General features: G+C 68.8%; 48 protein-coding genes, 3 tRNA genes, 1 other RNA gene and 1 pseudogene (1 of these 53 running past the window's edge). 19 read left to right on the forward strand and 34 right to left on the reverse strand.

Annotation, left to right across the window (positions count from 1 at the left end; translation table 11 throughout):
* The 12 genes from C5B97_RS15260 to C5B97_RS15315 all read right to left on the reverse strand — a co-directional run.
* On the reverse strand, positions 1-729 hold the 5' portion of the coding sequence (locus C5B97_RS15260; protein WP_104312859.1) for a dihydrofolate reductase family protein. 54 nt of this gene lie to the left of the window's left edge; the window shows 729 of its 783 coding nt (coding positions 1-729); the start codon lies at positions 727-729; the stop codon falls past the left edge of the window.
* 62 nt (positions 730-791) lie between these two features.
* Entirely contained in the window at positions 792-1,718 is a 927-nt protein-coding gene (gene folP, locus C5B97_RS15265) for a dihydropteroate synthase (protein WP_104312860.1), read from the reverse strand.
* A gap of 71 nt (positions 1,719-1,789) precedes the next feature.
* Positions 1,790-1,865: transfer RNA gene (locus tag C5B97_RS15270), tRNA-Thr, on the reverse strand.
* A gap of 87 nt (positions 1,866-1,952) precedes the next feature.
* Positions 1,953-3,545 (reverse strand): alpha/beta hydrolase, encoded by a 1,593-nt coding sequence (locus C5B97_RS15275; RefSeq protein ID WP_104312861.1) that lies wholly within the window; start codon positions 3,543-3,545, stop codon positions 1,953-1,955.
* Positions 3,542-4,711 carry a DNA polymerase III subunit delta' gene (locus C5B97_RS15280; RefSeq protein ID WP_104312862.1) on the reverse strand — a complete coding sequence of 390 codons (1,170 nt, stop codon included), beginning with the start codon at positions 4,709-4,711 and terminating at the stop codon, positions 3,542-3,544. The genes C5B97_RS15275 and C5B97_RS15280 overlap by 4 nt, the downstream gene beginning before the upstream one ends.
* 2 nt (positions 4,712-4,713) lie before the next feature.
* Positions 4,714-5,352, reverse strand: coding sequence for a dTMP kinase (tmk, locus tag C5B97_RS15285; protein ID WP_104312863.1), 639 nt, complete (start codon positions 5,350-5,352; stop codon positions 4,714-4,716).
* Positions 5,349-8,246 (reverse strand): type I DNA topoisomerase, encoded by a 2,898-nt coding sequence (gene topA, locus C5B97_RS15290; RefSeq protein ID WP_104312864.1) that lies wholly within the window; start codon positions 8,244-8,246, stop codon positions 5,349-5,351. The genes tmk and topA overlap by 4 nt, the downstream gene beginning before the upstream one ends.
* A gap of 169 nt (positions 8,247-8,415) precedes the next feature.
* Positions 8,416-8,784 (reverse strand): Rv3654c family TadE-like protein, encoded by a 369-nt coding sequence (locus C5B97_RS15295; protein ID WP_104312865.1) that lies wholly within the window; start codon positions 8,782-8,784, stop codon positions 8,416-8,418.
* Positions 8,781-9,137: a TadE/TadG family type IV pilus assembly protein gene (locus C5B97_RS15300; protein WP_258068304.1), complete on the reverse strand. Its 357-nt coding sequence runs from the start codon at positions 9,135-9,137 to the stop codon at positions 8,781-8,783. Before C5B97_RS15300 ends, C5B97_RS15295 begins: the two co-directional genes overlap by 4 nt.
* Before the next feature lie 8 nt (positions 9,138-9,145).
* Positions 9,146-9,364, reverse strand: coding sequence for a DUF4244 domain-containing protein (locus C5B97_RS15305; RefSeq protein WP_104312866.1), 219 nt, complete (start codon positions 9,362-9,364; stop codon positions 9,146-9,148).
* A 60-nt stretch (positions 9,365-9,424) separates the two neighbouring features.
* Positions 9,425-10,465: a type II secretion system F family protein gene (locus tag C5B97_RS15310; RefSeq protein ID WP_258068305.1), complete on the reverse strand. Its 1,041-nt coding sequence runs from the start codon at positions 10,463-10,465 to the stop codon at positions 9,425-9,427.
* Complete coding sequence (locus C5B97_RS15315; protein WP_104312867.1) at positions 10,462-11,655, reverse strand: TadA family conjugal transfer-associated ATPase; 1,194 nt, start codon at positions 11,653-11,655, stop codon at positions 10,462-10,464. The genes C5B97_RS15310 and C5B97_RS15315 overlap by 4 nt, the downstream gene beginning before the upstream one ends.
* Positions 11,656-12,225: 570 nt before the next feature.
* Here C5B97_RS15315 and acs point away from each other — a divergent pair.
* On the forward strand, positions 12,226-14,193 hold the full coding sequence (gene acs, locus C5B97_RS15320; RefSeq protein ID WP_104313031.1) for an acetate--CoA ligase: 1,968 nt from the start codon (positions 12,226-12,228) through the stop codon (positions 14,191-14,193).
* Between the two features lie 87 nt (positions 14,194-14,280).
* Here the strand turns inward: acs and C5B97_RS15325 are convergent, their stop codons facing one another.
* Both C5B97_RS15325 and C5B97_RS18015 read right to left on the reverse strand, forming a co-directional pair.
* Positions 14,281-14,742 (reverse strand): RidA family protein, encoded by a 462-nt coding sequence (locus C5B97_RS15325; protein WP_104312868.1) that lies wholly within the window; start codon positions 14,740-14,742, stop codon positions 14,281-14,283.
* Positions 14,739-14,903, reverse strand: a complete 165-nt coding sequence (locus C5B97_RS18015) for a hypothetical protein (RefSeq protein ID WP_167516566.1) — start codon at positions 14,901-14,903, stop codon at positions 14,739-14,741. Before C5B97_RS18015 ends, C5B97_RS15325 begins: the two co-directional genes overlap by 4 nt.
* A 97-nt stretch (positions 14,904-15,000) precedes the next feature.
* Here C5B97_RS18015 and C5B97_RS15330 point away from each other — a divergent pair, with 97 nt between their 5' ends.
* From C5B97_RS15330 to C5B97_RS15365, 8 genes are all read left to right on the forward strand, one after another.
* Positions 15,001-17,523 (forward strand): transglycosylase domain-containing protein, encoded by a 2,523-nt coding sequence (locus C5B97_RS15330; RefSeq protein ID WP_104312869.1) that lies wholly within the window; start codon positions 15,001-15,003, stop codon positions 17,521-17,523.
* Between the two features lie 33 nt (positions 17,524-17,556).
* Entirely contained in the window at positions 17,557-18,540 is a 984-nt protein-coding gene (locus C5B97_RS15335; protein WP_146080837.1) for a metallophosphoesterase, read from the forward strand.
* 4 nt (positions 18,541-18,544) lie between these two features.
* Positions 18,545-21,073, forward strand: coding sequence for a transglycosylase domain-containing protein (locus C5B97_RS15340; protein WP_104312871.1), 2,529 nt, complete (start codon positions 18,545-18,547; stop codon positions 21,071-21,073).
* 85 nt (positions 21,074-21,158) lie between these two features.
* Positions 21,159-21,232, forward strand: a tRNA-Pro gene (locus C5B97_RS15345).
* 89 nt (positions 21,233-21,321) lie between these two features.
* Positions 21,322-22,209 (forward strand): aminoglycoside phosphotransferase family protein, encoded by an 888-nt coding sequence (locus tag C5B97_RS15350; protein WP_181027040.1) that lies wholly within the window; start codon positions 21,322-21,324, stop codon positions 22,207-22,209.
* Between the two features lie 117 nt (positions 22,210-22,326).
* Positions 22,327-23,448 (forward strand): N-methyl-L-tryptophan oxidase, encoded by a 1,122-nt coding sequence (solA, locus tag C5B97_RS15355; protein WP_104312873.1) that lies wholly within the window; start codon positions 22,327-22,329, stop codon positions 23,446-23,448.
* Positions 23,445-24,347 (forward strand): LysR family transcriptional regulator, encoded by a 903-nt coding sequence (locus tag C5B97_RS18020; RefSeq protein ID WP_104312874.1) that lies wholly within the window; start codon positions 23,445-23,447, stop codon positions 24,345-24,347. Before solA ends, C5B97_RS18020 begins: the two co-directional genes overlap by 4 nt.
* Before the next feature lie 64 nt (positions 24,348-24,411).
* On the forward strand, positions 24,412-25,788 hold the full coding sequence (locus tag C5B97_RS15365; RefSeq protein ID WP_219819821.1) for a sodium/glutamate symporter: 1,377 nt from the start codon (positions 24,412-24,414) through the stop codon (positions 25,786-25,788).
* Between the two features lie 96 nt (positions 25,789-25,884).
* On the opposite strand, the gene C5B97_RS15370 is transcribed toward C5B97_RS15365, so the two are convergent.
* Together C5B97_RS15370 and C5B97_RS15375 are read right to left on the reverse strand one after the other, a co-directional pair.
* Entirely contained in the window at positions 25,885-26,397 is a 513-nt protein-coding gene (locus C5B97_RS15370; protein WP_104312875.1) for a DinB family protein, read from the reverse strand.
* A complete protein-coding gene (locus tag C5B97_RS15375; RefSeq protein ID WP_104312876.1) occupies positions 26,394-27,497 on the reverse strand; it encodes a glutathione S-transferase family protein in 1,104 nt (367 codons plus the stop codon). Before C5B97_RS15375 ends, C5B97_RS15370 begins: the two co-directional genes overlap by 4 nt.
* A 153-nt stretch (positions 27,498-27,650) precedes the next feature.
* On the opposite strand from C5B97_RS15375, the gene C5B97_RS15380 reads away from it, so the two are divergent.
* Together C5B97_RS15380 and C5B97_RS15385 are read left to right on the forward strand one after the other, a co-directional pair.
* Entirely contained in the window at positions 27,651-28,433 is a 783-nt protein-coding gene (locus C5B97_RS15380) for a glucose 1-dehydrogenase (protein WP_104312877.1), read from the forward strand.
* Positions 28,434-28,501: 68 nt separating this feature from the next.
* The gene (locus C5B97_RS15385) at positions 28,502-28,894 is read left to right on the forward strand and encodes a DUF1801 domain-containing protein (protein WP_104312878.1); all 393 of its coding nucleotides are present in this window, start codon (positions 28,502-28,504) and stop codon (positions 28,892-28,894) included.
* Between the two features lie 43 nt (positions 28,895-28,937).
* On the opposite strand, the gene C5B97_RS15390 is transcribed toward C5B97_RS15385, so the two are convergent.
* From C5B97_RS15390 to C5B97_RS15400, 3 genes are all read right to left on the reverse strand, one after another.
* Positions 28,938-30,596 (reverse strand): polysaccharide deacetylase family protein, encoded by a 1,659-nt coding sequence (locus C5B97_RS15390; protein ID WP_104312879.1) that lies wholly within the window; start codon positions 30,594-30,596, stop codon positions 28,938-28,940.
* A complete protein-coding gene (locus tag C5B97_RS15395; RefSeq protein WP_104312880.1) occupies positions 30,593-31,255 on the reverse strand; it encodes a hypothetical protein in 663 nt (220 codons plus the stop codon). Before C5B97_RS15395 ends, C5B97_RS15390 begins: the two co-directional genes overlap by 4 nt.
* Before the next feature lie 151 nt (positions 31,256-31,406).
* Positions 31,407-32,021: a TetR/AcrR family transcriptional regulator gene (locus C5B97_RS15400; RefSeq protein WP_104312881.1), complete on the reverse strand. Its 615-nt coding sequence runs from the start codon at positions 32,019-32,021 to the stop codon at positions 31,407-31,409.
* 215 nt (positions 32,022-32,236) lie between these two features.
* Here C5B97_RS15400 and C5B97_RS15405 point away from each other — a divergent pair, with 215 nt between their 5' ends.
* Together C5B97_RS15405 and C5B97_RS15410 are read left to right on the forward strand one after the other, a co-directional pair.
* On the forward strand, positions 32,237-33,499 hold the full coding sequence (locus C5B97_RS15405; RefSeq protein WP_104312882.1) for an MFS transporter: 1,263 nt from the start codon (positions 32,237-32,239) through the stop codon (positions 33,497-33,499).
* Positions 33,496-35,142 carry an amidohydrolase gene (locus tag C5B97_RS15410; protein ID WP_104312883.1) on the forward strand — a complete coding sequence of 549 codons (1,647 nt, stop codon included), beginning with the start codon at positions 33,496-33,498 and terminating at the stop codon, positions 35,140-35,142. Before C5B97_RS15405 ends, C5B97_RS15410 begins: the two co-directional genes overlap by 4 nt.
* A 109-nt stretch (positions 35,143-35,251) precedes the next feature.
* Here C5B97_RS15410 and C5B97_RS15415 read toward each other — a convergent pair whose 3' ends face one another.
* The 5 genes and pseudogenes from C5B97_RS15415 to C5B97_RS15430 all read right to left on the reverse strand — a co-directional run bounded on the left by C5B97_RS15415 (position 35,252) and on the right by C5B97_RS15430 (position 38,027).
* Positions 35,252-35,509: a type II toxin-antitoxin system RelE/ParE family toxin gene (locus tag C5B97_RS15415; RefSeq protein WP_104312884.1), complete on the reverse strand. Its 258-nt coding sequence runs from the start codon at positions 35,507-35,509 to the stop codon at positions 35,252-35,254.
* Entirely contained in the window at positions 35,506-35,769 is a 264-nt protein-coding gene (locus C5B97_RS15420; protein ID WP_104252159.1) for a type II toxin-antitoxin system Phd/YefM family antitoxin, read from the reverse strand. Before C5B97_RS15420 ends, C5B97_RS15415 begins: the two co-directional genes overlap by 4 nt.
* A 196-nt stretch (positions 35,770-35,965) precedes the next feature.
* Positions 35,966-36,124 (reverse strand): hypothetical protein, encoded by a 159-nt coding sequence (locus C5B97_RS18385; protein WP_368845304.1) that lies wholly within the window; start codon positions 36,122-36,124, stop codon positions 35,966-35,968.
* Positions 36,125-36,213: 89 nt separating this feature from the next.
* Positions 36,214-37,029 (reverse strand): annotated as a pseudogene (locus tag C5B97_RS15425) (YhcG family protein); the annotation flags it as partial.
* A gap of 56 nt (positions 37,030-37,085) precedes the next feature.
* The gene (locus C5B97_RS15430) at positions 37,086-38,027 is read right to left on the reverse strand and encodes a LysR family transcriptional regulator (protein WP_104312885.1); all 942 of its coding nucleotides are present in this window, start codon (positions 38,025-38,027) and stop codon (positions 37,086-37,088) included.
* Between the two features lie 121 nt (positions 38,028-38,148).
* Here C5B97_RS15430 and C5B97_RS15435 point away from each other — a divergent pair, with 121 nt between their 5' ends.
* Positions 38,149-39,141, forward strand: coding sequence for a DUF1852 domain-containing protein (locus C5B97_RS15435; RefSeq protein WP_104312886.1), 993 nt, complete (start codon positions 38,149-38,151; stop codon positions 39,139-39,141).
* A 20-nt stretch (positions 39,142-39,161) separates the two neighbouring features.
* Entirely contained in the window at positions 39,162-40,196 is a 1,035-nt protein-coding gene (locus C5B97_RS15440; RefSeq protein ID WP_104313033.1) for a methionine synthase, read from the forward strand.
* Positions 40,197-40,248: 52 nt separating this feature from the next.
* Here C5B97_RS15440 and C5B97_RS15445 read toward each other — a convergent pair whose 3' ends face one another.
* Positions 40,249-40,851 (reverse strand): thymidine kinase, encoded by a 603-nt coding sequence (locus C5B97_RS15445; protein ID WP_104252157.1) that lies wholly within the window; start codon positions 40,849-40,851, stop codon positions 40,249-40,251.
* A 91-nt stretch (positions 40,852-40,942) separates the two neighbouring features.
* On the reverse strand, positions 40,943-41,452 hold the full coding sequence (locus tag C5B97_RS15450) for a GNAT family N-acetyltransferase (protein ID WP_104312887.1): 510 nt from the start codon (positions 41,450-41,452) through the stop codon (positions 40,943-40,945).
* A gap of 88 nt (positions 41,453-41,540) precedes the next feature.
* Between C5B97_RS15450 and C5B97_RS15455 the strand changes: the two genes are divergently transcribed.
* Complete coding sequence (locus tag C5B97_RS15455) at positions 41,541-42,779, forward strand: APC family permease (protein WP_104312888.1); 1,239 nt, start codon at positions 41,541-41,543, stop codon at positions 42,777-42,779.
* 349 nt (positions 42,780-43,128) lie between these two features.
* On the opposite strand, the gene C5B97_RS15460 is transcribed toward C5B97_RS15455, so the two are convergent.
* The 7 genes from C5B97_RS15460 to pta form a co-directional block, all read right to left on the reverse strand.
* A complete protein-coding gene (locus C5B97_RS15460; RefSeq protein ID WP_104312889.1) occupies positions 43,129-44,619 on the reverse strand; it encodes a malate:quinone oxidoreductase in 1,491 nt (496 codons plus the stop codon).
* Positions 44,620-44,810: 191 nt separating this feature from the next.
* Positions 44,811-45,863 carry an aspartate-semialdehyde dehydrogenase gene (locus C5B97_RS15465; protein WP_104312890.1) on the reverse strand — a complete coding sequence of 351 codons (1,053 nt, stop codon included), beginning with the start codon at positions 45,861-45,863 and terminating at the stop codon, positions 44,811-44,813.
* Between the two features lie 25 nt (positions 45,864-45,888).
* Entirely contained in the window at positions 45,889-47,160 is a 1,272-nt protein-coding gene (locus C5B97_RS15470; RefSeq protein WP_104312891.1) for an aspartate kinase, read from the reverse strand.
* 183 nt (positions 47,161-47,343) lie between these two features.
* Positions 47,344-47,940: a recombination mediator RecR gene (recR, locus tag C5B97_RS15475; protein ID WP_068476612.1), complete on the reverse strand. Its 597-nt coding sequence runs from the start codon at positions 47,938-47,940 to the stop codon at positions 47,344-47,346.
* 42 nt (positions 47,941-47,982) lie between these two features.
* Complete coding sequence (locus tag C5B97_RS15480; protein WP_104312892.1) at positions 47,983-50,832, reverse strand: DNA polymerase III subunit gamma and tau; 2,850 nt, start codon at positions 50,830-50,832, stop codon at positions 47,983-47,985.
* Between the two features lie 144 nt (positions 50,833-50,976).
* On the reverse strand, positions 50,977-52,164 hold the full coding sequence (locus C5B97_RS15485) for an acetate/propionate family kinase (protein WP_104312893.1): 1,188 nt from the start codon (positions 52,162-52,164) through the stop codon (positions 50,977-50,979).
* Between the two features lie 53 nt (positions 52,165-52,217).
* Complete coding sequence (gene pta, locus C5B97_RS15490) at positions 52,218-54,332, reverse strand: phosphate acetyltransferase (protein WP_104313034.1); 2,115 nt, start codon at positions 54,330-54,332, stop codon at positions 52,218-52,220.
* A gap of 102 nt (positions 54,333-54,434) precedes the next feature.
* Here pta and ffs point away from each other — a divergent pair.
* The 3 genes from ffs to C5B97_RS15505 all read left to right on the forward strand — a co-directional run bounded on the left by ffs (position 54,435) and on the right by C5B97_RS15505 (position 55,472).
* An RNA gene (gene ffs / locus C5B97_RS15495) (signal recognition particle sRNA small type) lies at positions 54,435-54,531 on the forward strand.
* A gap of 94 nt (positions 54,532-54,625) precedes the next feature.
* A complete protein-coding gene (locus tag C5B97_RS15500) occupies positions 54,626-55,279 on the forward strand; it encodes an SDR family oxidoreductase (RefSeq protein WP_104312894.1) in 654 nt (217 codons plus the stop codon).
* 105 nt (positions 55,280-55,384) lie between these two features.
* Positions 55,385-55,472, forward strand: a tRNA-Ser gene (locus C5B97_RS15505).
* A gap of 224 nt (positions 55,473-55,696) precedes the next feature.
* Here C5B97_RS15505 and C5B97_RS15510 read toward each other — a convergent pair.
* A complete protein-coding gene (locus C5B97_RS15510; RefSeq protein ID WP_104312895.1) occupies positions 55,697-56,836 on the reverse strand; it encodes a hypothetical protein in 1,140 nt (379 codons plus the stop codon).
* Between the last annotated feature and the right edge of the window lie 179 nt (positions 56,837-57,015).

The following is a 57,015-nucleotide window of genomic DNA, read 5'->3' on the forward strand; positions in this document are numbered from 1 at the left end:
GAGGACCCCGGCGAGGGCGAGCGGATGCTGCGCGAGCGTCTCCGAGTGCGCGATGCGCCCTTCCTGGCCGCCCACGAGCGCGGGCGACACGGTGAGGCAGAGCTCGTCGAACGCGCCCTGGGCGTTGATCTCGCCGAAGAGTGTTGGCCCGCCCTCGCAGAGCACCTCGCTGTGGCCGAGCTCGCGCAGCATGGCGCGCAACTCGGTGACGTCGAGGGTTCCGGGGCGGTCCGGATGCTCTGGCACGGTCAGCACAGTCGCAACCTCCCGGAAGGGCGCGAGCCGTTCCGGGTCGGAGACCGGAGTCACGACGATCGGCGGAACGGGTGCGTCGGCGAACATCTCATGCTTGGGGTCGAGGGCGAGCCGACTCGAGACGATGCCGAGCGTCGGGTGCGCGGGCCGTCCCCGCGCCTCCCGCCACGCGACGGAGGCCTCGGAGACGCGAAGGCCGACGTAGCCCTCGTCTCTGAGCGTGCCTGCCCCGACGAGCACGAGGTCGGCGAGGCGGCGCAGCAGCTCGAAGACCCGGTGGTCGGCTGCCGTGCCGAGGCTCCCCGAGCGGCCGTCACCGCCCGTGGCGGCGCCGTCGACGCTCGCGACGAAGTTCAAGCGGAACGCGCCGTTCGCGGGGTAGGCGTAGTGGGCGAGCAGCTGCTCGTCGTCGAGCCACCCGTGCTCGCCTTCTGGGCCGAGCAACGAGCGGATCGCCGCTGATGGAGCGTTCATGGTGAGAGCATGCCACGGCGACGTGCGCGGCAGTGGTGAGTTGGATGCGAGCGGGGTGGGCGCTACAGGTTGTGGCGCGTGTACGCGGGCGCGCGCAGTCCGAGGATCGCTTCGGTCATCCTCGTCGCGTCCACCGCTTCTGGGACGTTGTGCATGCGGACGATGCGAGCGCCGAGCAGGATGCACGCGACGGCGGATGCAAGCGAGCCCGAGACGCGGTCCCGCTTCTCCCGATCAAGGGTCTCCCCGATGAAGTCCTTGTTGGAGACGGCGGCGAGCACGGGGAAGCCGATCGATGAGATCTCGTCGAAGCGCCTGGTCAGCTCGAGCGTGTGCAGGGTGTTCTTGTTGAGGTCATGCCCCGGGTCGATGATGAGCTGCTCTTCCCCGACGCCGAGTTCGATGGCACGTTCGGCGCGTGCTGCCAGGAACACCCGCACCTCACCGACGACGTCGTCGTAGTGCGGGCGCGCGAGCTCCGCCCTCGGCGCTGCGACGCTGTGCGTGATGACGAGCTGCACGCCGGAGCCCGCCACGACTCTCGCGAGGTTCTCGTCCCGGAGGCCGCTCGTGTCGTTGATGATGCCCGCGCCCGCCTCGATGCAGGCCTCCGCTACGCGCGCACGGTACGTTTCTGCGGAGATCGGCACGCCGGTGCGCTCTCGGACTGCACGGATCACCGGCACGACGCGGGCGATCTCATCCGCTTCCGAGAGCTCCTCGCCTGGCGCGAACGGCTGCCCGCCGATGTCGACGATGTCGGCACCCGCGCGTTCGGCGGCGAGCACCGCGTCCACGGCGCTCTGGAGACCGAACGTCGCCCCGTCGTCGTAGAACGAGTCTGGAGTGCGATTCACGATCGCCATGACCGCGACCCGGCGCGAGAAGTCGAACGGCTCCACAGTTCCCAGCTGGTGCACGGGGCTCCGCAGCGGCGGGAACGCGAGAGGCGGGTGCTGATCGGGGTCGTGGTGCCTGCGCTCGAGCATCTGCTCAGCGTACGGGAGGCGGGGCGCCCGAGAAGACAAGAGCCCCTCCGCACCGAAGTGCGGAGGGGCGATGGGGCCGCCTGCGAGAATCGAACTCGCGACCTATTCATTACGAGTGAATCGCTCTGCCGACTGAGCTAAGGCGGCCTGCCTGCAGCTCAACTCCCTGGGGTGCTGAACTCGACACCAAAGCATAACGCACACTTTGCTCAAGTGCACATCGGGGTGTCGCGGTCAGCAGACCAGCCCCTCGGCGGGCACGGTGCCGTCGATGAAGTAGGCGTCGACGGCACCGGTGATGCAGCTGTCGCCCTGCGTGTAGGCGAGGTGTCCCTCGCCCTCGAAGGTGAGCAGCGTGGCCGATTCGAGCTGCTCGGTCACGGCCTCCGCCCACGCGTACGGCGTGGCCGGGTCGCCGGTCGTGCCGATGACGAGGACCGGGTCGGCTCCCGCACCGGTGACGGGTGCGAGCTCGTTGGTGGACGGGAACGCCCACTGCTGGCAGGTCGTGTCTCCGAGCGCTTCGGGTCCTGGAATGCCGATCGGGGTCGACTCTGCGATCTGCCGGTTGAAGTCGGCGATCTTGGCGGGGTCGGTCTCGACCGGGTAGTCGAGGCAGTTGATGGCGGTGAAGGCCTCGAACATGTTGTCGGCGTAGGTGCCGTCTGGCCCGCGACCGTAGTAGGAGTCGCTGAGCGCGAAGAACCCTGCAGGGTCGCCCGCTGTCTCATAGGTGGCGAACGCGTCGCTCAGGTACGGCCAGCTCTGGTTGTTGTAGAGCGCCGAGCTGATGGCCGTGTCGATGACGCCGCTCGTGAGCTTCCGGCCGTCTGCGTTCACGGGGAGGGTGTCATCGGCCTCGGCCATGAGGGTGTTGATCTTCGCTATCGCCTCGTCCACTGTGCCGGTGAATGGGCAGCTCGTCGTCGTCAGGCAGTCTTCGAGGTAGGTGCGGGTGGCTTCACCGAAGGCGCCCTGCTGGGCGAGCACCACCTGGAACGTCGACAGGGTCGGGTCCGTGGCGCCGTCGAGCACGACGCGGCCGACCGTCTCCGGGAACATGTCGATGTACTGGGCGCCGATGTCGGTGCCGTACGAGAACCCGAAGTAGTTGACCTTCGGGTCGCCGACGAGCGCGCGCAGCAGGTCGAGGTCCTGCACGGTGCTCTTCGTGTCGACGAACTCGAGGAGCGGTCCCGTGTTCTTGAGGCAGTCGTCGGCGAACTCCTTCGAGTTCGCGGTGACCTCCGCGATGATCTGCTCATCGGTCGCGGTGTCCGGATCGAGATCTTCGTTGACGCCATAGAACCACTCGTCCATGCCGGCATCGTCACGGCACTCGACCGCGCTCGACTCACCGACACCGCGCGGGTCCCAGCCCACGATGTCGAAATCCTCCATGAGCTCCGGCGTGAAGACGAACTGGGCGCTGTCGCGCACGAACGAGACGCCGGATGCTCCGGGACCGCCAGGGTTGGTGAAGATCGTCCCGATCGGGTTGCCGCTCGACGCGGGTACCTTCACCATGGCGAGCTCGATCTGCTCCGAGGTCCCGTCTGCCCAGTCCATCGGAGCTTCCGCGGTTGCGCACTCGAGACCGCCGCCGCACGCGTCCCAGCCGAGGTCCTGCTCGTAGAACGTCTGGATGCTGGGGTCGAGGCCGGTCGGGACGACGTCGACGTCCTCCGTCTGCACGCCGCCACCGGAGCCTCCGCCGGCGAGCGTCGTCACGAGCGTGCATCCGCTGAGCAGGAAGACGACTGCTCCGGTCAGGAGCGAGGCGCCGATGCTGCGCGTCGCCGCGCGACGTCTGGTCGGTCTGGTCATGATGCTCCCTGCTGCGATGGCGTCCAGCTGATCAAGAATGCCTCGAGGACGAGCGCCACAGGAACGTTTGCGGCGAGTCGTGCTCTGGCTTTGCTCGCCGCGTCGATGCTCGTGAGCACGTCGTCGGAGCTGCGCGAGCTCGTTGCAGATTCCAGTTCGTGCCGCCGGTGCTCGTTGACGAGCTCTACAGGGAGTGCCAGCTGCAGCATGAGCAGGTCTCGCAGCAGGGAGACCGAGTCGGTCAGGATGCGATCGATCGCATCGACCTGACCGCGCTTCGCTCTGCGCTTCTGATGCTCTTCGAGCTCACGGATCTGTCCGCGGAGCTGCCTCGGCACTGCCTGGCCCGGCGTGAGGCCGAGGGACCGGAATGCGGCTGACCGCTCCTTGTCGTCGCGGTCTGCCGCGTTGGCGGTGGCGTCCTCGTCGGCGATCGCGACGAGCTGTGCTGCCTTCCGGACGGCGTCGCCGGTCGTGCGGATGTCGAGCAGGCCGTCGAGGGACGCGTCACGGCGACCCCACGCGTCTTCGCTCGTGGCGAGTCGTTTGGCCATGCCGACGTGGCTCTGCGCCTCGCGGGCGGCACGCAGGGCGACTTCCGGCTCGATGCCGTCGCGACGCACGAGCAGCCCGGCGACGTCTCGAACCTCCGGCACCCGAAGCCGCACGCTGCGCACGCGTGAGCGGATGGTCGGCAGCAGGTCGGCCTCGCTCGGCGCGCAGAGCACCCACACGGTCGACTCCGGTGGCTCTTCGATGGCCTTGAGCAGCGTGTTCGAGGTGCGTGCGACCATGCGGTCGGCGTCTTCGACGAGGATGACCCGGTAGCGCCCGGTCATCGGCGACATGGATGCGCGCTCCACGAGTTCGCGTGCCGTCTTGATGTCGAGCTGCACGGTTTCCGTGACGACGGCCGTGAGGTCGGGGTGCGAGCGGGCGCGCACCTGAACGCAGGACGGGCACACGCCGCATCCGTCGTTCGGGCACAGCAGTGCCGCCGCGAAGGCGTAGCCCATGTTGCTTCGACCGGAACCGGGTGGGCCGGTGATGAGCCACGAGTTCGTCATGCCGCTCGTGTCCACTGCACCGCGTTTGGATGCCTTCGCCGCGTTCGAGAACAGGGCGATCGCGTCGTCCTGACCGGAGAGGTCGTCCCAGACGGTCATGGCTACTCGCCGACCGGGCGCCGCTCGAGGAGCTCGGCGACGCGGGTGCGGATGCGCTCAGCCACGTGCTCTCGCGGCTGGGTCGCGTCGATCACGAGGAACCTGTCCGGGTCGGCGGCGGCAAGGCCGAGGAAGGCGGAGCGGACGGCGTCGTGGAAATGCTTCGATTCGGCTTCGAGCCGGTCGTAGGTGCCGCGGGTCGCGCCGATACGTCGGCGCCCTTCGTCCGGATCGAGGTCGAAGAGCACGGTGAGGTCGGGGAGCAGGCCGCGCGCGGCCCACAGGGAGAGGTCCCTGACCTCGTCGGCGCCGAGCTCGCGCCCCGTGCCCTGGTAGGCGATCGAGGAGTCGAGGTAGCGGTCCTGCACGACGACGTCGCCGCGTTCGAGCGCTGGTCGGACGACGGTGGCGATGTGGTGTGCACGGTCGGCGGCGTACAGGAGCGCCTCGGCCCTGGCATCCATGTGACCCTTGCGGTGCAGCACAAGTTCCCGGATGTCGGCGCCGAGGTCGGTGCCGCCCGGTTCGCGCGTGCGCACGACCGTCTGCCCGAGGGCCGCCAGCCATTCCTCGAGCAGGGCCGAGTGCGTCGACTTGCCCGCGCCGTCGCCGCCCTCGAGGGTGATGAAGAGGCCCGTCATTCGCTGCTTGCTGCCCCGCTGGCCTTGGCCGCAGGCTTCTTGGCAGGCGCGCGCTTCGCGGCAGGCTTCTTCGCTGCGGTCGTCTTGGTCGCCGCCGCCTTGGAGGCAGCTGGCTTCTTGGCGGCGGGCTTCTTCGCTGCCGGCTTCTTCGCGGCCGTGGTCTTGCGCTTGACAGGACCCTTGGCACGCTTGTCGGCGAGCATCTGCACGGCTTCCTCGAACGTGACGTCCTCCGGGTTGGCGCCGCGCGACACGGTCACGTTGGTCTCGCCGTCGGTGACGTACGGACCGAAGCGACCGTCCTTGATCTTGATCGGCTTGCCGCTCACGGGGTCGGCCTCGAACTCCTTGATGGCCGCCTTCGTGGTGCGTGCCCCGTACTTGGGCTGCGCGAAGAGCTCGTGCGCGGCCTCGAGCGTGACGGTGAAGATCTCGTCCTCGCTCGTGAGCGACCGCGTGTCGGTGCCCTTCTTCAGGTACGGCCCGTACCGGCCGTTCTGGGCCGTGATCTCGGCACCCGTCTCGGCGTCGACGCCGACCACTCTGGGCAGCTCGAGCAGCCCGATCGCCTGCTCGTAGGTGACCTGCTCTGGGATCATCGACTTGAAGAGCGACGCCGTGCGTGGCTTCTCGGCAGCGGCGGCCTTCTTGGCGCGCGGCTTCTTGACTGGACGCCCCTCGGCAGCGGCGGCTTTCGCCTCGGCCTCTTCGGCGAGTGCCTTGGCCTTGGCCTCAGCCTCTGCGGCGGCCTCCTCGGCCTCCGACGGAGCCTCGGTCACGTACGGGCCGAAACGGCCGTCCTTCACGACGATGCGCTTGCCGGTCTCGGGGACGACGCCCAGCACGCGATCCGTCTGGATAGGTGCTTCGACGAGCTCGATCGCTTTCTCTGCGGTCAGCTCGTCGGGGGCCAGGTCTTCTGGGACGTTGACGCGCCTCGGGGTCTCGCCTTCCGTCTCCGGAGCGACCTCGAGGTAGGGGCCGTAGCGGCCGATGCGAAGGACGATGCCGTCGGCGAGCGGGGTCGAGTTGATCTCGCGGGCATCGATCTCGCCGAGGTTGTCGATGACGCCGCGGAGTCCCTTGTGGTCGTCGGTTCCGAAGTAGAACCCGCGCAGCCAGTCGTTGCGCTGCTCGGTGCCGGCGGCGATGCGGTCGAGGTCGCCTTCCATCTGCGCCGTGAAGTTGTACTCGACGAGGTCGTGGAAGTGCTCTTCGAGGAGACGCACGACGGAGAATGCCGTCCAGCTGGGGACGAGCGCGCTGCCGCGCGGCGCGACGTACCCGCGGTCGATGATGGTGGAGATGATGGATGCGTACGTCGACGGGCGGCCGATGCCGAGCTCGTCGAGCGTCTTGACGAGGCTCGCCTCCGTGTAGCGCGGGGGCGGACTGGTCTCGTGGCTCTTGGCGTCTGCCGTCTCCGGATCGAGCTTCTGCCCCTTGGTGAGCGGCGGCAGCTTCGCTTCTGCGGTGGTCGAGTCGTCGCGCGCCTCGTCTTTCCCCTCCTCGTAGGCGGCGAGGAAGCCGCGGAAGGTGATGACGGTGCCGGACGCCTGGAACTCGGCGACGCGGCTCGTGACGGTGCCCTGCGCATCGGAGACGTCGATGGGCGAGGCGTCGATCGTGACGGTCGCCGTCTGCCCCTTGGCGTCGGCCATCTGCGAGGCGATGGTGCGCTTCCAGATGAGGTCGTACAGCTTGAAGTCGTTGGGGCTCAGCTTGGGCCGAAGCTCGCTTGGCAGCGCGAACGTGGAGCCGGCCGGCCTCACGGCCTCGTGCGCTTCCTGCGCGTTCTTCGACTTCGAGCCGTAGAGGCGGGGAGCCGATGGAACCGTCTCGGCCCCGTAGAGCTTGGCGGCCTGCGTGCGTGCAGCGTTGAGCGCCTGCGATGACAGTGACGAGGAGTCGGTACGCATGTACGTGATGTACCCGTTCTCGTACAGCGACTGCGCGACGCTCATCGTCTGGCGTGCGGTGAAGCGCAGCTTGCGGGCGGCCTCCTGCTGCAGGGTCGAGGTCGTGAACGGCGCGGCGGGGCGTCGAGTGTACGGCTTGGACTCGACGGAGGACACCGTGACGGGAACCGTGCCGGCCGTGAGCTGCACGGTCAACGTGGTCGCCTCGGCTTCACCGAGGATCACGGACGAGTTCTTGAGCACTCCATGGTCGTCGAAGTCGCGTCCGGTGGCGACGCGCTCGCCGTCGAGCTTCGTCAGACGGGCGACGAAGGCCGACCCTTCCTTCCCCTGCTCGGGCGCGAAGCGGGCTTCGACTCCCCAGTAGCTGGCCTTCACGAACGCGAGCCGCTCGCGCTCGCGGTCGACGATGAGGCGTGTCGCCGCTGACTGCACGCGGCCGGCGGAGAGTCCGGGGCCGACCTTGCGCCACAGCACGGGCGACACCTCGTAGCCGTAGAGGCGGTCGAGGATGCGCCTGGTCTCCTGCGCGTCGACGAGGTGCACGTCGATGTCGCGCGTGCGGTCCTTCGCGGCTTCGATCGCCTCGCGGGTGATCTCGTGGAACACCATGCGCTTGACGGGGACCTTCGGCTGGAGCACCTGCAGGAGGTGCCAGGCGATGGCCTCTCCTTCGCGGTCCTCATCAGTTGCGAGGATGAGCTCGTCGGCGTCCTTGAGCGCCCGCTTGAGCTCGGCGACGGTCTTCTTCTTCTGGTCGGAGACCACGTAGTACGGCTCGAACCCGTTGTCGACGTCGACGCTGAACTTCCCGAGAGAGCCCTTCTTGAGCTCTGGCGGGAGGTTCTTGGGCTCGATGAGGTCGCGGATGTGTCCGACGCTGGCGAGCACGGTGTAGTCATCACCGAGATACTGCGAGATGCTCTTCACTTTGGTCGGCGACTCGACGATGACCAGTGTGTTGCTGCCTGACACAAGCGTTCCTTGGATGGGTCTGCGTGCTCTCGCACGACGATTCCGGCTGGCCGGAGTTATGTGGGGGCTGTTGCCACCCGTCGGCGCCCATTATATGGATGGGCTGGTACATGGACGGGGTGGCTGGGCGGAAGGCCTCCGACTGCCGGCGGCTCCGCTTCACGGCTTCTCAGTGAGGTGGCGGTCCTGCCCTCGACGGTTCCGAAAAGACGAACGGGCCGGACTCTACACGAACTCGCACAACGGCCTCACGGCCGCTGACCGTGCAGGCTTCGAGCGAGGCACCGTTGGCGGCGACGATGCGGGTGGCTTCGGCGCACGGGTCCCCCGGCTTCAGCCCGGATGCGACGTCGGCCGCGGCCAGCGCGCCCGCGTCGGCTGCGGCGTGCGCGGCCTGTCTTGCTGGGAAGGCGGCGAGCACGCTGACGGCTCCGACGGTGAGTGCAAGAAGAAGGAGGGAGACCGCCAGCACGACGACCCCACCGGCGCCCCGGTCTCCGCCCAGGCAGCGGAGAGGTGCCGACGCTTCGGCGCTCATCGTCCGCCGCCGAGCGCGCACGCGCGGGCGCCGACATCCACAGGGAGCACGCGCTCCCCGAGGATGAGTGGCGTGGACGCCCGCGCACAGACGAGGCCGTCCGCGCGACTGATCTCAAGGTGCGCGTCTGGTACGAGCGAATGCACGTGCTCGCGAGCGACGGCCTCGTCGTCCCCACGTGCCACGAGCCTGACAGCGTCGGCGACGGCGTCCTGCAACCGGACTTGCACGACGACGCCCTGCAGTCCCGTGAGGCAGAAGGCGAGCAGGAGGACGACGGCGGGTGCCACGATGGCGAACTCCGCCGTCGCCGAGCCACGCTGGGAGCTCGCGGGCAGGAGCCATCGGGGCACCCGACGCATCATTCGTCCAGCGTGAGGGCGGTGCGGATGATGTTCTCGAGCAAGCCCCTGACCTCGTCGCTCTGCATGATGACGACGAGGAGCCCCGCGAACGCGACGGCTGCCATCGTCGCGATCGCGTACTCGGCCGTCGCGGCCCCCTCGTCATCGCGCATCCACTGCCGGAGTCTGCTCAACAGGCCTCGGGATGCGTCGCCGAAGGTCGTGATCTGGAACATGGGTGTACCTCTCTTATTACGTATTGACGGTTGGAATGCGGCACGGGCGTATCGGGCGGCTCAGAGCCGCGAGATGGTCTGGGTCACGACGGCGAGGATGAGCGGAGCGACGCCGAGCAGGAGAAAGGCCGGGAGCACGCACAGGCCGAGCGGCAGCATGAGGCGCACGCCGAGTTCGGCCGCTTTCCTGCTCGACGCGGCGCGCGCGTCGCGTCGCTCGAGCGCGGCTTCGCTGCGCAAGAGGGATGCGGCGGGCACCCCAGCGTCGCGGGCGAGCTCCAGCACTCGGTCGACGCACCCGCCGCCCAGGCCGGTTCGAGCCTCCGAACGCCCGTCGGTTCCGAGCGCCGCGTCATCGAGCGCGCGTTGCACAAGCGGGCGGACCGCGGCGACGGATGTGCCTCCAAGCATCCCGAGCGCCGTCAGGTCCAGGGCGAGGCCTGGCAGCTGCTCTCGTCGGGAAGCCGCTGCGATGAGTGCCCTGTTCCAGAGGTGCGCGGCGACCATGAGGGCGACCCCTCCGCCGAGACAGGCGAGGCCGATCGGCGTGCCGAAGAGCATCCCGAGGCTGTCGAAGCCGAGTGCGAGCCCGAGGAGGACTCCGACGGCGGGCAACGCCATGACCAGCCGCGCGGCGCTGCTCGGGCCCGCGAGCGCGAGTTGCACCTCCCGCTCGGAGGCGCCGAAGTCGCGGAACGTCTGGGCCAGTTCGCCGAGGCCCCGGGCAAGCGGGGCCCCCGTGGTCTCGGCGAGGGACCAGGCGCAGCCGAGGGCTCGCCAGCTCGGCTCATCGTGCTCCCGGAGCATCGCACCGACTCGCTTGCCAGCGCGCACGCCTCTCGCGATGGTGAGCTCGACGGGATCGCTGGTGGCGGCGCGCCACCGCGCGGGGCGAGGAATCCTCAGGCGGAGCCTGCCCTCCACCCAGGATGCGAGCCGCCTCCAGGCGATTCGTCCGGACCTCGGTGATTCTTCGGAGGCGGCGAAGCTCGCCACGTGCTGCCACGCGGAATCCGCTGTGGTGCCGCCTGCGAGCAGGGCTGCGAGTCGCTCGACGACCGCCGCGGTGCGCTCGGCAGCGTCGACATCGTGCTGGGTCATCGCCGGCCGAGACCTCGGTGACCCGGATCGTGTCGGCGTTCATCTCCGCGACGGACATCAGCCTCGCCGGCGGTGGCAGACGCGAGAGCCGTGACGTTCTTCGCCTGGCCAGATTCTCGACGCAGGACCGACGCGATGGCCAGGCGCCCGGCCTCATCGAGGCAGAACTCCCCGATGTCCGCGAGCCGCCGATGCCCGACGGACGTGCGCTCGACGTGCATGACGAGGTCGATGGCGCTCACGGTCTGCCTGGCGACCGCATCCTGCGTCATGCCGGCAAGCGCGCCAAGGGCCTCGAGGCGCGAGGGCACATCGGCGAGGGAGTTCGCGTGGAGCGTGCCCGCGCCGCCGTCGTGCCCCGTGTTGAGTGCGGCCAGGAGCTCCCGGAGTTCGGCGCCGCGACATTCGCCGAGCACGAGCCTGTCCGGGCGCATCCGCAGCGACTCGCGGACGAGACGCTCGAGCGGCACGCTCCCGGCCCCCTCGATGTTCGCCTGTCTCGCCTCGAGCGAGACGCTGTGGGGATGTGCGATGCGCAGCTCGGCGACGTCCTCGATCACGACGATGCGGTCGCGGGGGTCTGACTCCGAGAGGAGCGCGGACAGGAACGTCGTCTTCCCGCTTCCGCCGGCACCCGTGATGAGCACATTGGCACGAGCCCGCACCGCTTCCCGGACGAGCTCCTCCGCGCCAGGAGAGAAGAACGCCTGCCGGTCGAGCTGCTCGATGGTGAGCTGGCGGACCCGCGGTGCCCGAATGGACAGGAGCGTGCCGGAGATCGACACCGGAGGCAGCACAGCGTGCACGCGGATGCCGTCAGCGATGCGCACGTCGACGCACGGCGCGGATTCGTCGAGGTGCCTGCCGCCGGCAGCGACGATACGGACGGCCAGTTCGCGCAGCGCCCGCTCGCTCGGCGCCACCCAGGAGTCTTCCCGCTCCGCGCCGCCGCCTCGATCGACGAAGAGGCCGTCGGTGCCGTTGACGAAGAGGTCCGTGACCTCGCCATCGGCGACGTACATCGCCAGGGGACCGAACGCGTCCGCCTGACCTCGAGTCAATGTCCGAACGGATCGCGGCGTGCTCTCCGCGGTGCGCGGCGGCAACGGCAGCGAGGCCGCACGCTGCGAGGCCGGACGAGCGACGAAGCGCTGGCCTGATGTCGATTCGAGAGCTGAGCCGTGTGCCATGCACGAAGCGTACGAACGCCGGAGGCCCACGAGTCCGATGGCCGTCGCGCCTGTGCATGGGCCACTGTGCACAGGGCACACGACGACGGAGTCGCGCCGGACCGAACCGGGGCCGCGGGAGAATTGGAGAGGCGCCCGGACAGGGGGATATCCGAGCGCCTCAGCTCATGCAGCGTTCAGGGGGGGTGATTGCTGCAGAGCGACGATAGTTGCGACAGAGAGCGAAACCATCGAGGTCCATGGTAGTGCATATTTCGTCCAGAAAACTAGCCGGTCGGCTGTCTATCGAAAAATGTTCGGCTACAGCCCGCACTTCCGCGCGAGATCACGGTTTACGCCACATTTTTCACCCCCGACACGCCGCGCGCTCACGTCTGCGCGTGGCATGGACTGCGCCACGGCTGGCACAAGTTCGGGTTCACGTGCTCCCCGAAGCGAGGTGGCCCCGGGAAGCCCGCGGACATTCCCCCCGAAAGGCGGGAGTCGCGGCACATGCTGGCTCCGTAGACTTCTGGCACGCTGCGCCGCATTGAGGCGGTGCCGGATCGCAATGACGCGAAAGGACCTGTGGTGGCTGACAAGATCGAACACCTCCTGGAAGACCTCGAGACCTTCCCGCCAAGCGACGAGTTCACGGCCTCCTCCCCCGTGCCAGCAGACCTCGCGGCGCGGGCCGAGGAGGACAGGCTCGGCTTCTGGGCCGACCAGGCCAGGGAGCTGCACTGGTCGACCCCCTTCACGGAAGTCCTCGACTGGAGCGACGCCCCGTTCGCGAAGTGGTTCGGCGACGGCACGCTCAACGCCAGCTTCAACTGCGTCGACCGCCACGTGCTCGCCGGCAACGGCGACCGGGTCGCGATCTATTGGGAGGGTGAGCCCGGCGACAAGCGCACCATCACGTACTCGGACCTCCTCGGCGACGTCAAGCGCGCCGCGAACCTCCTGGAGAGCCTCGGTGTCACGGCAGGGGACGTCGTCGCGATCTACATGCCGATGATCCCCGAGACCGTCGTCGCGATGCTCGCCTGCGCACGCATCGGCGCCGTGCACTCGGTCATCTTCGGCGGGTTCAGCGCCGACTCCATCCGCAGCCGCGTCGAGGACGCGAACGCCAAGCTCGTCATCACGAGCGACGGCAGCATCCGCAAGGGCCGCATCTTCCCACTCAAGGAGACCGTGGATGCGGCGCTCGAGGCCGAGGGACACACCGTCGAGCACGTGCTCGTCGTGCGTCGTGCCGACAACGAGGTCTCACTCACGCCGGGCCGGGACCTGTGGTGGGACGAGGAGATCGCGCAGGTCGGCGACGAGCACGTTGCGAAGCCGTTCCCCGCCGAGCATCCGCTGTTCATCCTCTACACCTCGGGCACCACGGGGAAGCCGAAGGGCCTCCTGCACACGACGGGCGGCTACCTCACGCAGACCTCGTTCACGCACCGCACGATCTTCGACCTCAAGCCGGAGCAGGACGTGTACTGGTGCTCGGCCGACGTCGGCTGGGTGACGGGGCACAGCTACTTCGTCTACGGGCCCCTGGCCAACGGCGCGACGCAGGCCATGTACGAGGGCACGCACGACACCCCCGACCTCGGCCGCTGGTTCGACATCATCCAGCGCTACGGCGTCACGATCTTCTACACGGCACCGACAGCGATCCGCGGCTACATGAAATCGGGCAGGCAGATCCCCGCCAAGTACGACCTCTCGTCGATCCGCCTCCTCGGCTCGGTGGGCGAGCCGATCAACCCTGAGGCGTGGGCCTGGTACCGGGAGGTCATCGGCGGCAACCGGGTGCCGGTCGTCGACACGTGGTGGCAGACGGAGACGGGGGCCATCATGATCTCCGCGATCCCCAGCCAGGTGGCGCTCAAGCCCGGTGCCGCCCAGGTGCCGGTGCCCGGTGTTGTCGTCGAGGTCGTCGACGACCAGGGCGAGCGGGTCGACCCGGGCGAGATGGGGCTGCTCACGATCACCGAGCCGTGGCCTTCCATGGCGCGCGGCATCTACGGCGACCGCGAGCGGTTCATCGAGACGTACTGGTCGCAGTTCCCCGGGCGCTACTTCGCGGGCGATGGCGCGGGCGTCGACAAGGACGGCCACCTGTGGCTGCTCGGTCGCGTCGACGACGTCATGAACGTCTCCGGGCACCGACTTTCGACCACGGAGATCGAGTCGGCGCTCGTCGACCACCCGTTCGTCGCCGAGTCGGCGGTCGTCGGAGCGAGCGACGAGACGACAGGCCAGGCGGTCGTCGCGTTCGTCGTGCTCAAGGAGAGCAAGAAGGCCGAGATCGAGGCGTCGGACGCACCCCAGGTGCTGCGCTCGCACGTCTCGACGAAGATCGGCGCGATCGCCAGGCCGCGCCAGGTGTACGTCGTTGCCGAGCTGCCGAAGACGCGTTCCGGCAAGATCATGCGCCGCCTGCTTCGAGACGTGGCGGACGGCAAGGCCGTGGGCGACACGACGACCCTCACGGATGCGTCCGTGATGTCCGCGATCTCCGCGGGTGTCGCATCCGGGACCGCCGACGACGACTGATCCGCAGGGCGAGGCGAGCGAAGCCCTGCACCTCTCGGGAGAGGGATGCAGGGCTTCGTGGTGTGCGGATGCTCGCGAACGAGCTCGCTACTCGTAGGCGACGATGAGGTCGACCTCCACGGGCGAGTCGAGCGGCAGCACCGCGACGCCGACCGCGGCGCGGACATGCTTGCCGGCGTCGCCGAACGCGAGGCCGAGCATCTCGGAGACGCCGTTGGCGACCAGGGGCTGCTCGGTGAAGTCCGGAGCGGAGGCGACGTAGACCGTCACCTTCACGACGCGCGTGACGCGGTCGAGGTCGCCGATGACGGACTTGATGGCGGCGAGCGCGTTGAGGCCGGCGAAGGCGGCGAACTCGATCGCATCGTCGCGCGGGACCTCGGCGCCGACCTTGCCCTTCTCGGGGATCGCGCCCTCGATGAACGGCAGCTGGCCGGACGTGTAGACGAGACCGCCGTGCTCGACGGCCGGGACGTAGTCGGCGACGGGAGCTGCGACGGGCGGCACCGCCATCCCCATCGCGCCGAGACGCTCTTCGACCTGGCTCATGACTGCTCCCCCGCGATCGGACGCTTCATGTAGGCGACGGAGCCGCCCTCAGCATTGGTGGAAACCTGGACCAGTTCCCAGCCCTGAGCACCCCAGTTGTTGAGGATGACAGTGGGGGTGTGCAACGGGAGCGGGGTGATGAAATATTCCCACTTCTGCATGGACGTCCTCCTGTGCGTGAGCGCTCAGGCGCTTCATGGGGTTCTCATTGAACACTCCTGAAGACGCCGAGAGCGGGTGTGACTTACCCTTGATCCTATGTCTGTCACGAATCCAGGGGCGCCCAAACGCAACATTCTGGGCGGCCTCCTAGGGCTGCTCGGTATGAGCGGAGTCGCGGGCGTGCTCGTCACGGCCATGATCACGCCGCTCATCGCCGTCACCGGTGTGGCCGCGAACAGCACCATCTCGCTGTTCGAGAACCTCCCGACGTACCTCGAGATCGGCTCGCTGCAGCAGAAGACCGAGCTGTATGCCTCCAACGGACAGAAGTTCGCCGAGTTCTACAACCAGAACCGCGAGGAGGTCTCGCTCGACCAGATCTCCCCGTACGTCGCAGCAGCGGCCATCTCGGTGGAAGACCCGCGCTTCCGTGAGCACGGCGGCGTCGACGTCATCTCCGCGGCACGAGCTCTCGCGCAGTCCGTCATCGGCGACGGCGCGGCGGGTGCATCCACGATCACCATGCAGTACGTGCGCAACGTGCGCGTGCAGACGGCCGAGGCGATCCCCAACCAGGAGGAGCGCGACAAGGCCTACCTCGAGGCGACCGAGACCACCACGGGCCGCAAGCTCCAGGAGATGCGCCTCGCGATCGGCGTCGAGAAGCAGTTCTCGAAGGACGAGATCCTGCAGGGCTACCTCAACATCGCCCTCTTCGGCGGAACGACGTACGGCATCGAGTCTGCGGCGCAGCGCTACTTCGGCAAGTCGGCGCTCGACCTGAACCTGCAGGAGTCGGCGAGCCTCATCGCCATCGTGCAGGAGCCCAACGCCTACCGGCTCGACGTGCCAGAGAACATCGAGGCGAACAAGATCCGCCGCGACTACATCCTCATGCGCATGATGGAGGAAGGCGCGATCGACCAGGCGACCTACGAGGCGACCATCGCGACGCCCGTCGAGCCCCGCCCGACCGAGCCGAGGCACGGCTGCGGCGCGGCCGAGGGCAACGCGCAGTACTTCTGCGACTACGTCCGGCTCATCATGGTGCAGGACCCGGCCTTCGGCGAGACCTACGAAGAGCGGCAGTTCAACTTCCAGACCAAGGGCTACCAGATCAAGACGACCCTCGACCTCGACATGCAGGCGCAGGGTCAGGCCTCGATGGCCTCCGCGGTTCCCGCGTACGTCGAGGGCATGGACATGGGATCAGCTGCCTCGATGGTCGAGGAGGGCACGGGCCGCGTGCTCATGATGGTGCAGAACACCGCCTTCGGCGACACCGAGGAGCTTGCTGCCCAACCCGGCTACACCTCGGTGAACTACAACACCGACTACGAGTACGGAGGCTCCACCGGCTTCCAGGTCGGGTCGACGTACAAGATGTTCACGCTCGCCGAATGGCTCGCATCGGGCAAGTCGCTCAACTCGTCGGTCAACGGCAAGGACCGCGCTTTCAACCTCATCAACTTCCAGAACTCGTGCCTCGGCGCCGACGGCGGCTCCTGGTCGCCGACGAACGACGGTGGCGCGAAGGTCGGCAACGTCTCCGTCCGCCAGGCCACCTCGCAGTCCATCAACACGGCCTACGTGGCGATGGCTGAGCAGCTCGACCAGTGCCGCATCCGCGACACGGCCATGGCCATGGGCGCGCACCGTGCCGACGGCGCGGTCAACGAGTCGAACCCGGCAGCCGTGCTCGGCACGAACACCATCGCGCCGCTCTCCATGGCGACCGCGGTAGCCGGCTTCGCGAACGGCGGCGTCACCTGCTCGCCCATCGCCATCGACAGCATCACGCTGCGTGACGGCTCCGCCCTCGAGGCACCGAAGTCGACATGCAACCAGGCAGTCACCCCCGAGGTCGCCGCGGGAGTCACCTCGGCGCTCCAGGGCGTTGCAAACGGCGGTACCGGTAGCGCGTCCAACCCCGGCATCGCACCGCTGATGGGCAAGACCGGCACGACGGACAGCGGCCTGCAGACGTGGATGGTCGGCGCGACCTCGAAGGTCGGCCTCGCCGTCTGGGTCGGCAACGCGAGCGGCCAGGTGCCCATGTACGGCGTTGACCTGCCCCGCGCCGTCGGCAGCCAGACCCGTCACGTCATCTTCAACGACGTCATCGCGCAGGCGATGCGCGTCTACGGGGGCGACTCGTTCCCCGAGCCCACCGGCAGCGCCGTCCAGAACGAGCAGGTGACGGTCCCAGACCTCGCCGGCAAGTCGACGGCAGAGGCGAAGACGTCGCTCGAGGGGCTCGGCTTCAGCGTCTCGGTCGGCAACCCCGTCGAGTCCGAGCAGCCCGAGGGGACTGTCGCGAGCACGCTGCCGAGCGCCAACACGCGCGTCACGCAGGGCACGACGATCACGATCAACCCGTCGCGCGGACCGGACACCGCGCCGACGTCGGACGCCCTCGCCGCCCCCGACCTCGCGGGCCAGACCCAGGAACAGGCGCAGTCGACCCTCTCCCAACTGGGGTTCAACGGCACGATGGCGATCCTGACCGAGAAGAGCGCGACCGTCCCGAGCGGGCAGGTCATCCGCACCGACCCGGCCCCCGGCGCGGAGCTCGAGCGCACCGGGTCCATCCAGGTCTACGTCTCTTCCGGCCCCTAACGGGTCATCGCACTGACTGAAACGAGTTCCACCATGGCGAATCCTGTCGCCACCTCGAGCTCCGGGAGACCTTCCCGACTCGGACCAGGCTCTTCATCTCTCGGAGCCGCAAGCGCCGTCGCCCTCACCCTTCTCGGGGTGGGGGCGGCGACCGCCGTATACGGCACGATGATCGAGCGCCGGGCCTTCCGCCTGCGCCGCGTCGAGTCGCGCATCCTGCCGCCAGGCTCGGCCCCCCTGCGTGTACTGCACCTCAGCGACTTCCACGTCGCGCCGTGGCAGCGCAAGAAGCAGGACTTCGTGCGAGGCCTCGCCGCGCTGAAGCCCGACCTCGTCGTCGGCACCGGCGACAATCTGGGTCACGTCGACGCCATCCCCACGGTCGCGCACATGCTGGAGCCGTTCGAGGGCATCCCCTCGGTGCATGTCTACGGCTCGAACGACTACCTGGGCCCCGTGCTCAAGAACCCGTTCACCTATTTCGGTCGCTCCGCGCACGTCGCGAAGAAGGCCCCGCACCTCGACACGAAGACCCTCACCGGGCACTTCAATCGCCTCGGATGGACGCCGCTCAACAACATGGCGGCCGTGCTCGAGGTCGCCGGCAGGCGCATCCGCTTCTTCGGCGTCAACGACCCGCATATCGAGGCCGACGACTTCGCGGCGGCGGGCAAAGCACTGCGGGAAGCGTCGGAGGGCCAGGACTGGGACCTCACCATCGGGCTCGCGCACGCCCCGTACCAGCGCGTGCTCAGCGGCCTCGTCGACCTCGGCGCGGATGCGATCTTCGCCGGTCACACCCACGGCGGCCAGGTCTGCGTGCCCGGCTACGGCGCACTCGTCACCAACTGCGACATCCCACGCGAGCAGGTCAAGGGCCTGAGCGCCTGGACCTCGCGCGGCCGCACGGCCGCACTCCACGTCTCCGCCGGCCTCGGCACGTCGATCTACGCTCCCGTGCGTTTCGCGTGCCCGCCGGAAGCGACCCTCCTGACCTTCCTACCCCGGGTATCGTGACGCCATGGCAACAAAGAAACGTGGAAGCTGGAAGCGCGGTCCGTTGACGCGCGTCCTCGGCCTGGTCGGGGTGAGCGGCCTCGCCGCCGTCCTGATCACCGCGCTCGTGACTCCGCTCGTCTCCGTCGCCAACATCGCGGAGAACAGCTCGATCAACCTCTTCGAGAGCCTCCCCGACTACCTGGAGATCAACGAGCTCCAGCAGGTCACCGAGCTCTACGCGAAGCAGGGCGGGCAGGACGTGAAGTTCGCCCAGTTCTACAACCAGAACCGCGTCGAGGTGCCGCTCGACAAGATCTCGCCATGGGTTCCGCTCGCGGCGATCTCGGTGGAGGACCCGCGCTTCCGTGAACACGACGGCGTCGACGTCATCTCCGCGGCCCGCGCGCTCGTCACGTCCGTCATCGGCGACGCCTCCGCAGGCGCCTCCACCATCACCATGCAGTGGGTCCGCAACGTGCGCGTGCAGGAGGCCGAGGCCATCCTCGACCCCGCCGAGAGCGAGAAGGCCTACATCGAGGCGACCGACCCGAACACGGGGCGAAAGCTGCAGGAGATGCGCCTCGCCATCGGCGTCGAGCAGCAGTACTCGAAGGACGAGATCCTCCAGGGCTACCTCAACATCGCCCTCTTCGGCGGCACCACGTACGGCATCGAGTCGGCCGCCCAGCGCTACTTCGGGAAGCCGGCGATCGACCTGAACCTGCAGGAGGCCGCAAGCCTGATCGCCATCGTGCAGGAGCCGAACGCCTACCGCCTCGACCGCGAAGAGAACATCGAGGGCAACAAGGAGCGCCGCGACTACATCCTCATGCGCATGATGGAGGAAGGCGCCATCGATCAGGCGACCTACGAAGCCACCATCGCGTTGCCCGTCGAGCCGAACGTCAAGGACCCGAACCACGGCTGCGAGTTCGCGGAGGGCAACGCCAAGTACTTCTGCAAGTTCGTGCAGCTGTCCGTGCTCCAAGACGAGGCGTTCGGCGCCACCGAAGCTGAGCGCAACTTCAACCTCGCAGGCAAGGGCTACAAGATCTACACGTCCCTCGACCTCGACATGCAGAGCGTGGCCACGCAGTCCATGCAGAACGCCGTGCCGTCGACCTACCCGGGAACCGATCTCGGCGCTGCCGCCTCCATGGTCGAGAACGGTACGGGACGCATCCTCGCGATGGTGCAGAACACCCAGTTCAGCGAGGTCGCAGAGAACCAGGAGCAGCCCGGCGTCACCTCCGTGAACTACAACGCGGACTACGAGTACGGCGGCTCGACCGGCTTCCAGACCGGATCGACGTACAAGATCTTCACGCTCGCCGAGTGGATCGCGTCGGGCAAGTCGCTCTACTCCTCGGTGCCCGGCCAGAACCGCACCTTCTACCTGGAGAACTTCTCCAACACCTGCGAGGCCGAATCCGACGGCCCGTGGGCACCGACCAACGACAGCGGCCAGCGCGTCGGCACCGTCTCCGTGAAGTCGGCGACGGCGTCGTCGATCAACACCGCCTACGTGACGATGGCCGAGCGGCTCGACCAGTGCCGCATCCGCGACACCGCGATGGCACTCGGCGGCCACCGCGCTGACGGGGCCATCAACCAGTCCGTTCCCGCCGCCATCCTGGGCGCCGCCAACGAGATGGCGCCGCTGTCCATGGCGACCGTCATGTCCGGCCTCGCGAACAACGGCGTCTCCTGCTCCCCCACGGGCATCGACCGCGTGACGCTGCCCGACGGCACCGAGGTCACCGGGCCCAAGTCACGCTGCATCCAGGCCGTCTCCCCGCAGGTCGCGGCCGGCGTCGACGAAGCCCTTGCTGGCGTCGTCAACGGGGGCACCGGCTCCCGGTCGAACCCGGGCATCGTGCCGCTCATCGGCAAGACGGGCACCACCGACAACGGCCTGCAGACGTGGATGGTCGGGGCGACGACGAAGGTCGGCCTCGCTGTCTGGGTCGGCAACGCCAACGGCCTCCTGCCGATGTACGACGTCGACCTGCCGCTCGCGGCGGGAAGCCAGACACGTCACGTGCTCTTCAACGACATCATCGGGCACGCGATGAGCACCTACGGGGGTGGAGACTTCCCCGAGTACGTCGAGGATGAGGACGCCCTGGTTCTCGCCACGATCCCAGACCTGACGGGACGCTCCACGGAAGAGGCGCGCCAGGTGCTCGAGAGCCTCGGCTTCGGCGTCTCGATCGGCCCTTCGGTCGACTCGGACCAGTCGCCCGGAAGCGTCGCGAACACCCTGCCGACCGCGAACACGCGTGTCGACAAGGGGACGACCGTCACCATCCACCCCTCCGCGCTCCCCGATGATTCGACGACCGGCCTGCTGGCTCCGGACGTGACCGGGAAGACGCAGGACGAGGCGACCTCGCTTCTGGCGGGTGCAGGGTTCACCGGAACAGTGACCGTCATCTCCGAGGCGAGCGCCACCGTTCCGAGCGGCCAGGTGATTCGCACGGATCCTGCAACGGGTACGCCGATCGAGCCGACCGGGCAGCTTCGCCTGTTCGTCTCGTCTGGCCCCTAGAAGTTTCCGTGGCTCGCGCCCTCGGTTGGCGGCGCGAGCCAGCTTCGGGTACTCTTGGGGAGTTCGCCGCTCGGCGGTGAGCGATCGGGGTGTGGCGCAGTTTGGTAGCGCGCTTCGTTCGGGACGAAGAGGTCGTGGGTTCAAATCCCGCTACCCCGACAGACAGGCCCGAGTTCGCAATGCGAGCTCGGGCCTTTTTGCGCGCGCAGACTGGTGTACCTTCGGCGCATGTCGAACGCGAGGGCAAAGTGCTGATTCCGGACGACCTCGTGCGGCGCCTCTCGGGGCGGCCCGCGGACATCGGAGATGACGGCGACGCCTGGCTGCGCCGACTGCCCTCGCTCATCGACGAGCGGCTCGACGCCTGGGATCTCTTGGTGGCTGGTGATGCCCGCCATGGGCACAACGCGATCGTCATCCCGGTCACCCGGCGCGGTGAGCCGCAGATGCTGAAGCTCAGCTGGCCGCACCGGGAGGCGGCGTCCGAGCACCTCGGCCTGCGGCATTGGAACGGTGGAGGAATCGTGCGGCTGGCGGCCGCCCACCCCGCGGACTTCGCGCTGCTTCTCGAGCCCCTCGACTCCGGTCGAGACCTGCACGCGATCGAGACAGACGACGCCTGCCTCGTGATCGGCGGCCTGCTGCGTCGGCTGAACGTCGCTCCCCCGCACTCGGTTCCTGACTTCCGCGCAGAGGCGCGCGGGTGGATCGAGCCGCTGCGTGCGCATCCGCCGTCCGTGCCCCGCCGCTGGGTGGACCGGGCGCTCGACACGTTCGACGCCAGACCCTACGAGCCGAGGCTGCTGCATCTGGATCTGCACTTCGGCAACGTGCTCGCGGCGGGTCGGGAGCCGTGGCTGGCGATCGACCCGAAGCCCGTGGCGGGTCCGGCCGGCTTCGAGGTGTACCCGGCGCTGCGCACCCGCGTCGAGGACTACCGCGGCGGGTCGCTCATGCACGCCGAGGTGCGGAGCCGAGTCGAGCTCATCTGCGGCGAGGCCGGCATCGACCTCGACGACGCAAGAGAGTGGTGCATCGCGCATGCCGTGCTGAACGCCCACCAGGTCGCCGAGGAGGGATGGCCGACGCTCGTGACCATGCACCTGGCCATCGCGAAGGCGCTGTCGGACCTCTGAGTGCGCGCACGGGGCCGGATACCCGAGAGGCGGTCAGCTGTTTCTCGTTTGTAAACTCTCGACTCCCATCTGGTTTACGTCTTGTGTCGCGGGCGAGATCGTCGCAGGATCGTCAGCATGGATGCAGACGTCATTGTCATCGGCCTCGGGGCCGCCGGTTCGTACGCGTCCTGGAACCTCGCCTGCAACGGCGCGAGCGTGCTCGGCCTCGAGGCGCAGTCGCTCATCCACGACGACGGGGCCTACGCGGGCGAGAGCCGTCTGTTCCGCGCGGCGTACCACGAGGGCGCCCACTACGTGCCGCTGCTCCTCGCATCCCGTCGAGCATGGCTGGAACTCGCCGACGAGAGCCTCGCTCCGATCTTCCACCCGACCGGGGTGCTCTCGATCGGGTCACCGGCAGACCCCCGCATGGAGCAGGTCCGTCGTTCGCTCGCCGCGGCCGACATCCCGCACACCACGTTCACGACCGCAGAACTCGCGGCACGCTACCCGCAGCACCAGGAGCTGAGCGACGAGATCGCTGTGCTCGACGAGCTGGGCGGCGCGCTTCGACCGGAATCGGCAGTCACCGAGATCCAACGGCGCGCAACCGCGGCCGGCGCCGAGCTCCGCGGCAACTCGCCGGTGCTCTCGGTCGAGGAGACCGGTGACGCTGTCCGCGTCGTGACCCCCGAGGGCACGCTCACGGCCAAGCAGGTCATCGTCTCGGCTGGCATCTGGACCCCGAAGCTCCTGCCGACCCTCGACCGGCACCTCACGATCAAGCCCATCGCCCTCACCTGGTTCGCCCCGCAGAACCCCGGCGACTTCGCCCCCTCCGTCTTCCCCGCGTTCATCCGCGACCACGGCGCGGTGCACATCTTCGGCGTCCCGACGCTCGACGGCTCGCTCGTGAAAGCCGGCTACGACGCGAAGTGGGGAGACATCGATGCCCCCGGCCACCTCGAACGCCGGTTGAGCGCCGCGGAACGCGCGAAGATCTCGCGAGACATCCACACCCTCCTCCCCGGACTTCCGGACGGGATCGCGAAGCACTCCGTGCACGCCGACATCTTCACCGCCGACAAGACCCCAGTCATCGGGAGGATCAGCGACCGGGTCACGGTCGGCACTGGATACTCGGGGCACGGGTTCAAGTTCACCCCCGCCTTCGGCGACCTCCTCGCGGACATCGCGCTGGACCGCACGCCCGAGTTCGACATCTCCCGCCTGTCCCCGCACCGGTTCGCCGCATGAGCGAGATCAGCCTCAAGCAGCTGCGGTGCTTCGTCGCCGTCTACACGGAGCGGAGCTTCACACGCGCAGCCAAACGACTCGGCCTGGCCCAATCGCCCGTGAGCCAGGCCGTGGCCGCACTCGAGAGCCAGCTCGGCGTGACGCTCTTCGAACGTGGCGGCCGCGATGTCACGCCGACGCCAGCCGCCGAGGCCCTGTACCCGGAGGCCGTCGAGATCCGCCGCCGCGCCGAGGGTCTCCAGCGCCTCGCGTCGGCAGCCAGCGAGCAGCCCGCGACACGGGTGCTGCGTATCGGCTCGGTCAGCTCGCTGTTCGCCAGCGCGCTGCCCGCGCTCATCCGCTCGGAAGCGCTTGCACCCTTCGCCGTCGACGTGTCAGACGGGAGCAACGCGGACCTGACGGCGTCTGTCGACGACGGCGACCTCGATGTCGCCCTGCTCCGGGACCTGTCCCCCGACAGCGACCGGCACGTGGTCGCCTTCCGCGAGCGCCTCTGCGTCGCGGTCGCTGAGGGACACGAGCTCGCAGGCCGGGAGGCGATCTCCACCGACGAGCTGCGCGACCATCCCCTGGTGCTCTTCGACCGGGGCCGCGCTCCGCTCGCGTTCGATCTGACGGTGGGTGCCTTCCTCCGGTCGGGCAACCCGTTGCGCATCGCCTCCCGGGTGACCAGCGAGCAGGCGATGCTCGGACTCGTGAGCTGTGGGCTCGGGGTCGCTCTCGTCCCGCAGTCCCTCGCGGTGCATCCGTGGCCCGGGGTGGCGTTCCGCGAGCTGCAGGATGCGGAGCACAGCTACCCATTGGCCGTTCGGGTCACCGCCGGCGACCCGCTTGGCCTCCTCGAACCGCTGGCCACGTCCCTCCGTTCCTGGGCGTCCGCGCACGCCCTCATCCGCTGACCACACCACCCCAGCCGGTCACCGTCGACCGGGCAGAAGATCCCCACCACAGAAAAGAGTCCCCGTGGAGTACACGCCTCAAGCTCTCCTCGTCGACGCAGGCCTCATCGGCATGCTGCTCATCATCGGTACGCTCGCGAGAGCCACGATCAAGCCCCTGCAGACCATGATGATCCCGGCTTCCGTCATCGCGGGTGCGCTCGGCCTGCTCCTCGGCCCGAACGGGTTCGGGCTGCTGCCCTTCTCCGACCAGCTCGGCACGTACGGCTCCCTGCTCATCGTCATCGTGTTCGCGTGCCTCGCGCTCACCGATGACTTCAATATCTTCAAGATCGGCCGCAACGTGGCCGGCTTCGCCGCCTACGGAGTGCTCATGTACTCGCTGCAGGTGGTCATCGGCCTCGTGCTCGTGCTGCTCCTGCTCGGCCCGCTGCTCGGGGCGCCAGACAGCATCGGCCTGATGCTCTTCGCCGGCTGGGCTGGCGGCTTCGGCTCTGCGGCTGCGATCGGGGCGGTGTTCGCGGATGCAGGGCAGCCGGAGGTGCAGTCGATCGCGTTCACGGCGGCGACCGTCGGCATGCTCGTCGGTGTGGTCGGCGGCATCATCCAGGCGAAGATCGGCGCGATGCGCGGCCACGCGAAGGAGTTCGCGGGCATGAAGGGCATGCCGGATGATCTGCGCACGGGCGTGCTCGACCAGGTCAAGGCGCGCCCCGTGATCGGCACGCACACCTTCTCAGGCGGCACGATCGAGTCGCTCGCATTCCAGGCGGCGATCGTCGCGGCCGTCGCCGCGGGCGCCTATGGCATCAACCTGGTGCTCGGCGAGCTCATCCCTGCGGTCGCGTTCCCGCTCTTCTCCATCGCGTTCATCGTCGGCCTCGTGCTCCGGGGCCTCATGGCGGTCACCAAGACCCGCAAGTACATCGACCCCGACTCGCTCCGTTCGGTCTCGGGCGCGGCGACCGACGTCCTCGTCGTGTGCGGCATGGTGTCGATCGTGCCGAGCATCGTCGCCGACAACTGGCTGGCGCTGCTCATCCTGTTCCTCGTCGGGCTCGCCTTCTGCCTGTTCCTGGGGTTCTTCGCGGCGCCGCGACTCATGCAGGACGGCTGGTTCGAGCGTCAGCTCTTCACGTGGGGCTGGGCGACCGGCGCCGTCGCGACGGGCATCGCGCTGCTGCGCATCGTCGACCCCCGCATGAAGTCGCGCACACTCGAGGACTTCTCGATCGCCTACCTGCCTGTGGTCCCCGTCGAGGTTGCCGCCATCACGTTCGTCCCACTGCTCGTCATCGGCGGCGCCGCGTGGGTCGCGGTCGGCATCTGGGGTGCGATCGCGCTGGTCGCGGCCATCGGAGGCGCGATCGTGATCTTCACGGGCCGCAAGGGGAGCGGCAGAGCTGGGTCTGATGCGAACGAGGCGGTGACCACGTTCTGAGGGCACTCCGCCCGCAGATGGGTTGTTCTCGCCCCATTTCGGGCGTCGAGACGGGGTGAGAACGACCCATCCGGAGAGGATGCGCCGAGCGAATCCTCAGCCGCGCAGGATCCCTGCCGCGTAGGCGGCCTGACCGATGTGCTGGGCCGCGTCGTCGATGATGCTGACGAGGCGGGCGGCTCGCGTGACGGGCGGGTCCCAGTCCTCGTCGATGACCTCGCCGAGGGCGTCTGCGCTGAGCGAGCGGATGTGCGCGCGCAGCGCATCCGTCGCGGCACGCAGGTAGTCGAGCAGCAGCGCCGCGTCGTCGACGACCACGGCCCGCGCCTCGGCGGGCGTGTGCCCGTATCCGACTGAATCGCCCAGCTCGTCGAGCCCGAAGCGGGTGTCGAATCCTTGCGAGGACCAGACTTCCTCACCCTCGGTGAGCCCGGCGACCTGCGCGTCGATCTCGCGTCCCGTGTGCCAGAGCAGCCAGGCGATCGAGTTGTCGTGCCCGCCCGGGTGCGCGTTGAGCGCGTCGGGGCTCAGCTCGGTGGCGAGGCGCCCGGCGGCTTCGAGGGGGCGCCCGGCGAAGTCGTCGAGCACGTCGACCGCGGACGCGCTCATGCGCGGGACCGCCCGAGGTGCACGAGGTCGTGGCCCGCTTCGATGGGCTCGAGGTTGGGTCCCGGAGGGGTGCCGTCGCCGAACGGGGAGCCGCCGAGCTGCTCGCGGAAGTGCGGCAGGTTCCAGTTGTGCAGCTCTGGGCCCGCTGGCACGATGCCGCTCGGATTGATGTCGCGGTGCACCTCGTAGTAGTGGCGCTTGATGTCGACGAAGTCGGTGGTGTCGCCGAAGCCGGGGGTCTGGAAGAGGTCCCGCGCGTAGGCCCACAGCACCGGCATCTCGCTGAGCTTCTGCCGGTTGCACTTGAAGTGGCCGTGGTAGACGGCGTCGAAGCGGGCGAGCGTCGTGAAGAGTCGCACGTCGGCTTCGGTGATGGTGTCGCCCATGAGGTAGCGGCGGGTCTCGAGCCGTTCGGAGACGATGTCGAGCGCCGAGAAGAGCCGGTCGTAGGCCTCGTCATAGGCCGCCTGCGAGCCCGCGAAGCCGCACCGGTAGACGCCGTTGTTGATCTCCGTGTAGATGTGCTTCATGACGGCGTCCATCTCGTCGCGCAGCGGCTCCGGGTAGAGGTCGGGCGCCCCGTCGCGGTGGAACTCGGTCCACTCGGTCGAGAAGTCGAGCGTGATCCACGGGTAGTCGTTGGTGACGACTCCGCCGCTTGGCACATCCACGATCGCGGGCACCGTGATGCCGCGCGGGTAGTCGGGGAAGCGAGTGAGGTAGGCATCCTGGATGCGCGGGATGCGGAGCACGGGGTCGAGACCGTCCGGGTCCTTGTCGAACGTCCAGGAGCGCTTGTCGTGCACGGGTCCGCAGACGCCCATCGAGATCGCGTCCTCGAGGCCGAGGAGGCGGCGGACGATGATGGCGCGGTTCGCCCAGGGGCAGGCGCGGGCCACGACGAGTCGGTAGCGGCCGGCTTCGACGGGCCAGGTCTGGATGCCGTCGCCCACCGGGCGGGCATCCTTCGTGATGCGGTCGCCGATGTAGTTCGTGTCGCGGTCGAAGGGCTGACCCGCTTTCGAGTACACGCCCTGCTCATCCGCTTCGTCGCGGGCTTCTTCGCCGTCTGGCCGTGCATCCTGCGTCGCCTGAGTCATGTCGCAATCCTAGGAAGCGGATGTGGATGCTCCCTGGGGGCGGAGGTGCGGGGTGGGAGGGCGTCAGGCTGCGGGAATAATTTCACTGGCCCAAGACATAACTAAAGTGTCGTCCTGCGACTGCCGGGCGATGCGATTCAACGAAGGAGCAGTATGTCCCGGTTCACCAACAAGGTCGTTCTGATCACTGGCGGAGGGTCCGGCCTCGGCCGCGCGACCGCCGTCCGCGTCGCGAGCGAGGGTGGGAAGCTCGCGCTCGTCGACATCTCCGAGCAGGGTCTCGAGGCGAGCAAGGCCGCCGTCCTCGAAGCTGCGCCAGACGCCGAGGTCTTCACGACGACCGCGGACGTCTCGAGCGAAGCCGAGACCGAGGCGTACGTCACGGCCACCGTGGAGCGCTTCGGCCGTATCGACGGCTTCTTCAACAACGCCGGCATCGAGGGCCGCCAGAACCTCACCGAGGACTTCGGCGCCGAGGAGTTCGAGCGGGTCGTCTCCATCAACCTCCGCGGCGTCTTCCTCGGTCTCGAGAAGGTGCTCAAGGTCATGCGCGAGCAGGGCTCCGGCTACGTCGTGAACACGGCTTCCGTCGGCGGCATCCGCGGCGTCGGCAACCAGTCCGGCTACGCCGCCGCGAAGCACGGAGTCGTCGGCCTGACCCGCAACTCGGCCGTCGAGTACGGCCAGTTCGGCGTGCGCATCAACGCCATCGCGCCCGGCGCGATCTGGACCCCGATGGTCGAGAACTCCATGCGTCAGCTCGACGCCGAGAACCCCAAGAAGGCGGCAGAGCAGTTCATCCAGATCAACCCGACGAAGCGATACGGACAGCCGGAGGAGATCGCGGCCGTCGTCGCGTTCCTCCTCTCGGACGACGCGAGCTACATCAACGCGGCAGTTGTGCCGATCGATGGCGGGCAGTCCGCGAAGTACTAGCCGGGCGCCGATCTCGGAACGGGGCGGCGGGCCCGACCGTCAGCAGGCCACGGGTCTACGCTGACGGCATGACCGCCGCCCCGTCCCCAGATGTCGACGCCTACTTCGCCGAGCTCGAGCATCCGCTGAAGGGCGTCGCGGTTGGCCTGCGCGAGTTGCTCCTCGACGCGCACCCCGCCGTCGTCGAGAGCATCAAGTGGAAGGCACCGAACTACGAGGTCGCCGACGACTTCGCCACCCTCAACCTGCGGCGACCGACAGCCGTGCAGCTCGTGCTCCACACAGGCGCGAAAGTGAAGCCCGAGCATCCGGAGATCGTGGTCTCCGCTCCCCCGAAGCCGCTCACGTGGCCCGGCCGGAACCGGGCCGTCGCGTCGTTCTCGAGCCTCGCCGAGTTCGGGGACGCCCGCGATTCGCTGGCCGACATCGTGGGGTCCTGGGCCGAGCAGGTCGAGGCCTGACCGACCGCGGACCCTGCAGCGTGCGACCCCAGAGCGGCGCCGATCAGCGCGCCGAGGTGTAGCTGTTCCCCGCGGCCGGGACGCCGCCGAAGATCTGGTCGATGGTGACGAGCACGAACCCTCGGTCGTGCAGGCCCGTGAGGATCTCGGGCACCGCACCCACCGTCGAGTCGTGGATGTCGTGCATGAGAATGATCGAGCCCGCCTCGGCCTCGTTCGCTCCGCGATCGACGATCGTCTCGTGCGGCGGCCCCTCCCAGTCGAGGGTGTCGATGTCCCAGAGGATCGAGGGCATGCCGACCTTCGTGAGCACACGCGCGTCGACGTCGCCGTACGGGGGCCGGAAGACGCTCGGCCGCTCGCCGGTCGCGGCGAGGATGGCGTCGTTCGTCTTCTTGACCTCTTCCTCGATCTTCTTGTCGTCGAGGGTCGTGAACTGCGGATGCGACCACGAGTGGTTGCCGAGCTGGTGCCCGTCGTCGTCGATCTGCCGTGCGATCTCCGGATAGCGCTGCACGTTCGGGCCGACGAGGAAGAAGGTGGCGGTCGCGTCCTGCTCGCGGAGCTGCCCGAGCAGGGTCTCCGTGATCGGCGCTGGTCCGTCGTCGAAGGTGAGGGCGACGCACGCGAACAGCTCGCAGTTGACGTCGCGCTCCCCCGCCAGCGGCCGTTCGCCAGCGAGCAGCGGCTGCGGCGTCGCGGAGGCCGCGACGAGCTCGCGGCCGAGGTCCGTGAGCATGGGGGCCGCCGCATCTGCTGCGATGTGGATGCTCGGGAAGCGGTGCGAGATCGGCTCGCCGACCACCAGCGTCGTCTCGCCGTCCGGGGAGATCGGCGGGGCCGCGTCCGCGCCGCCGGACACATCCATCTCGGGGGTGAGCAGACCGGCGGGGATGCCTATGCGCAGCCCGCCGTCTGGCGTCGGCGTGACGTCGGCGAAGCCCTGCGCGAGCACGGCGGCGTTGGTCTCGCTCGGCGGCGCGACCTGCGTGTCCCAGAGCGCTCCGAGCTCGCGGCGCGCGGCGAGCACGAGCTCGTTCCAGATCGAGAGCGCCGCGTCTGCCGTGATGACGTCGGCCCCGCCTGCTTGCTGCGCCGTGGCCGTGTCGGCGAAGAACACGAAGCTCTCGTCGCGGGTCACGGCCGGCGTCGCGCCGACGGTGCCCTCGACGACGCGCACGCGCTCACCGAACTCGCTGCCACTCGCCACCACGATCTCGCAGGTGATGACCAGCGCCTCCCCTTCGGTGGCGCCTCCCTGCGCGAGCACTTCCGCCGCGGGGGTACTGCTCGAGCCTGCTTCGCAGCCGCGGTTGCCGAGCCCGGCACCGGCCGCGGCGGCCTCCGGCTCGTAGACCGTGCCGAGACGTGATGCGAACGCGCCGACGGTGTCGATGACGAGCAAGCGGATGCGCGTGTTCAGGTCGGTCTGGCCCGGCACCTCCGTCCACCTCGCGTCCACCGCCGGCGCCGAATCGCGGATGCGGTAGTGATCGAGCGGGGTCGCGCCAGCCTCCGCGCCGGCGACGTCGCCGGTGGTCTCGTCGAAGCTCGTGACGGCGGCGCGCACGGGCGGCTGCCAGGCGAGATCGGGTGCTGGCGTGCAGGCCGCGAGCGCGAAGGTGGCAACGCCGAGCATCGCGACGCCGAGAAGGCGGCGGACGGGGCGGCGCTTGGAGCCCTGTCGGGTCGCATCCGTCATGCGACTGGCCCGCCGATGCTCTCGAGGATCTGGGCGATCGCCGGACGGTAGCGGTCGAGGTCGTCGGCGCTGGCGCTGAACTGCACCGACGCGTTCGGCGAGACGGCGCCCGGGCTCGACACGGCCGCGGCCCCGACCATCACACCGGGTGCGCCCTGCCCCTCGGCGGCGGGCTGCCCGTACTCGTAGCTGCCATGGCGAACCGAGAGCCCGTCCTTCGGGGCCTCGTCGATCCAGAACAGGCTGCCGAGCCCGGAGGTCAGGGCCCCCTCCGGCACCTGGCCGTCGCGCACGAGCGATTCGGCGGCCTCCACGGCTGCGGCGTCGGAGGCATCCACCATGGACAGCGGCTGCGCCGGCACCCGCAGGGTGATCTCGAGGCGCGCATCCGGGCTGCGAAGCGTGACGACATCTGTTCCGAAGTAGTGGGGCACGATGACCCACCCGGTCGGCGCGACGACCGAGACTCCCGTCCCCTCGCCGCCCACAGCGACCGTCTCGTCGGCTTCCGCCGCTCGGCTCGTCATCTGCGTGAGCAGCGAGCCGCCGAAGAAGAACCCGAGCACCGCGAGCGCAGCGACGAGCACGACGCTGAGCGCGACGTACAGCCAGGGGCTGCTGCGCGTGCGCTCGGGGGCGGCGTGATGCGGGGGCGTCATCGGAGGCTCCGGACTGTCGGGGGCGCGGACGGATGCACCCAGGCTACTGACTCGAGGGCCCATCCGATCGGTTCTCACGCGAAAGTTCGTGCCCCTCGCTGCGCCGGGGGCGGACCTGTGGTCGCTTCACCGGCGCGGGAGCGACCACAACTCACTCCTGGTCTCGCGAGGGGAGGCGGTCTCGGAGGGCGGCGAGGAGGACATCGAGGGCCAGCTCGAACGAGCGCTCGACGCGTTCTGGCCCCGATCGAGAGCCGGCGAGGAGCTTCCCGAAGAGCTGGGTGGGCGCCTCCGGCTGCCAGACCTGTTCCGGCGATGCAAGCTCGAGGCCGAAACCCAGCGCGAACGCGTCGATCATGCCGACGAGGGTGAGGATCTCGTCGTCGGGGAATCCGCCGGACTGCAGCGCCACGGCGAGGTCGTCGTAGGCGTCGATCACCGTCGGGCTCGTGATGGTCTTCCCGATGAGGAAGGGGAGGAGCGCCGGATGGTCGGCGTACATGCGCCGCTGTCGGCGCACGACATCCTCCACGAACGCGTCCCACGGTTGATCGGCGGGCAGCGTGCGATACCGCTCGACGAGGCGGCCACGCATGAGCTCGACGATGTCGTCGAGCCCGGAGACGTGCTTGTACAGCGATGACGGCCGCACGCCCAGCTTGCGGGCGATGGCGTTGACGCCGAACGGCTCGGCTCCCTCGACCAGCTCGAGGCCGGCGTCCGCGATGAGGGTCGGCGTGAGGCCCACGATCCTACGTCCGTCCATCCACTCGCTCCTTCGCGCGCTGCGACGTTGTGCATCCCGATTCGGGCATTCGAGGAAAATGTTCGGGATGACTACCGCTCGAGCCCGTCTCCGTGCATACTAGCGAACACCATTCACTGGCGAATGGTGTTCGCCAAACGTTCGTCTCCACGACGCATCACGACTCTGCACGCAGCGACCCGGCCCCGGCCGAGCCCAGACCCCACTGGAGCCCCATGACAACTGCAGCCGAACTCAGCACCCGGGTGCCCCTGCGCTTCGCGCCGGCCTCCGCGACGTTCGCCATCGCGATCGCGGGGTACCTCGCCGTGAACCTGTCGCCCTACATGATCAGCGCGGCGCAGGATGCGGTTGGCCTCGACGTCCTCGCCGCGAGCTGGCTCGTCACGGGCACGCTCCTCCTGACCGCCCTCGCAGGCCTTGCCGCCGCGGGCCTCTGCGCCGGGGCTCGCCGCCACCAGGTCGCCCGCATCGGGCTCGGCATCGCGACGCTCGGCTTCCTCGCTGCGGCCCTCGTCCCGGCGCTCACCATTCCCGGGCTGCTGATCGGCGGCATCGGAGCGGGCGGCGCCGTGGCCTCGGCGGGGGCGGCGATGGCGTCGTTCCGGAACCCAGACCGCGTTGCGGGCTGGAACGGCTTCGCGAACCGAGGCGTCATCACGATCGTCCTCGCAGTCCTCCCCATCCTCGGACTCGCGCCCCTCAACGTCTTCGGGGCGCTCGCCCTCTTCTCAGCCATCGGACTGGTGATGACGAAGTGGCTCCCCCGCGCACCCATCCTCGACCCCGGCGCCAGCCTCGGAACAGCAGGGGCCGCCACGGGTGAGGCCATGCCCATCGAGATCCCGCCGACCGGCACGATTCGCACGCAGAGCGCGGCGCCCTCGCGGCTCCTCACGATCAGCGGCTTCGGGCTCCTCATCGTCTTCGCGCTCTGGGCGGTCAGCGAGGACTCCCTCTGGGCCATGATCGGCATAATCGGCGCTGAGACCAGCGGCCTGACGCCGGAGGGGCTGGGCATCGCCCTCTCCGGCGCTACCGCCGGCGGGCTCCTCGGTTCGCTCGCGCTCATGGCGGTCGGCAACCGCCTCGGCCGTGCCGTCCCGCTTGTTGTCCTGCTGGTGCTGGGCGGCATCCTCAAGATCGTGCAGGGCACGCTCACCAACGAGACGGCGCTCATCGTGGCGTTCGTCGCCTGGAACTCGATCTACGCCGTCGCGTTCATGTACTTCCTGTCGACGGCGGCGGCGCTGGATGCTCGCGGCCGCTGGTCGGGTCCGCTGCTGTCGGTGTACCTCGTCGGCTCGGCCCTCACGCCCCTCATCGGCGCCAGCCTGAGCGAGCTCCTCGGCGCGCAGGGCTTCACGCTGGCGCTCGGCATCACGAGCTTCGTCCTCGCCGTACCGACCGGCATCATCGCCGCCATCTCCACTCGCACCGAACGATCCATCCCGAACACCGCGGAGGCACTCGTATGACCACCACCCTCTACCTGAACGGCCGCGTCTTCCAGGGCACCGCATCCGCTGACCCCATGGATGCCGCGGATGCCGCGGACCCGAGCGCGTTTGTCGTGCGCGATGGCAAGTTCGCGTTCGTCGGCGACGAGGCGGATGCTCGTGCCTTCGCTGCGGAGCCAGACGCGACGGTGGACCTCGGCGGGCAGCTGGTGCTCCCGGGCATCACGGATGCGCACACGCACCTCGTCATGATGGGCGAGGCGCTTGGCCAGGTCGGGCTCACGGACGCGCGCGACCTCGCCGAGGTCCAGCGCCTGCTCGCGGAGGCTCGGGCCGCTGACCCGGATGCGAGGGTCCTTCGGGGTCGGGGTTGGCTCTTCGACTCGATCCCCGGCGGCGCCCCGACAGCGGCGATGATCGACGAGGTCGTGGCCGATGTGCCCGTGTACCTCGACGCCAACGACTACCACTCGTGCTGGGTGAACAGCGCGGCGCTGCGCGAGCTCGGCATCACTCGTGAGACGCCGGACCCGAGCGGCGGCCGCATCGAGCGCGACGCCGACGGGGAGCCGAACGGCATGCTCTACGAGACCGCCGCGGTCGAGTACGCGTGGGTGCAGCGCGACCTCGCGATGACCGACGCCGACCGCGACGCCGCCGTTGAACGCGTGCTCGCCGCCTACAGTGAGGCCGGGGTGACGGGAGTCGTCGACATGGCGCTCAACGAGGTCGCCCTCGATGCGCTGCAGCGCGCCGCCGACCGCCGTGACGGCCAGCTTCCGCTGCGGGTCGCCGCGCACTGGCTCGTATCCAATGCCGACGACGATGTTGCGAACCTCGAGCAGGTCGAGCGCGCCAGAGCGCTCGCGACCAAGTACGCGTCGCCGTGGCTGCGGGTCGTCGGCATCAAGCTCATCCTCGACGGCACGATCGACGCCTGTACGGCGGCGATGAGCCAGCCGTACTCGGACGGGTCGAACGCCGACGCCATCTGGCCGGTGGAACGTCTGCTCCCCGTGGTCGCGGCCGCTGATGCGGCTGGCCTGCAGATCGCGATGCACGCCATCGGAGACGCCGCGAGCACGATGGCACTGGATGCGCTCGAGCACGCGTTCGTGGCGAACGGCGACATCGTGCGTCGGCACCGCATCGAGCACCTCGAGTACGCCGCACCCGGCACGGCGGAGCGCATGGCGGCGCTCGGCATAACCGCATCCATGCAGCCCGTGCACGCCGACCCCGCGATCCTCGGCAATTGGATCGCGCAGCTCGACGACGACCGTGTGGAGCGCGGCTTCGCGTGGCACGAGTACGAGGATGCGCAGGCGACGCTGGCGTTCTCGACGGATGCGCCCACCGCTCCGTACGGTCCGCTCGCGAACCTCTACGTCGCAGCGACCCGCGAGTCGGCGCTCGACCCTGCTTTCCCTGCCGCGCAGGTACTTGGGCGCACGGTGCCGATCGAGCGCGCGATCGTGCACGCGACGCGGGATGCGGCAGCCTCGGTTGGTGACGCGAGCTGGCGGGGCAAGATCCGCGAGGGCTTCGCTGCCGACTTCTTCGTCGTCGACACAGACGTGCTGAGCGAGCCCGCCGCGAGCCTGCTCACGGCGCGGACGGTGCTGACGGTTGTCGGCGGGCGGGTGACGTTCGAGGCGTGAGGTCGCGCCTAACCGAGGACAGGTGATCGCGCAGAAACGGGGTCAGGACCACACGGGAAGCAGCGCTGGCCGCCCCAAGTGTGCGCACAGGAGCGAGTACTCGCCCCGCCTACTTGTCGTGGACCTCACGCCGGTGGCCAGCGTGAACGATCACCACGGTCAAGACGTCGTCCTGAATGCGATACAGCACGCGGCAATCACCGGTCCGAACGCGCCACTCAGGGCGTCCGGTGAGCTTCTTCGCGGCAGGTGGTCGCGGGTCCTCCGCGAGCAGCTCGACCGCGGCCTGGATGCGACGCTTCGCTTCCGGCGGGAGCTTCTTGATGGCTCTGGCCGCCGCCGGGAGGACCAGGATCTGGTAGCTCACAGAGCGAGGCCGAGGTCACGCTTGACGGCATCCCACGGAATCGGCTCCTCCCCCAGCGCCTCGGTCTCTTCCCACGCAGCGTCCACTGCTCGAATGTCCGCGAGTTCCTCTGCGTCCTCGAGGAGCTGCTGCAACTGGGCGGCGTCGATCACGGCCGCGACGGGCCGGTTCCGCCGAGTCAGGTACACGGGCTCGAGGCGCGCGTCGTCGATGATCGAGGCCAGGCGAGCACGGGCATCGGTGATAGCGATCTGACTCATGGGGACAGCGTACGTCGAATCGAAGAAAACGTACAGAGTGCGCGATAATGCACTGAAAGTTCGAGACCAGGGAAGCGATCTGAGGTTGCCCCTACCCGAGCAGTTCCACACCCGCCTCCGCGACAACCGCCCGCACCTCGTCGAAGTACCGCTGCGCCTGCTCGGTGAGGGGGATCGCGGAGTTGAGTGCCTGAATCTAGTCGTTCTCGGCTACGTCGATCGCAATCCTCGTCAGAGCCTCCTCAGCTGGCAGCGCCGCCTGGTCTGCGGGCGACAGCTCGTATCGACTGACAGCGACCGGTTGCTTCGAACCGGCCAGTGAGTACTTGACGACCGTTTCGTTCTTGTCCGCCACGAGCAGAATGCCGACAGTGGAGGCATGAACTCGGGGATCCGCATCTGCTCGTCCACGAGCGCAACGTAGAAGCCGAGTTGTCCGGCGTCACGCGGGTCGAATTTCGTTGTCTTCAACTCAACGACCACGAATCGCACTTGCTGCCAGTTGAAGAACAGCAGGTCCACGTAGAAGTCGTCGCCGTCCACTTCGAAGTGCACTTGCCTGCCGACGAAGGAGAACCCCGAGCCGAGTTCACGGAGCGTCTCTACGACACGAAGCGTGAGCCGCTCCTCAAGTTCGCGCTCGCTCGCGTCCGAGTCGATCGCAAGGAAATCGAGGGCATACGGATCTTTGGTGAGCTGCTGGGCAAGCTCAGAGTCGGCGCGTTTCAGCGCTGACCCGAAGTTGGATGGCGCGGCTCCAGCCCGCTCGTGCAGACGGGCCGCGATCTGGTGTTGCAGAACCGCCCGACTCCACCCATGGTGGGCATCCTGGGCGGCGTACCAGTCGCGAAGGCGTTGGTCGTCGAGCTTGTCCAGGAGCTGGATGGTGTGGCTCCAAGGCAATTGGCCAACAGGCTGTTGGCGAATTCGATCCTCGCTCGGCCAGGCTTCCGCGAGCCGACGCGCATACTTCAGGTTCGACTTCGAGAAGCCCTTCATCGTGGGGAACTCGGCGCGAAGATCCGCCGCGAACCGGGCCAGCACACCGCTGCCCCACGACTCGGTGCGCTGCCGTTCGATGATGGTGTGCCCAATGAACCACCACAATGCGATGACTTCGGTGTTCGCCTTTCGCTGCACGACGAAGCGTGCTTCGTGCGCGCGCCGGACTACAAGGGCCAGCGTCTGTGCGTACCCGGACGGGAGTATCTCAGTCACTCCCCCAGCGTCCTCCACACCACCGACAAAACCACGCCTCATCGGCGCGATCCGCCAACAGCCTGTTGGCGAATTCCGGAGCACCCCTGACACTCCCCCTACCCGAGCAACTCGACCCCCGCCTCCGCGACAACCGCCCGCACCTCGTCGAGGTACCGCTGCGCCTGCTCGGTGAGGGGGATCGCGGAGTGGCCGATCCAGCCGATCTCGATGCGTTCATCCACGTCCAGCGGCACCGCGACGATGCCGGGGTCGAGGTCATCACTGATGATGCCGGTCGAGATGGTGTAGCCGTCGAGGCCGATCATGAGGTTGAAGATCGTCGCCCGGTCGGAGACGCGAATCTCCCGTCTGCTCGACAGGGTCGAGAGGATCTCCTCAGCGAAGTAGAACGAGTTGTTCGCACCCTGGTCGAACGTGAGCCTGGGCAGGTCAGCCAAGTCGTCGAGCGTCGCACGCTTCCGGGACGCGAGCGGGTTCCGCCGCGAGACGAAGATGTGCGGCTGCGCGAGGAACAGCGGATGGAACACCAGGCCTGAATCCCGCAGCAGCTTGTCGATGACGTTCCCGTTGAAGTCGTTCCGATAGAGGAGACCGAGCTCGCTGCGGAGCGTCCGCACGTCCTCGATGATCTCCCACGTGCGGGTCTCGCGCAGCGAGAACTCGTACTCGGCCGCCCCGGTCGCCTTCACCATCCGCACAAACGCATCCACCGCGAACGAGTAATGCTGCGCCGACACCCCGAGCAGACGCCGCGACGGCGGACGACCCAGATACCGCTGCTCGAGGAGCGCCATCTGCTCGACCACCTGCTTCGCATACCGGAGGAACTCGGTGCCGTCAGTGGTGAGCGAGACGCCGCGCGCCGACCGAACGAGGAGGGCTCGACCCACGCGCGACTCGAGGTCCTTCATCGCCGCCGACATCGTCGGCTGGGCGACAAAGAGGACGTCAGCGGCGGCGCTGATCGAGCGCTCCGCGGCGACCTCCACGAAGTAGTGCAGCTGCTGCAGGGTCACGCCGTTCGATCGCCGACTCATAGCCCAAAACTATAGTGACGAATAGTTGCGACGGATTACCCGATAGCCAGCGCCCGCCTGCACAATAAATGCATCCACGCCCACAGGCCTGCCGGCCTCACGACTCCCGGATTGGCCTCACATGGCGAACGACATCACGTTCAACATCACCACCACGCGCTTCGACGAGCACTACGCGCCGTCGGACAGCTCCCGCATCACCACGAACTTCGCCAACCTGGCACGCGGCGAGCACCGCCAGCAGAACCTCCGCAACGCGCTCACGATGATCGACCGGCGCTTCAACGACCTCGCCCGCTGGGACAACCCCACCGGCGACCGCTACACGCTCGAGCTCGACATCATCTCCGCCTCGCTGCAGTTCGACGACGACGGCGACGACCGGGAGTTCCCACTCCTCGAGGTCCTCGACATCGGCATCGTCGACCAGCAGACCGGCAAGCGCCACCAGGGCATCGTGGGCAACAACTTCTCCTCCTACCTGCGCGACTACGACTTCAGCGTTCTGCTGCCAGCCGCGAACGCGGGCGGCACCGGGTTCACCCTGCCGGACGGCTTCGGCGAGCTGCACGGCAAGCTCTTCCAGCATTTCCTCGACTCCCCCGCCTACCAGGAGCGGTTCCACAAGGCCCCCGTCATCTGCATCAGCGTCTCCACGAGCAAGACCTACACGCGCACCGACAACCACCACCCGGTCCTCGGCGTCGAGTACCGGCAGGACGACTACTCGCTGACCGACCAGTACTTCGGCAAGATGGGCCTGCAGGTCCGCTACTTCATGCCGCCAGGCAGCGTCGCGCCCCTCGCCTTCTACTTCCGCGGCGACCTGCTGAGCGACTACTCGCTCCTCGAGCTCACCGGCACGATCAGCACCATGGAAGCGTTCCAGAAGATCTACCGCCCCGAGATCTACAACGCCAACTCAGCCGCCGCGAACGTCTACAGCCCCACGCTCGACCAGCACGACTTCTCCCGCACCGAGATCGGCTACGACCGCGAAGAGCGCAGCCAGCTCGCGAAGACACAGGGCGCGTACACGGCCGAGCACTTCGTGAAGCCGCACGGCGACGTGCTGGATGCGTGGGCCGCCAACTACTCCGTCTCCGCCCGATGACCGACGAAGGATCGACGATCATGAACACCCTCCTCCCCGTTGCCAGCGTTGGCAGCCTGCCCAAGCCGTCGTGGCTCGCGAAGCCCGAGGTCCTCTGGTCTCCCTGGGAGCTCGAGGGCGCAACGCTCGTCGAAGGCAAGCAGGATGCGCTGCGCATCGCCGTGCAGGAACAGCGCCGACGCGGCGTCGACATCATCAGCGACGGCGAGCAGACCCGTCAGCACTTCGTGACGACGTTCATCGAGCACCTCGAGGGCGTCGACTTCGAGAACCGCGAGACGGTCCGCATCCGCGACCGCTACGACGCGAGCGTCCCCACGGTCGTCGGCGCCGTCAGCCGCAAGCAGCCCGTCTTCCTCGACGACGCGAAGTTCCTGCGCGCACAGACCGACCAGCCCATCAAGTGGGCGCTCCCAGGGCCGATGACGATGATCGACACCCTCTCCGACCGGCACTACAAGAGCCGCGAGAAGCTGGCGTGGGAGTTCGCGACCATCCTCAACCAGGAAGCCAAGGAGCTCGAAGCGGCCGGCGTCGACATCATCCAGTTCGACGAGCCCGCCTTCAACGTCTTCTTCGACGACGTGGCGGACTGGGGAGTCGCAGCCCTCGAGCGCGCGGCAGAGGGCCTGCGCGCCGAGACGGTCGTGCACATCTGCTACGGCTACGGCATCAAGGCCAACAACGACTGGAAGGCGACCCTCGGGGCCGAGTGGCGCCAGTACGAGCGGACGTTCCCGCTCATCCAGAAGTCCTCCATCGACATCGTGTCGCTCGAGAGCCACCACTCCCATGTGCCGACGGACCTCGTCGAGCTCATCCGCGGCAAGAAGGTCATGCTCGGCGCCATCGACGTGGCAAGCGAGCAGATCGAGACGCCGGAAGAGGTCGCCGACACCCTCCGCAAGGCGCTCCAGTTCGTGGATGCAGACAAGCTCATCGCGAGCACCAACTGCGGCATGGCTCCCCTGCCGCGCGACGTCGCCTACGGCAAGCTGAGCGCGCTGGCTGCGGGCGCTGCGATCCTGCGGGCAGAGCTGGGCGAGCAGGCCTAGCCGCTCGCCCGGAATGAACGCGACGGGGTCGGGTGCGCCGGTCAGCTACGACCTAGACGCGCCCGGCCCCGAGCCGTCCGTGCGACGCTTCGAGGTAGCAGTTTCCGCACATCGACTCGTAGCTGACCTCGCCCTGGTCGATCGCGACCTGGCCGCCGTCGAACACGAACTCGCCAGCGACGCGGCGACCGTTGAAGATCGCTTTCCGTCCGCAGCGGCAGATCGTCTTGAGCTCCTCCAGCGAGTGCGCGATCTCGAGCAGCCGCTGGCTGCCGGGGAATGCGATCGTCTGGAAGTCGGTGCGGATGCCGTACGCGAGCACGGGGATGCCGTCGAGCACCGCGATGCGCAGCAGCTCGTCGACCTGCCAGGTCGTCAGGAACTGCGCCTCGTCGACGAGCAGGCATGAGATGGGCTGCCCGTCGGCGACCAGCGCCGCGAGCTGCTCTCGGGGACTGTCCTCGGCACCCACGAGGATCTCGACGCGCCTCGTCATGCCGAGGCGAGAGGCGATCTCGCCCTCGGCCTTCGTGTCGACCGCGGGCTTCGCGAGCACAACCCGGTGCCCGCGCTCCTCGTAGTTGAACGCCGCCTGCAGCAGGGCCGTCGACTTGCCCGAGTTCATCGCCCCGTAGCGGAAGTACAGCTTGGCCATGGTCCTCCTCGTTTCAGGGCTGAGCCCGGTCGATCGTACCCGCACGCAACGGCATGCGCCCACCCCGCGGCGCCGACGCCGACGTGCGACGTCAGAGCCGCTTGACCATCTCCAGCTCCCGCTTCCGCCGGTTCAGCGGGTACGGAATCGTGGAACCCGTCGCGACGAACCCGCGCCGCTCGTACGCAGCCCGAGCCCGGTCGTTGTCCTCGTGCACGTGCAGCATGAGACCGGATGCGCGCGACGACGCCCACGCCTCGACCTCGCCGAGCAGCGCATCCGTCACCCCCGCCGCCGGGCCCCGGTAGCCCTCCGCCACGTAGACGCTCACGAGCATGGGCCACGGCTCGTCCCTGAAGGAGACGCAGCCCATCGTGCCGACCCAGCTGCCGTCTTCGAGCTCGGCGACGAGCGAGATGCCGTCGGCGGCCGCGCCCCGCGCGCCACGCCTGCGCCACTCCCGCTCATCATGGCCGAACGCCTCCGCGAGGGTTTCCGTGTACGCGATCGGGGTGTCCTTGAGCATCTCGATCCTGATCGCCCGCACCGCCCGCCAGTCATCTGGCGTCGTCGCACGAATCGTGAACTGAGCTTCGGTCATCGCACGAGCGTACTCGCCGCGCGGCGTTCACCTGCCGCCTCTATCGTCACCTCGACAGCACGGTGGCACGGACGAGGTGAGGCAGCGGATGACGACAGGTGCGGGGCCCAGGAAGATCGGCACTCTCGGCGCGACGGCCATCGGCGTCTCCGCGATGCTCGGCGCCGGAGTCTTCTCCGCCTTCGCCCCGGCGGCACAGGCTGCGGGCGGCTGGCTCCTCCTGAGCCTCGCGGTCGCGCTCGCCGTGGCCGCGAGCAACGCCGCCTCGACCGCGCAGCTCGCGCGCCAGCATCCGGGAGCAGGCGGCGTGTACCTCTACGGCCGCGAGCAGCTCGGCGAGTGGCCGGGGTTCCTCGCCGGCTGGGGGTTCGTGATCGGCAAGACGGCGTCGGTCGCCGCCATGGCCATCACCGCCGCCGCCTACCTCGTGCCCGAGCCCTTCGCCCGGCCGGTCGCGCTCGCCGTGCTGCTCGCCGTCACGGCGGCCGGGATGCTCGGCATCACGCGCACCGCAACCGTCGCGACGGTCATCGGCAGCGTGGTGATCGCTGGGCTGATCGGCGTCATGATCGTCGCGCAGGTCTCTCCGCCGATGTTCGGGTCAGCGAGCGGCGACGATGCCCTGTTCTCGGCGCACGGGGTGCTGCAGGGGGCCGGCATCCTGTTCTTCGCTTTCGCCGGTTACGCCCGCGTCGCGACGCTCTCCGAGGAGGTGCGCCATCCAAGGCGCACCGTCCCGCGGGCGATGTTCCTGTCGTTCGTGATCGTGAGCGCCCTGCTGGCCGCACTCGGCTGGGTCCTCCTCACCATGCTCGGTCCAGGAAGACTCGCGCTCACCCCGGCCCCGATCGCGGCGCTCGTCGAAACCCAGCCCGTCGCAGTCGCCGCGGTCAGCATCCTCGCCGCCTTCTCGTCGATCGGCGCGCTCTCGGCCGTCCTCGCAGGCAGCTCCCGCACCGCCATGGCGATGGGGCGTCGAGGTGACCTCCCCGGTGCGCTGGCGCAGCAGCATCCGTCGACCGCGGTGCCGAGAGCCGCGGTGCTGGCCGTCGCGGTCGGCGCCGCCCTGCTCATCTGCGTCGGCGACATCCGCGAGGTCATCGGCTTCTCGAGCGCCGGCGTGCTCGTCTACTACCTGGTCGCCAACCTCAGCGCCCTCACGCAGGCGCGGGAGCACCGCAGCGCGCCCCGCGCCCTGTCGCTCTTCGGCGCCGCGGGCTGCGTCGCCCTTGTCGTCACCCTGCCACCGCTCGCCCTGGTGTCTGCCCTCGCGGTCTTCCTCGTCGGCGTCGTCGCGCGCCTCGTGCTTCGGGCGAGACACGGCTGACCGAGCGCTCGCAGCCACGTGGCGCGTGGCCGCGGTTGCGCCCGCGTGGCGCGTGTCCGCAGCAACGCGTCCGCGCCACAGCGGCTCGCGGCACGAACGGGCTCGACGCGGACAGTCACGGTGACGAGGCGACGAACATCGCCCGCTGAAGCAGCATTTTCGACCTGACGTCACCTTGACTGGCACATGAGGTGTCGACAACGACGCAGACCCACATCACCATGACCCCCTGGCGCGGTGAGAGCTCGAAGGCCCCAGCGCTCCGCACGCCAGCGAGGCCGCCCCGCGTGTGGGGGACGGCCTCGGTGGCGTGCGGTGACGGGCCGGGGTGTTGCCCCGGCCGAGGCCCCTAGTGCGCGTTCAGCTCGAGCGCCTTGGCGCTGGCTGACTGCGTCGAGTCTGCGAGCTCCGCCGACGCGTTGACGTCGGTGCCGAGGCTCGGAACGAGTGCCTCCAGCTTCGGCGCCCACTCCGCCTTCTTGTCGGGGTAGCAGCGGCCGAGCAGGTCGATCATGACCGGGACGGCGACGGATGCGCCGGGCGAGGCGCCGAGGAGGCCAGCGATCGAACCGTCCTTCTTCGCGACGACCTCGGTGCCCATCTGCAGGATTCCACCGCGCTTAGGGTCCTTCTTCATGACCTGCACGCGCTGACCGGCCGTGATGAGGCGCCAGTCGGCGGCGTTCGCCTCGGGGAAGAACTCCTTGAGCTGCTCGAACTTCTTGTCCTTGCTCGCGAGCACCTGACCGACGAGGTAGGTGACGAGGTCGAAGTTGTCCTTCGCGACGGCGAGCATCGGGATGAGGTTGTGCGGGCGCAGCGACTTGATGAGGTCGAGGTAGCTGCCCGTCTTGAGGTACTTGGGGCTGAAGCCCGCGTACGGCCCGAACATGAGGGCGGGCTTGCCGTCGACGACGCGGGTGTCGAGGTGCGGCACCGACATGGGCGGGGCACCGACCGATGCTTTGCCGTAGACCTTCGCGAGGTGCTTCTCGACCACCGCGGGGTTGTCGGTGCGCAGGAACTGTCCGGAGATCGGGAAGCCGCCGTAGCCCTTGATCTCCTCGATGCCCGACTTCTGGAGGAGCGGGAGCGCCCCGCCGCCAGCTCCGACGAACACGAAGCGCGCGCGGGTGACGTTCTTGCGGCCCTTCTGCTCGCCAGCGAGCTGCTGCGTCGCGATCTGCCAGATGCCGTCGCGCTGCTGGCGGAGCGCGATGACCTCCGTGTTGAGGCGCAGCACGGCGCCGCGGTCGACGAGGCCCTGCACGAGCTTGTGGGTGAGCGAGCCGAAGTCGACGTCGGTGCCCGCGGCAACGCGCGTCGCCGCGATCTTCTCGCCTGCCGGTCGGCCTTCGACGAGCGTCGGAGCCCAGGCCTTGATGACCTCCGGGTCGTCCGAGAACTCCATCGTCGAGAAGAGGGGCTCGGTCTTGAGCAGCTCGAAGCGGCGGCGCAGGAAGTCGACGTTCTCGGCCCCACGCACGAACGTCATGTGCGGCACGGAGTTGATGAAGCCAGACGGCTCGGGCAGCTCGCCGGCCTCGACGAGCGTGGCCCAGAACTGGCGCGACACCTGGAACTGCTCGTTGATCTGGATCGCCTTGGACGCGTCGATGACGCCGTCCTTCTCAGGCGTGTAGTTGAGCTCGCAGAGGGCGGCGTGGCCCGTGCCTGCGTTGTTCCACGGGCTCGAGCTCTCCTGAGCGAGCCCGTCGAGTCGCTCGATGATCTTGATGCTCCACTCGGGCTCGAGCTTCGAGAGCAGCGAGCCGAGGGTGGCACTCATGATGCCCCCGCCGATCAGAACGACGTCGTAGATCTTCTGTGAATCAGTCACCGAATCAGTCTACGACGGGGGCGGATGCGCATCCGCTTCACGTGGGTGGTGCGGCCTGCACATTCGCCCGTTTTTGCTGTTTTCGAATGCCCCACGCCCGAAACAGGGGACGGTCCACCCCGACCACGGCCGCGAACGCAAAAACGGACGCCCGCGAGGGGCGTCCGTTCTTGTGCGTGCGAGCTCGGCGGTTACGCCTTCGCGGCGACGAGCTCCGCGATCTGCACCGCGTTGAGCGCGGCGCCCTTGCGGAGGTTGTCGTTCGAGATGAACAGCGCGAGGCCGCGGTTGCCGTCGACCGACTGGTCCTGGCGGATGCGGCCGACGAGGCTCGGGTCGGCCCCGGCTGCCTGCTGAGGCGTGGGCACGTCGACGAGGGCGACGCCGGGTGCCTGTGCGAGGAGCTCACGGGCGCGGTCGGGCGTGAGCGCCTCGGCGAACTCGGCGTTGATCGACAGGGAGTGGCCGGTGAAGACGGGCACGCGCACGCACGTCCCGCTCACACGCAGCTCGGGGAGGCCGAGGATCTTGCGGCTCTCGTTGCGCAGCTTCTGCTCTTCGTCGGTCTCTTCCGTGCCGTCGTCGACAACCGAGCCGGCGAGCGGGATGACGTTGAACGCGATGGGCGCGACGTACTTGTCGGGGGCCGGGAACTCGACGGCCGAGCCGTTGTGCACGAGCCCGAGGAGCGCATCCTCGCCCTGGCCGACAGCCGCGACGGCCTGGCCGGAGAGCTCGCGGGCGCCCGCGAGGCCAGAGCCGGACGTTGCCTGGTAGGTCGACACGATGAGGCGCTCGAGGCCAGCGGCCTCGTGCAGCACCTTCAGCACCGGCATGGCGGCCATGGTCGTGCAGTTCGGGTTGGCGATGATGCCCTTGGGGGGCGCGACGATCTCTTCCGGGTTGACCTCGGAGACCACAAGCGGCACCTCGGGGTCGCGGCGCCAGGCGCTCGAGTTGTCGATGACGAGCGCGCCGGCGGCGGCGAAGCGCTCGGCCTGCGCCCGCGACGTGGTGGCTCCAGCGGAGAAGAGGGCGATGTCGATGCCGCTGACATCGGCGACGGCGACGTCTTCGACCGTGATGTCCTCACCGCGGAACGGGAGGGTCGTGCCAGCCGAGCGGGCCGACGCGAAGAAGCGGATGCTCTCGACTGGGAAGTCGCGCTCCTCGAGGAGGGTGCGCATGACGGCGCCGACCTGGCCCGTCGCGCCGACGACGGCGACGTTCAACTTGGTGCTCATGAGTGCTCTTTTCTGCTCAGCCGCGTCAGCGGCCGGTGCCTGCGTAGACGACTGCCTCGGCGTCGCCGTCGAGGTCGAACGCGGTGTGGATGACGCGGGTGGCCTCGGTGACGAGGTCGGCCTGCGTGATGATCGAGATGCGGATCTCGGAGGTGGAGATCATGTCGATGTTGATGCCGGCATCTTTCAGCGCCGTGAAGAGCTTCGCGGTGACGCCGATGTTCGTGCGCATGCCGGAGCCGACGAGCGAGATCTTCCCGATGTCCTCCGTGAGGCGCAGCGACGCGTAGCCGATCTGCTCGCCCTCCGAGGCGATGGCGTCGAGCACCCGCTGCGCGTCCGCCTTCGGCAGCGTGAACGAGATGTCGGTGACCTTCGTGTCCTGCTCGGACACGTTCTGCACGATCATGTCGATGTTCGCGCCCTGCTCGGCGACGATCGTGAAGATCGCAGCCGCCTTGCCTGGCACGTCAGGGACGCCCGCGATGGTGATCTTGGCCTGGCTCAGGTCGTGGGCGACACCCGCGATCATTGCTGCTTCCACTTCGTACTCCTCTGCCCGATCTGGGTTGTAGACGATGGTGCCCTCGTGGTCCGAGAACGACGAGCGGACGTGGAGCGTGACTCCCTGTCGGCGTGCGTACTCGACGGCGCGGATGTGCAGGACCTTCGCGCCGGAGGCGGCGAGCTCGAGCATCTCCTCGCTGGAGATGTAGTTCAGCTTGTGGGCTTTCGGCACGATGCGCGGGTCGGCGGAGAAGACGCCGTCGACGTCGGTGTAGATCTCGCAGACATCCGCACCGAGGGCGGCCGCGAGTGCGACGGCGGTCGTGTCGGAGCCGCCGCGGCCCAGCGTGGTGATGTCTTTCGAGTCGCGGTTGAAGCCCTGGAAGCCGGCGACGATCGCGATGGCGCCTTCGTCGAGCGCCTCGCGCACACGCACGGGGGTGACGTCGACGATGCGCGCGTCGCCGTGCGTGGAGTCGGTGATCATGCCGGCCTGGCTGCCCGTGTAGCTCCTGGCGTCCATGCCGAGGTCCTTGATGGCCATCGCGAGGAGGGCCATCGAGACGCGCTCGCCGGTCGTGACGAGCATGTCGAACTCGCGTGCATCCGGAATCGTCGCGATCTGGTGCGCCAGGTCGATGAGGTCGTCGGTGGTGTCACCCATCGCGGAGACCGCCACGACGACGTCGTTGCCCGCGTTGCGGGTCTCGACTACTCGGCGGGCCACTCGCTTGATGCTCTCAGCATCCGCGACCGATGATCCGCCGTACTTCTGGACGATCAGACTCACGTGTCTTGTCTCCTCCGGTTCAGGATGCGCGTCGAGCTGTGCCCGCGCGCCACAAGCTCCCATCCTATCCGGCGGGGGCATGCCGTTCCTAGCGCGGGCCGCGTTCGTTTCCGTTGATTGCAGGCCCGTGACCGAGTGGCGACATCCCGGTGGTCGGTGAGGGCGGCGGGTGTCGTGAGCCGGTCAGTCGATGGCGCGGCGTCCGGAGAAGGCGCGGCCGAGGGTGATCTCGTCCGCGTACTCGAGGTCGCCCCCGACGGGGAGGCCGGAGGCGAGCCTCGACACGGGGACGCCGATGCTCGTGAGGAGCCTGCTCAGGTAGGAGGCTGTGGCGTCGCCTTCGAGGTTCGGGTCGGTCGCGACGATGACCTCCTTCACCTCACCGGACTCGAGCCGGGCGAGGAGGGTGCGGATGTTCAGGTCGTCGGGCCCGATGCCCTCCATGGGGTTGATGGCGCCGCCGAGGACGTGGAAGAGCCCGCTGAACTCGCGGGTGCGCTCGATGGCGGCCACGTCCTTCGGCTCCTCGACGACGCAGATGACGGTGCGGTCGCGGCGCGGGTCGCGGCACACGTTGCACTCCGGGCCCTCGCTGACGTTGCCGCAGACGGTGCAGAACTGCACCCGCTCGCGGACGGTCGCGAGGATCTGCGCGAGCCGCGACACATCGAACGACTGCGTCTGCACGATGTGGAACGCGATGCGCTGCGCGGACTTGGGGCCGACGCCTGGCAGCCGACCGAGTTCGTCGATGAGGTCCTGGATGATGCCTTCATACATGGGTCAGAGTCCCCGGCCTTCGGATGATGCTGCAGACACGGCTCAGTAACCGCCGTCTTCAGGTGGTGGTGGTGCGGAGAAGTCGTCTTCGGGTGGCAGCTCGACCGCTTCGGGCTCGGGCACGATGATGTCTTCGCCGATGAAGCGGGCACCGAGTCGCTCGCGCACGATCGCCTCACCGTAGCGCTCGACGCCGGGAATGACGGGCGCGCTCGCGACGCGCTGGGTGCGCTTCGGGGCGGGCGGCGCCGCGGGGGCCTGGGCTTCGTCGGCTGCTGCGGTCGGTGTCGCGACGGGTGTCTCGGAGGGTGCCGAGGCCACGGCGGCTGCAGCTGGCGCGGATGCTGCGGGTGTCCGCGTCGCGGAGGCCACGCCCTGCGCGGTCCCCGACCCCGGGATCGCGGCGGTCGCCCATCCGGAGCCCGGCCCGTCGTCGGGGAGGGATTCCTGGCCGGGGATCTTCGCGACGGTCCAGTTCAGGCCGCTCGAGGAGCCGGGGGCCGAGGGAGCCGCAGTGGCCTGCCCAGCCTGCGAGGCGGGTGTCTTCGCGTTCGTCGCCGGGGTCACTGCAGGGCGCTCACGCTGCGCGGACTGCCCGGTCTGCGGCCGAGGCGCCGTCGCGTCCCCAGACGCTCCCTGCGCGCGGGCCGCGTCGGACTGTTGGCCTCGCGCCGGGTCGGGCTCCGCGGGGGCTGGCGCGGGCTCGTCGGTGCGGTTGGGCGCCTGCGCGCCGCCCGCCCCACTGGTCGCTGCCCCGCCAGGACGCTGCGGCTGGAACTTCACGGTGATGCCGAACATCTCGTTGATCGCGGTGCGGAGCACGGCGCTCGGGGAGTCGGTTGCGCCTCGCTCGCCGCGGAACTGGTCGAGCACGGCGCGGGACGGCACCTCGAAGACGAGCAGGTCGCCGACGAGATCCCGCGGGTGCACGGACTGCGCGACGCTCCACGCGTGGGTGCCGCCGAGGTCGCGCATGCGCTCGAGCAGGGTGGGCCAGGCGTCGCGCAGCTGCGCGAAGACGGGTGGCTCAGCGGATGCGCGTGCCGCCGTGGCGTGCGGGACCGGAGCAGAGTCGGCGGCAGGGCCGGGCGCCGCCTCTGGCGCAGGTGCAGGTTCCGGCGCCGATGCGACGTCAGGAGCAGACGCAGGTTCCGGCACTGACGCGGCTTCAGGATCCGGGGCGGATCCCGCTGCTGACGAGAGGTCTCGCGCTGACTCGAGTTCGGCAGCTTCGACTTCCGGCGCCGATGCGGTTCCGGATGGCGCCTCGACGTCCGACGCAGGCGCGCCGTCCGAGGCAGAGTCCGAGACGGGCGGGGCGACGGTCTCGTCCTCGGCCGGAGCGTCGGCGTCGGTCGGCGCTTCGCTGCTGCCCGGAGCGAGGACAACCGGTTCGGGCGCAGACACGGTCGGGGCCGGTGCAGGCGTTGCCGGTGCAACTCCGGAGCCGGGAGTCGCCGCGGCCCACGATGCGGCGGCCAGGCGCGCGGCGGAGGCGGTGTCCGGCTCCGCGGCAGAAGGGACCGAAGGAGCCGCCGGAGCGGCGGGAGGCGCTTGGCGCTCACTCGGTACCGAGTCGGCAGCCTGCCCGACACGCGGCGCGCGCGGGGTCTCGGGCTGTCGCTCCGAGGAGGGCGGCGGAGCCGACGCGGGCGCGGGCTCCTGGACGGGCGCGGCAACCTCGGACACGGGCGCGGGCGCGGAAGCGGAAGCGCCAGCCGCGAGTCGCATCGGCGACGTGCCTGGCGCATCCGCCACCGCGAGCAGCGTGCCGCTGTCGATGAAGTCAGCGCGCGACGCGACGAGGATGCGCGCGACGAGCAGCTCGAGGTGGAGCTTCGGCGAGGTGACGCCGCTCATCTCGGTGAGCGTCTCGTTGACGAGGTCGGCGATGCCGGTGAGTGCGGCGGGCGAGAACCGGCCGGCCTGCACGCGCAGGGCCTCGACCTCGTCCGCCCCGAGGCCGCGCAGGACCGCTCCGGCGCCTGGCCCTGTGGCCTTGGCGACGATGAGGTCGCGCAGACGCTCGAGGAGGTCCTCGACGTAGCGGCGCGGGTCTTGGCCAGACTGGATGACGCGGTCGACGGCCGTGTAGGCCGCTGCCGGATCTGCGTCGGCGAAGGCGTCGATCGACTCGTCGAGCAGCTCCTGGCCCGTGAACCCCAGCAGCGCGGCGGCGCGCTGGTAGCCGAGGAGGCCCGTCTCGGAACCGGCGATGATCTGGTCGAGCAGCGAGAGCGTGTCTCGCGCCGAGCCACCGCCCGCGCGCACGACAAGCGGGAGCACGCCGGGCTCAGCCGTGACGCCCTCGCTCGTGCAGAGCTCTTCCACGTACTCGAGCATGAGGGCCGGCGGGATGAGCCGGAACGGGTAGTGATGCGTGCGCGAGCGGATCGTGCCGATGACCTTCTCGGGCTCAGTCGTCGCGAACACGAAGCGCACATGCTCCGGCGGCTCCTCGACGACCTTGAGCAGGGCGTTGAAGCCGGCCGAGGTCACCATGTGGGCCTCGTCGATGATGAAGATCTTGTAGCGATCGCGGCTCGGCGCGAGGATGGCGCGCTCGCGCAGCTCTCGCGCATCCTCGACGCCACCGTGACTCGCGGCGTCGATCTCGAAGACGTCGAGCGAGCCTCCGCCATCGCGCGCCAGTTCGACGCAGCTCTGGCAGACGCCGCACGGGGTGTCGGTCGGCCCCTCGGCGCAGTTCAGGCAGCGGGCGAGGATGCGTGCCGAGCTCGTCTTGCCGCACCCGCGTGGGCCGGAGAAGAGGTAGGCGTGGTTGACGCGACCGGTGCGGAGCGCGGTCATGAGGGGCTCGGTGACCTGCGACTGCCCGATCATCTCGGCGAAGTTCTCAGGCCGATAGCGGCGGTACAGGGCTGTGGCCATGCGCTCCATCGTAGACGGCACCACCGACATCCCGCGTTGTCCCGCCACCACCTGTTGGCGTCGCCGAGATCGCACTGCCCGCAGACCCCATCACTGCCAGCGATCGCTCCGGTGGGACGAGCATGGGCGACGCGCCAGCCGGGCTCAGGCGATGGCGGCCAGACTCTGGCGCGCGATCTCGAGTTCCTCGTTGGTGGGGACGACCAGTACCTCGATGCGCGAGTCGTCGGCCGAGATGCGGCGCGCATCCCGTGACGCCGACTCGTTGCGCTCGGGTGACAGCTTCACGCCCAGCCATTCGAGCCCATCGAGCACCTCGGCGCGCAGCCTGGCGTCGTTCTCGCCGATGCCCGCTGTGAAGACGATCGCGTCGGCGCCGCCGAGCAGCAGCATGTACGCGCCCAGGTAGTGGCGGATGCGGTGCGCGTAGACCGCGAGGCCGAGCTGCGCGCGCTCGTCGCCCGCGTTGGCCTTCTGCCGCACGTCGCGCATGTCACCGGAGCCCGTGAGGCCGAGGAGCCCCGACTTGCGGTTGAGGAGGTCGTCGAGCTGATCGATCGTGTAGCCGCCTCGACGCGACAGGTGCACGAGGACGGCGGGGTCGAGGTCGCCCGTGCGGGTGCCCATGACGAGCCCCTCGAGCGGCGTCATGCCCATGCTCGTCTCGACGGAGCGCCCGCCATCGACCGCGCACATGCTCGCGCCGTTGCCGATGTGGAGCACGATCGTCTTGAGGTCGGCGAGGTCGCGCCCCAGGAAGCGTGCCGTCTCCTCGGACACGAACTTGTGGCTCGTGCCGTGCGCCCCGTACTTGCGCACGCGGTGCTCCTTCGCGACCTCCGCATCCAGCGCATACGACGACGAGGCCTCGCTCATGGTCGTGTGGAACGCGGTGTCGAAGACCGCGACGTGCGGCGTCTGCGCGAACACGTCGCGCGCGCCCATGATGCCCTCGAGGTTCGCGGGGTTGTGGAGCGGAGCGAGCGGGATGAGGTCCTCGATGTCCTGCAGCACCTTGCCGTCGATGACGGCCGCGTCGAAGAAGCGTCGCCCGCCGTGCACGACTCGGTGACCCACGACCACCGGCGGGAACGCGGCGAGGCTCGGCCCGTGCTCCTCGAACCCCTCGAGCATCGCCTCGAAGCCACGAGTGTGGTCGGGGATGTCCGCCTCGCGGGTGAAGGTCGCTCCCCCGGTCTTGTGGGTGACGCTCGCGACGCCCTCGCCGATGCGCTCCACGAGGCCGGACGCGAGCGTCTCCTCGCGGTCCATGTCGATCAGCTGGTACTTGAAGGACGACGAGCCGGAGTTGATGACCAGGACGATGCTCATGGGCACCCTTTCTCGAGACCCGCGGGAAGCGGGCAGAACGTGCGGCAGAGGCTCTACGAGCCCTGCGCCTGGATCGCGGTGATGGCGACGGTGTTGATGATGTCGGAGACGAGCGCACCGCGGGAGAGGTCGTTGATGGGCTTGTTGAGGCCCTGCAGGATCGGGCCGATCGCCACGGCGCCGGCGGAGCGCTGGACTGCCTTGTACGTGTTGTTGCCCGTGTTGAGGTCGGGGAAGATGAAGACCGTCGCGCGGCCGGCCACCTGGCTGCCCGGCATCTTCTTGCTCGCGACCGCGGCATCCGTCGCCGCGTCGTATTGGATCGGACCCTCGACGAGCAGCTCTGGCATGCGCTCGCGCACGATGCCGGTCGCCGTGCGCACCTTGTCGACGTCGGCTCCGGAGCCAGACTCGCCCGTCGAGTAGGAGAGCATGGCGACGCGAGGCGCGATGTCGAACTGGCTCGCCGTCTCAGCCGAGGAGATCGCGATGTCGGCGAGCTGCTCCGCCGTCGGGTCCGGGTTCACGGCGCAGTCGCCGTACACGAGGACGCGGTCGGCGAGGGCCATGAGGAACACGCTCGAGACGACGGAGACGCCAGCCTTGGTCTTGACGATCTCGAAGCCGGGGCGGATGGTGTGCGCGGTCGTGTGGGCCGCGCCCGAGACCATCCCGTCTGCGAGGCCGAGGTGCACCATGAGGGTGCCGAAGTAGCTGACGTCGCGCACGCGCTCGGTCGCGGCCTCGATGGTGACGCCCTTGTGCGAGCGCAGTCTCGCGTACTCCTCGGCGAAGCGCGCGACGTAGTCGGGGTTGCTCGTGCTGAGCACGTGGGCGGCGGAGATGTCGACGCCGAGCGCGGACGCACGGCCACGCACCTCCGACTCCTCACCCAGGATCGTGATCTCGGCGACCTCGCGGGCCAGCAGAGAGCCGGCGGCGACGAGGATGCGGTCGTCGCTGCCCTCAGGAAGCACGATGTGCTTGCGGTCCGAGCGTGCGCGGTCGAGGAGCGTGTTCTCGAACATGAGCGGCGTGACGACCAGCGACTGCTTCACGTTGAGGAGCGCCACGACCTCGATGGCCGGGATGTGCTGCTCGAACTTCGCGAGGGCGAGGTCGATCTTGCGGCGCGAGATTCCCGCCGCCGCGAGTCGACCGCGCGTCTGCATGATGCGCTGCGCCGTGTCGTAGGTTCCGAAGTTGGTGCGGATGATCGGCACCTCGACGTTGAGGCCGTTGATGAGCCGCTCGATGGCCAGCGGGAACTCGAACGGGCCGTTCACGACGATGCCCGTGAGGGACGGGAAGGTCTCGGCGCGCTGCGCGAGGAGCACGGCGAGCAGCACCTCGGTACGGTCGGCCGCGATGACGACCACCGCGCCCTCCTTGAGGCGTTCGAGGACGTTCTGCATCGACATGCCCGCGAGGACGATGCCGAGCACCTCGCGGCCGAGCAGCTCGCGGTCGCCGTAGACGAGCTCGCCGCCCACCGCGTCCAGCAGCTGCGAGAGCGAGGGGGCCATGAGCAGCGGCGTCTCGGGGATCGCCCACACGGGTACCTTGTGGCCGAGCTCGCGCAGAGCCCGCTCGGCGACAGCTCGACGCACCTCTTCCGTGGCGTTCTCGTCGGCGCGGTTGATGGTGATCGCGAGCAGCGTCGCGTGCGCGGCGTCGAGCTCGGGCAGGGTCACCTCGAGCGCCTGCGCGAGCTGCTCCGGGGTGCGCGGCTGGCCCTTGTCGGCGTCGAGGCCGGTCAGGACGAGCAGGACCGGCGCGCCGAGGTTCGCGGCAACCCTCGCGTTGAAGCCCAGCTCGGCCGGGTTGCCGACATCGGTGAAGTCGCTGCCCACGATGACGACCGTGTCGCAGCGGCGCTCGAGCGCACGGTACCGGGTGACGATGCGGGAGAGCGCCTCATCGGGGTCGGCATGCACGTCGTCGTAGGTGACGCCGAAACCGGACTCGTACTCCGGACCGCGGTTCTGCGGGTCGAGCTGCGAGAGGAGCAGCTCGAGGATGTCGTCGCGCACCTCGGCGCTCTGCACGATGGGCCGGAACACACCCACCCGCCCGATCGAGCGGCTCAGGGCGTTCACCACCCCGAGCGCGACGGCGGACTTGCCAGAGTGACCCTCTGATGACGTGATGTAGATGCTTGTCCCCACGCCTGGCAATGCTAGTCGGGTGATCAGTCAGCGGGCTGTCGCGATCCTGCCAATTGCGGATGCACCGGATTCGCGTCTCGCGCCCATCGCGCTATGATGGTCGACGGCTCCTCGCGTGGCGCCATCCAGGCCAACTCCCCCAGGGCGGAAACGCAGCAAGGGTAACCGGGCTCTGGCGGGTGCGCGGGGGGTCTTTTCTTTTCTCCGGCGAACTCGGCAGCTCGGTGCCCCTGGCAGATCGCCCGCCGCGAACGCTGGCCTCGAACTCAGACTCACCAGCTTGACTGGCTGCCATGAGAATCGCAGTCATCGGTGGAAACGGTCAGATCGCACGCCTTCTTACGACCCAGCTCCTGCAGCGCGGGCACCGCGTCACGAGCGTCGTCCGGAATCCGGAGCACGTCGACTCCCTCAAGGAGCTCGGCGCGGATCCCGTGATCGCCGACCTCGAGCAGAGCACGCCAACGGACCTCGCGAAGCAGCTGGGGCATGTGGACGCGGTCGTCTTCGCGGCAGGTGCGGGCCCCGGCAGCACGGCGGAGCGCAAGCTCACCCTCGACCGTGACGGGGCGATCCTGTCGGCGGATGCGGCCGAGCTCGCGAACATCCGCAGGTTCGTCGTCGTCTCCGCGATCGGCACGGACACCTTCGACCGGGACTCGGACGACGTCTACCAGGTGTACCTCCGCGCGAAGAGCGAAGCCGACGCCAACATCCGCGGCCGCAGCGCGAAGCTCGACTGGACCATTGTCCGCCCGGGAGGGCTCACCGACGACGACGCCACGGGCAGCGTCAAGGTCGGCGAGCAGGTCGAACGCGGGTCCATTCCCCGCGCCGACGTGGCAGCGGTGATCGCGGCCCTCCTCGACCGCCACGCCGGCATCCACAAGCAGTTCGAGGTCGTCTCCGGCGAAGAAGAGATCGGCTCAGCAGTCAAGAAGCTCTAGCGGAGGGCCCGCCGGGCCTCCCTCTTGGGGCAATTCGGCGCTCGCGTTCACGAACGGTCGCGGGAACCGGTATGCTCTTTCGAGGTGAGCGCCTGGCGCTCCCGTGGAGGATTCGCCTAGTGGCCTATGGCGCACGCTTGGAAAGCGTGTTGGGTGAAAGCCCTCAGGGGTTCGAATCCCCTATCCTCCGCCATGTGCACGTGAGCCCCGACCAGGGATCCCCGGTCGGGGCTTTCGTCATGCGCCCGCCGTCCGGCGCATACATCTGGGCAAGACATGCTCACTGCTCGAGGAAGCTGCACTTCCCGCATGTCTGTGATGAGCCGGCGAATGCAGGGCGAGCGGATGCGGGGCGAGCGCGCAAAAGAGGGCGCCACCCGAAGGTGACGCCCTCTCAGCGAAGTGCTCGGTGAGCTGCTAGGCCTTCTTGGCTGCCATGCGGCGAGCGACGAGCACGCCGGCGCCGGTCGCGAGCGCGAGGAGGCCGATGCCTGCCGCGCCGAAGACGTCCTCAGCACCCGTGGTGGCGAGCTCAGGCGTCGTGTGGCCGGCGTTGGTGCCGCCGTTGCCCGCAGGAGCTGCGGTCGACGTGGGCGCCGTCGTGGTGCCAGGCGTCGCCTCGGCGATCAGGAACGTGAACGTTGCAGACAGGCCGCTCGACTGCGAGAGGGTGACGGTGTACTCGCCAAGTGGCAGCGCAGCGCCCGACTGGTTGATGAGGACGCCCGGGTAGGTGCCGTCCTCTGCGACGACGGAATCGTCGGTCGGGTCGACCGTGACGGAGGAGCCGTCCGGGTAGACGACGGTGATGTCGAGCGCGAGGCCGGGCGTGAAGTTCTGCGCCGTGTACGTGATGTTGTCCGTGGGGAGGAAGCTGTCCGCGTTCGCGTAGGCGACAGGGGCTTCGACCGTCGGGGTCGGCTCAGCGGTCGGCGTGGGCGTTCCCGTGGACACCGCCGCGACGTTGAAGCCGAACGTGACGACGTTCTGTGCGGGAGCGCCAGCAGCGTCGACGTAGTCCTGGGTGACGGTCACCGAGTAGTCGCCCTCGTCGAAGAGCGCCGTGTTGGTGATCTCGCCGGCGTAGGAGCCGTCTTCTCCGACGTCCCAGCTGTTGCCGGCGCCCGCAGGCACGGCCTGTGCGGTTCCGTCGGGGAACGTGAGCGTGATGCTCGAAAGCGGAGCCTCGGGCGCCAGGCCCGTGAGGACGTAGGTGATGCCCTCGTCCGGCGTGAAGCTCGGCTTCGTCGCCGCGCCCGCAGCGGCCGGAGCCTCTGCCGTCTCGGTGGGCTCGGCCGGCGCCGACTCGTCCGGGGTCGACGTCGGCGTCGACTCCTCGGTCGGGGTCGTCGTGGCCGGGGCCGACTCGGTGGGAGTCGTCGTCTCGGTCGGCGTCGCCGACTCGGTGGCGGCCGGCGTCTCGGCGGGCGTTGCTGGCGGCGTGGTGGTCGCTGCGAATGCGGGAGCAGCGGTCAGCACGGCGCCGCTGGCGAGCACACCGAAGGCGATCGTGAGGGCGGAAGCGCGCTTGCGCGACGAAGAGAATGAGGAAGCCATAACCCAAGACTGGCCTGACTCACAGGTGATGTCCAGAAGGCTCCACGCGATTTCGGTGGGCTTCGTCCGGATCAGGACTGCAGCACGTGGGAGAAAACCCAGATAAGCGCCGCTTTTTGCGGCCAAACATGGACCGGTTTCAGATGTGGGGACTTCTTCCCGATTGGTTGAAAAATCAT

This window comes from Pseudoclavibacter sp. RFBB5 (assembly GCF_002931555.1).
Classification (GTDB): Bacteria; Actinomycetota; Actinomycetes; order Actinomycetales; family Microbacteriaceae; genus Pseudoclavibacter.

Excerpts from the sequence above, each read along its gene's own strand:
- C5B97_RS15510 (WP_104312895.1), bottom strand. The coding sequence starts at position 56,836 with ATGGCTTCCTCATTCTCTTCGTCGCGCAAGCGCGCTTCCGCCCTCACG.
- C5B97_RS18020 (WP_104312874.1), top strand. The coding sequence starts at position 23,445 with ATGAGCGAGATCAGCCTCAAGCAGCTGCGGTGCTTCGTCGCCGTCTAC.
- C5B97_RS15330 (WP_104312869.1), top strand. The coding sequence starts at position 15,001 with ATGTCTGTCACGAATCCAGGGGCGCCCAAACGCAACATTCTGGGCGGC.
- C5B97_RS15455 (WP_104312888.1), top strand. The coding sequence starts at position 41,541 with ATGACGACAGGTGCGGGGCCCAGGAAGATCGGCACTCTCGGCGCGACG.
- C5B97_RS15480 (WP_104312892.1), bottom strand. The coding sequence starts at position 50,832 with ATGGCCACAGCCCTGTACCGCCGCTATCGGCCTGAGAACTTCGCCGAG.
- C5B97_RS15395 (WP_104312880.1), bottom strand. The coding sequence starts at position 31,255 with ATGACGCCCCCGCATCACGCCGCCCCCGAGCGCACGCGCAGCAGCCCC.
- C5B97_RS15295 (WP_104312865.1), bottom strand. The coding sequence starts at position 8,784 with ATGAGCGCCGAAGCGTCGGCACCTCTCCGCTGCCTGGGCGGAGACCGG.
- C5B97_RS15390 (WP_104312879.1), bottom strand. The coding sequence starts at position 30,596 with ATGACGGATGCGACCCGACAGGGCTCCAAGCGCCGCCCCGTCCGCCGC.
- C5B97_RS15410 (WP_104312883.1), top strand. The coding sequence starts at position 33,496 with ATGACCACCACCCTCTACCTGAACGGCCGCGTCTTCCAGGGCACCGCA.
- C5B97_RS15430 (WP_104312885.1), bottom strand. The coding sequence starts at position 38,027 with ATGAGTCGGCGATCGAACGGCGTGACCCTGCAGCAGCTGCACTACTTC.
- C5B97_RS15500 (WP_104312894.1), top strand. The coding sequence starts at position 54,626 with ATGAGAATCGCAGTCATCGGTGGAAACGGTCAGATCGCACGCCTTCTT.
- C5B97_RS15335 (WP_146080837.1), top strand. The coding sequence starts at position 17,557 with ATGGCGAATCCTGTCGCCACCTCGAGCTCCGGGAGACCTTCCCGACTC.
- C5B97_RS15485 (WP_104312893.1), bottom strand. The coding sequence starts at position 52,164 with ATGAGCATCGTCCTGGTCATCAACTCCGGCTCGTCGTCCTTCAAGTAC.
- C5B97_RS15340 (WP_104312871.1), top strand. The coding sequence starts at position 18,545 with ATGGCAACAAAGAAACGTGGAAGCTGGAAGCGCGGTCCGTTGACGCGC.
- C5B97_RS15325 (WP_104312868.1), bottom strand. The coding sequence starts at position 14,742 with ATGAGCCAGGTCGAAGAGCGTCTCGGCGCGATGGGGATGGCGGTGCCG.
- C5B97_RS15420 (WP_104252159.1), bottom strand. The coding sequence starts at position 35,769 with ATGAGTCAGATCGCTATCACCGATGCCCGTGCTCGCCTGGCCTCGATC.
- tmk (WP_104312863.1), bottom strand. The coding sequence starts at position 5,352 with ATGACGGGCCTCTTCATCACCCTCGAGGGCGGCGACGGCGCGGGCAAG.
- C5B97_RS15370 (WP_104312875.1), bottom strand. The coding sequence starts at position 26,397 with ATGAGCGCGTCCGCGGTCGACGTGCTCGACGACTTCGCCGGGCGCCCC.
- C5B97_RS15450 (WP_104312887.1), bottom strand. The coding sequence starts at position 41,452 with ATGACCGAAGCTCAGTTCACGATTCGTGCGACGACGCCAGATGACTGG.
- C5B97_RS15380 (WP_104312877.1), top strand. The coding sequence starts at position 27,651 with ATGTCCCGGTTCACCAACAAGGTCGTTCTGATCACTGGCGGAGGGTCC.
- recR (WP_068476612.1), bottom strand. The coding sequence starts at position 47,940 with ATGTATGAAGGCATCATCCAGGACCTCATCGACGAACTCGGTCGGCTG.
- C5B97_RS15445 (WP_104252157.1), bottom strand. The coding sequence starts at position 40,851 with ATGGCCAAGCTGTACTTCCGCTACGGGGCGATGAACTCGGGCAAGTCG.
- C5B97_RS15275 (WP_104312861.1), bottom strand. The coding sequence starts at position 3,545 with ATGACCAGACCGACCAGACGTCGCGCGGCGACGCGCAGCATCGGCGCC.
- C5B97_RS15305 (WP_104312866.1), bottom strand. The coding sequence starts at position 9,364 with ATGTTCCAGATCACGACCTTCGGCGACGCATCCCGAGGCCTGTTGAGC.
- C5B97_RS18015 (WP_167516566.1), bottom strand. The coding sequence starts at position 14,903 with ATGCAGAAGTGGGAATATTTCATCACCCCGCTCCCGTTGCACACCCCC.
- C5B97_RS15315 (WP_104312867.1), bottom strand. The coding sequence starts at position 11,655 with ATGGCACACGGCTCAGCTCTCGAATCGACATCAGGCCAGCGCTTCGTC.
- C5B97_RS15280 (WP_104312862.1), bottom strand. The coding sequence starts at position 4,711 with ATGACCGTCTGGGACGACCTCTCCGGTCAGGACGACGCGATCGCCCTG.
- C5B97_RS15440 (WP_104313033.1), top strand. The coding sequence starts at position 39,162 with ATGAACACCCTCCTCCCCGTTGCCAGCGTTGGCAGCCTGCCCAAGCCG.
- C5B97_RS15375 (WP_104312876.1), bottom strand. The coding sequence starts at position 27,497 with ATGACTCAGGCGACGCAGGATGCACGGCCAGACGGCGAAGAAGCCCGC.
- C5B97_RS15435 (WP_104312886.1), top strand. The coding sequence starts at position 38,149 with ATGGCGAACGACATCACGTTCAACATCACCACCACGCGCTTCGACGAG.
- C5B97_RS15310 (WP_258068305.1), bottom strand. The coding sequence starts at position 10,465 with ATGACCCAGCACGATGTCGACGCTGCCGAGCGCACCGCGGCGGTCGTC.
- C5B97_RS15385 (WP_104312878.1), top strand. The coding sequence starts at position 28,502 with ATGACCGCCGCCCCGTCCCCAGATGTCGACGCCTACTTCGCCGAGCTC.
- C5B97_RS15400 (WP_104312881.1), bottom strand. The coding sequence starts at position 32,021 with ATGGACGGACGTAGGATCGTGGGCCTCACGCCGACCCTCATCGCGGAC.
- C5B97_RS15405 (WP_104312882.1), top strand. The coding sequence starts at position 32,237 with ATGACAACTGCAGCCGAACTCAGCACCCGGGTGCCCCTGCGCTTCGCG.
- folP (WP_104312860.1), bottom strand. The coding sequence starts at position 1,718 with ATGCTCGAGCGCAGGCACCACGACCCCGATCAGCACCCGCCTCTCGCG.
- C5B97_RS15465 (WP_104312890.1), bottom strand. The coding sequence starts at position 45,863 with ATGAGCACCAAGTTGAACGTCGCCGTCGTCGGCGCGACGGGCCAGGTC.
- solA (WP_104312873.1), top strand. The coding sequence starts at position 22,327 with ATGGATGCAGACGTCATTGTCATCGGCCTCGGGGCCGCCGGTTCGTAC.